General features: G+C 67.2%; 61 protein-coding genes and 1 pseudogene (1 of these 62 only partly in view). 27 read left to right on the top strand and 35 right to left on the bottom strand.

Translation table 11 applies throughout. The annotated features are described in order from the left end of the window. The 3 genes from ASF65_RS06245 to rfbA all read right to left on the bottom strand — a co-directional run. Positions 1–274, bottom strand: partial view of an ABC transporter ATP-binding protein gene (locus ASF65_RS06245; protein WP_055886726.1) — the start only. It extends 479 nt beyond the left edge of the window; the window shows 274 of its 753 coding nt (coding positions 1–274); its start codon is at positions 272–274; its stop codon lies beyond the left edge, outside the window. Between the two features lie 5 nt (positions 275–279). Then, positions 280–1,122: an ABC transporter permease gene (locus ASF65_RS06240; RefSeq protein ID WP_244486574.1), complete on the bottom strand. Its 843-nt coding sequence runs from the start codon at positions 1,120–1,122 to the stop codon at positions 280–282. 134 nt (positions 1,123–1,256) lie between these two features. Further along, positions 1,257–2,132, bottom strand: a complete 876-nt coding sequence (gene rfbA, locus ASF65_RS06235) for a glucose-1-phosphate thymidylyltransferase RfbA (protein ID WP_055886720.1) — start codon at positions 2,130–2,132, stop codon at positions 1,257–1,259. 166 nt (positions 2,133–2,298) lie between these two features. Between rfbA and rfbC the strand changes: the two genes are divergently transcribed. The 3 genes from rfbC to ASF65_RS06220 are packed head-to-tail and all read left to right on the top strand — an operon-like array spanning position 2,299 to position 4,905. Further along, complete coding sequence (rfbC, locus tag ASF65_RS06230) at positions 2,299–2,874, top strand: dTDP-4-dehydrorhamnose 3,5-epimerase (RefSeq protein WP_055886719.1); 576 nt, start codon at positions 2,299–2,301, stop codon at positions 2,872–2,874. Beyond that, entirely contained in the window at positions 2,871–3,932 is a 1,062-nt protein-coding gene (rfbB, locus tag ASF65_RS06225; protein WP_055886716.1) for a dTDP-glucose 4,6-dehydratase, read from the top strand. The genes rfbC and rfbB overlap by 4 nt, the downstream gene beginning before the upstream one ends. A 40-nt stretch (positions 3,933–3,972) precedes the next feature. Continuing rightward, positions 3,973–4,905 carry a rhamnan synthesis F family protein gene (locus ASF65_RS06220; protein WP_055886714.1) on the top strand — a complete coding sequence of 311 codons (933 nt, stop codon included), beginning with the start codon at positions 3,973–3,975 and terminating at the stop codon, positions 4,903–4,905. Here the strand turns inward: ASF65_RS06220 and ASF65_RS06215 are convergent. From ASF65_RS06215 to metC, 7 genes are all read right to left on the bottom strand, one after another. Then, a complete protein-coding gene (locus tag ASF65_RS06215; RefSeq protein WP_055886711.1) occupies positions 4,889–5,953 on the bottom strand; it encodes a Gfo/Idh/MocA family oxidoreductase in 1,065 nt (354 codons plus the stop codon). The two genes, ASF65_RS06220 and ASF65_RS06215, sit on opposite strands and share 17 nt — an antisense overlap. A gap of 19 nt (positions 5,954–5,972) precedes the next feature. Next, positions 5,973–6,638: a DedA family protein gene (locus ASF65_RS06210; protein WP_055886708.1), complete on the bottom strand. Its 666-nt coding sequence runs from the start codon at positions 6,636–6,638 to the stop codon at positions 5,973–5,975. A 139-nt stretch (positions 6,639–6,777) separates the two neighbouring features. Further along, positions 6,778–7,428, bottom strand: a complete 651-nt coding sequence (locus tag ASF65_RS06205) for a DUF2076 domain-containing protein (RefSeq protein WP_055886706.1) — start codon at positions 7,426–7,428, stop codon at positions 6,778–6,780. 48 nt (positions 7,429–7,476) lie between these two features. After that, positions 7,477–8,199 (bottom strand): Bax inhibitor-1/YccA family protein, encoded by a 723-nt coding sequence (locus ASF65_RS06200; RefSeq protein WP_055886702.1) that lies wholly within the window; start codon positions 8,197–8,199, stop codon positions 7,477–7,479. A 28-nt stretch (positions 8,200–8,227) separates the two neighbouring features. Beyond that, positions 8,228–9,001, bottom strand: coding sequence for an anti-sigma factor (locus ASF65_RS06195; RefSeq protein WP_055886699.1), 774 nt, complete (start codon positions 8,999–9,001; stop codon positions 8,228–8,230). Further along, positions 8,988–9,530: a sigma-70 family RNA polymerase sigma factor gene (locus tag ASF65_RS06190; RefSeq protein ID WP_055886698.1), complete on the bottom strand. Its 543-nt coding sequence runs from the start codon at positions 9,528–9,530 to the stop codon at positions 8,988–8,990. The genes ASF65_RS06195 and ASF65_RS06190 overlap by 14 nt, the downstream gene beginning before the upstream one ends. 92 nt (positions 9,531–9,622) lie before the next feature. After that, entirely contained in the window at positions 9,623–10,756 is a 1,134-nt protein-coding gene (metC, locus tag ASF65_RS06185; RefSeq protein WP_055886695.1) for a cystathionine beta-lyase, read from the bottom strand. A 264-nt stretch (positions 10,757–11,020) separates the two neighbouring features. Here metC and ASF65_RS06180 point away from each other — a divergent pair, with 264 nt between their 5' ends. The 5 genes from ASF65_RS06180 (at position 11,021) to ASF65_RS06160 (ending at position 16,948) form a co-directional block, all read left to right on the top strand. Next, positions 11,021–12,040: an amino acid ABC transporter substrate-binding protein gene (locus ASF65_RS06180; protein WP_055886693.1), complete on the top strand. Its 1,020-nt coding sequence runs from the start codon at positions 11,021–11,023 to the stop codon at positions 12,038–12,040. Positions 12,041–12,117: 77 nt separating this feature from the next. Continuing rightward, a complete protein-coding gene (locus ASF65_RS06175) occupies positions 12,118–13,308 on the top strand; it encodes an amino acid ABC transporter permease (protein WP_055886690.1) in 1,191 nt (396 codons plus the stop codon). Positions 13,309–13,318: 10 nt separating this feature from the next. Further along, positions 13,319–14,818, top strand: a complete 1,500-nt coding sequence (locus tag ASF65_RS06170; protein ID WP_055886687.1) for an amino acid ABC transporter permease — start codon at positions 13,319–13,321, stop codon at positions 14,816–14,818. 69 nt (positions 14,819–14,887) lie between these two features. Next, positions 14,888–15,658 (top strand): amino acid ABC transporter ATP-binding protein, encoded by a 771-nt coding sequence (locus tag ASF65_RS06165; RefSeq protein WP_055886685.1) that lies wholly within the window; start codon positions 14,888–14,890, stop codon positions 15,656–15,658. 129 nt (positions 15,659–15,787) lie between these two features. Further along, positions 15,788–16,948 carry an AI-2E family transporter gene (locus ASF65_RS06160; protein ID WP_055886680.1) on the top strand — a complete coding sequence of 387 codons (1,161 nt, stop codon included), beginning with the start codon at positions 15,788–15,790 and terminating at the stop codon, positions 16,946–16,948. 60 nt (positions 16,949–17,008) lie between these two features. Here the strand turns inward: ASF65_RS06160 and ASF65_RS22250 are convergent, their stop codons facing one another. From ASF65_RS22250 to ASF65_RS06145, 3 genes are all read right to left on the bottom strand, one after another. Beyond that, positions 17,009–19,315, bottom strand: coding sequence for an OmpA family protein (locus ASF65_RS22250; protein ID WP_280137614.1), 2,307 nt, complete (start codon positions 19,313–19,315; stop codon positions 17,009–17,011). A 136-nt stretch (positions 19,316–19,451) separates the two neighbouring features. Continuing rightward, positions 19,452–20,588, bottom strand: coding sequence for an FAD-dependent monooxygenase (locus ASF65_RS06150; RefSeq protein ID WP_055886677.1), 1,137 nt, complete (start codon positions 20,586–20,588; stop codon positions 19,452–19,454). A 12-nt stretch (positions 20,589–20,600) separates the two neighbouring features. Continuing rightward, complete coding sequence (locus ASF65_RS06145; protein WP_055886674.1) at positions 20,601–20,846, bottom strand: zinc-finger domain-containing protein; 246 nt, start codon at positions 20,844–20,846, stop codon at positions 20,601–20,603. Positions 20,847–20,981: 135 nt separating this feature from the next. On the opposite strand from ASF65_RS06145, the gene ASF65_RS06140 reads away from it, so the two are divergent. From ASF65_RS06140 to ASF65_RS06130, 3 genes are all read left to right on the top strand, one after another. After that, positions 20,982–21,755 (top strand): alpha/beta hydrolase, encoded by a 774-nt coding sequence (locus ASF65_RS06140; protein WP_055886671.1) that lies wholly within the window; start codon positions 20,982–20,984, stop codon positions 21,753–21,755. 153 nt (positions 21,756–21,908) lie between these two features. Continuing rightward, positions 21,909–22,730: a serine O-acetyltransferase gene (gene cysE / locus ASF65_RS06135; RefSeq protein ID WP_055886959.1), complete on the top strand. Its 822-nt coding sequence runs from the start codon at positions 21,909–21,911 to the stop codon at positions 22,728–22,730. 72 nt (positions 22,731–22,802) lie between these two features. Beyond that, positions 22,803–23,012 (top strand): DUF3126 family protein, encoded by a 210-nt coding sequence (locus tag ASF65_RS06130; protein ID WP_055886669.1) that lies wholly within the window; start codon positions 22,803–22,805, stop codon positions 23,010–23,012. Between the two features lie 93 nt (positions 23,013–23,105). Here the strand turns inward: ASF65_RS06130 and ASF65_RS06125 are convergent, their stop codons facing one another. Next, positions 23,106–23,699 carry a transglutaminase-like cysteine peptidase gene (locus tag ASF65_RS06125; protein WP_244486573.1) on the bottom strand — a complete coding sequence of 198 codons (594 nt, stop codon included), beginning with the start codon at positions 23,697–23,699 and terminating at the stop codon, positions 23,106–23,108. Between the two features lie 439 nt (positions 23,700–24,138). After that, entirely contained in the window at positions 24,139–24,744 is a 606-nt protein-coding gene (locus ASF65_RS06120; protein WP_055886955.1) for a PilZ domain-containing protein, read from the bottom strand. 210 nt (positions 24,745–24,954) lie between these two features. Here ASF65_RS06120 and ASF65_RS06115 point away from each other — a divergent pair, with 210 nt between their 5' ends. Both ASF65_RS06115 and ASF65_RS06110 read left to right on the top strand, forming a co-directional pair. Further along, positions 24,955–25,704 carry a rhomboid family intramembrane serine protease gene (locus ASF65_RS06115; RefSeq protein ID WP_055886666.1) on the top strand — a complete coding sequence of 250 codons (750 nt, stop codon included), beginning with the start codon at positions 24,955–24,957 and terminating at the stop codon, positions 25,702–25,704. Positions 25,705–25,773: 69 nt separating this feature from the next. After that, positions 25,774–26,211 (top strand): CBS domain-containing protein, encoded by a 438-nt coding sequence (locus ASF65_RS06110; protein ID WP_055886663.1) that lies wholly within the window; start codon positions 25,774–25,776, stop codon positions 26,209–26,211. Between the two features lie 6 nt (positions 26,212–26,217). Here the strand turns inward: ASF65_RS06110 and ASF65_RS06105 are convergent, their stop codons facing one another. The 3 genes from ASF65_RS06105 to folE all read right to left on the bottom strand — a co-directional run bounded on the left by ASF65_RS06105 (position 26,218) and on the right by folE (position 28,346). After that, a complete protein-coding gene (locus tag ASF65_RS06105; protein ID WP_055886954.1) occupies positions 26,218–27,201 on the bottom strand; it encodes a patatin-like phospholipase family protein in 984 nt (327 codons plus the stop codon). Between the two features lie 117 nt (positions 27,202–27,318). Further along, entirely contained in the window at positions 27,319–27,729 is a 411-nt protein-coding gene (gene hisI, locus ASF65_RS06100; RefSeq protein ID WP_055886659.1) for a phosphoribosyl-AMP cyclohydrolase, read from the bottom strand. Then, a complete protein-coding gene (folE, locus tag ASF65_RS06095; RefSeq protein WP_055886657.1) occupies positions 27,726–28,346 on the bottom strand; it encodes a GTP cyclohydrolase I FolE in 621 nt (206 codons plus the stop codon). Before folE ends, hisI begins: the two co-directional genes overlap by 4 nt. A 223-nt stretch (positions 28,347–28,569) precedes the next feature. Here folE and ASF65_RS06090 point away from each other — a divergent pair, with 223 nt between their 5' ends. The 5 genes from ASF65_RS06090 to thrS all read left to right on the top strand — a co-directional run bounded on the left by ASF65_RS06090 (position 28,570) and on the right by thrS (position 32,034). Beyond that, the gene (locus ASF65_RS06090) at positions 28,570–29,013 is read left to right on the top strand and encodes an iron-sulfur cluster assembly scaffold protein (RefSeq protein WP_055886655.1); all 444 of its coding nucleotides are present in this window, start codon (positions 28,570–28,572) and stop codon (positions 29,011–29,013) included. Between the two features lie 2 nt (positions 29,014–29,015). Further along, positions 29,016–29,306, top strand: a complete 291-nt coding sequence (locus ASF65_RS06085) for a nucleotidyltransferase domain-containing protein (RefSeq protein ID WP_055886653.1) — start codon at positions 29,016–29,018, stop codon at positions 29,304–29,306. Continuing rightward, positions 29,306–29,674, top strand: a complete 369-nt coding sequence (locus tag ASF65_RS06080; RefSeq protein WP_055886650.1) for a HepT-like ribonuclease domain-containing protein — start codon at positions 29,306–29,308, stop codon at positions 29,672–29,674. The genes ASF65_RS06085 and ASF65_RS06080 overlap by 1 nt, the downstream gene beginning before the upstream one ends. Then, the gene (gene yidD / locus ASF65_RS06075; RefSeq protein WP_055886646.1) at positions 29,661–29,936 is read left to right on the top strand and encodes a membrane protein insertion efficiency factor YidD; all 276 of its coding nucleotides are present in this window, start codon (positions 29,661–29,663) and stop codon (positions 29,934–29,936) included. Before ASF65_RS06080 ends, yidD begins: the two co-directional genes overlap by 14 nt. Before the next feature lie 133 nt (positions 29,937–30,069). After that, positions 30,070–32,034, top strand: a complete 1,965-nt coding sequence (gene thrS / locus ASF65_RS06070; RefSeq protein ID WP_055886643.1) for a threonine--tRNA ligase — start codon at positions 30,070–30,072, stop codon at positions 32,032–32,034. Positions 32,035–32,068: 34 nt separating this feature from the next. Here thrS and ASF65_RS06065 read toward each other — a convergent pair whose 3' ends face one another. Beyond that, positions 32,069–33,187 carry a hypothetical protein gene (locus ASF65_RS06065; RefSeq protein WP_082505216.1) on the bottom strand — a complete coding sequence of 373 codons (1,119 nt, stop codon included), beginning with the start codon at positions 33,185–33,187 and terminating at the stop codon, positions 32,069–32,071. A gap of 155 nt (positions 33,188–33,342) precedes the next feature. Between ASF65_RS06065 and ASF65_RS06060 the strand changes: the two genes are divergently transcribed. The 3 genes from ASF65_RS06060 to ASF65_RS06050 all read left to right on the top strand — a co-directional run bounded on the left by ASF65_RS06060 (position 33,343) and on the right by ASF65_RS06050 (position 35,774). Then, positions 33,343–33,924 (top strand): nitroreductase, encoded by a 582-nt coding sequence (locus ASF65_RS06060; RefSeq protein WP_055886640.1) that lies wholly within the window; start codon positions 33,343–33,345, stop codon positions 33,922–33,924. Beyond that, on the top strand, positions 33,924–34,547 hold the full coding sequence (locus tag ASF65_RS06055; protein WP_055886638.1) for a flavin reductase family protein: 624 nt from the start codon (positions 33,924–33,926) through the stop codon (positions 34,545–34,547). Before ASF65_RS06060 ends, ASF65_RS06055 begins: the two co-directional genes overlap by 1 nt. A gap of 87 nt (positions 34,548–34,634) precedes the next feature. Next, complete coding sequence (locus tag ASF65_RS06050; protein WP_162239458.1) at positions 34,635–35,774, top strand: DUF2336 domain-containing protein; 1,140 nt, start codon at positions 34,635–34,637, stop codon at positions 35,772–35,774. A gap of 2 nt (positions 35,775–35,776) precedes the next feature. Here the strand turns inward: ASF65_RS06050 and ASF65_RS06045 are convergent, their stop codons facing one another. From ASF65_RS06045 to ASF65_RS06035, 3 genes are all read right to left on the bottom strand, one after another. Then, complete coding sequence (locus ASF65_RS06045; protein WP_055886632.1) at positions 35,777–36,550, bottom strand: NAD kinase; 774 nt, start codon at positions 36,548–36,550, stop codon at positions 35,777–35,779. Between the two features lie 96 nt (positions 36,551–36,646). After that, positions 36,647–37,786 (bottom strand): Gfo/Idh/MocA family oxidoreductase, encoded by a 1,140-nt coding sequence (locus ASF65_RS06040; protein WP_055886629.1) that lies wholly within the window; start codon positions 37,784–37,786, stop codon positions 36,647–36,649. 70 nt (positions 37,787–37,856) lie between these two features. After that, complete coding sequence (locus ASF65_RS06035; RefSeq protein WP_348271167.1) at positions 37,857–39,245, bottom strand: MFS transporter; 1,389 nt, start codon at positions 39,243–39,245, stop codon at positions 37,857–37,859. A 149-nt stretch (positions 39,246–39,394) separates the two neighbouring features. Between ASF65_RS06035 and ASF65_RS06030 the strand changes: the two genes are divergently transcribed. Continuing rightward, on the top strand, positions 39,395–40,045 hold the full coding sequence (locus tag ASF65_RS06030) for an SOS response-associated peptidase (protein ID WP_055886622.1): 651 nt from the start codon (positions 39,395–39,397) through the stop codon (positions 40,043–40,045). A 3-nt stretch (positions 40,046–40,048) separates the two neighbouring features. Here the strand turns inward: ASF65_RS06030 and ASF65_RS06025 are convergent, their stop codons facing one another. Next, positions 40,049–40,387 carry a hypothetical protein gene (locus ASF65_RS06025; RefSeq protein ID WP_055886620.1) on the bottom strand — a complete coding sequence of 113 codons (339 nt, stop codon included), beginning with the start codon at positions 40,385–40,387 and terminating at the stop codon, positions 40,049–40,051. 23 nt (positions 40,388–40,410) lie between these two features. Beyond that, entirely contained in the window at positions 40,411–40,755 is a 345-nt protein-coding gene (locus ASF65_RS06020) for a DUF2934 domain-containing protein (RefSeq protein ID WP_055886619.1), read from the bottom strand. A 139-nt stretch (positions 40,756–40,894) separates the two neighbouring features. On the opposite strand from ASF65_RS06020, the gene ASF65_RS06015 reads away from it, so the two are divergent. After that, positions 40,895–41,977 carry an enoyl-CoA hydratase/isomerase family protein gene (locus ASF65_RS06015; RefSeq protein ID WP_055886616.1) on the top strand — a complete coding sequence of 361 codons (1,083 nt, stop codon included), beginning with the start codon at positions 40,895–40,897 and terminating at the stop codon, positions 41,975–41,977. Here ASF65_RS06015 and ASF65_RS06010 read toward each other — a convergent pair whose 3' ends face one another. The 3 genes from ASF65_RS06010 to ASF65_RS06005 all read right to left on the bottom strand — a co-directional run bounded on the left by ASF65_RS06010 (position 41,978) and on the right by ASF65_RS06005 (position 42,659). Further along, positions 41,978–42,160, bottom strand: a complete 183-nt coding sequence (locus ASF65_RS06010; protein WP_055886613.1) for a hypothetical protein — start codon at positions 42,158–42,160, stop codon at positions 41,978–41,980. Between the two features lie 128 nt (positions 42,161–42,288). After that, on the bottom strand, positions 42,289–42,465 hold the full coding sequence (locus tag ASF65_RS21765) for a hypothetical protein (RefSeq protein WP_200940004.1): 177 nt from the start codon (positions 42,463–42,465) through the stop codon (positions 42,289–42,291). After that, positions 42,462–42,659, bottom strand: a complete 198-nt coding sequence (locus ASF65_RS06005) for a hypothetical protein (RefSeq protein WP_055886611.1) — start codon at positions 42,657–42,659, stop codon at positions 42,462–42,464. Before ASF65_RS06005 ends, ASF65_RS21765 begins: the two co-directional genes overlap by 4 nt. 134 nt (positions 42,660–42,793) lie before the next feature. On the opposite strand from ASF65_RS06005, the gene ASF65_RS06000 reads away from it, so the two are divergent. From ASF65_RS06000 to ASF65_RS21255, 4 genes are all read left to right on the top strand, one after another. After that, positions 42,794–42,976 carry a hypothetical protein gene (locus ASF65_RS06000; RefSeq protein WP_055886608.1) on the top strand — a complete coding sequence of 61 codons (183 nt, stop codon included), beginning with the start codon at positions 42,794–42,796 and terminating at the stop codon, positions 42,974–42,976. 116 nt (positions 42,977–43,092) lie between these two features. Further along, positions 43,093–44,292 carry an MFS transporter gene (locus ASF65_RS05995; protein ID WP_055886605.1) on the top strand — a complete coding sequence of 400 codons (1,200 nt, stop codon included), beginning with the start codon at positions 43,093–43,095 and terminating at the stop codon, positions 44,290–44,292. A 30-nt stretch (positions 44,293–44,322) separates the two neighbouring features. Then, positions 44,323–45,303, top strand: a complete 981-nt coding sequence (locus ASF65_RS05990) for an asparaginase (protein ID WP_055886603.1) — start codon at positions 44,323–44,325, stop codon at positions 45,301–45,303. A 577-nt stretch (positions 45,304–45,880) separates the two neighbouring features. Beyond that, positions 45,881–46,042 carry a hypothetical protein gene (locus ASF65_RS21255; protein ID WP_156369187.1) on the top strand — a complete coding sequence of 54 codons (162 nt, stop codon included), beginning with the start codon at positions 45,881–45,883 and terminating at the stop codon, positions 46,040–46,042. Positions 46,043–46,050: 8 nt separating this feature from the next. Here ASF65_RS21255 and ASF65_RS05985 read toward each other — a convergent pair whose 3' ends face one another. The 8 genes and pseudogenes from ASF65_RS05985 to ASF65_RS05950 all read right to left on the bottom strand — a co-directional run bounded on the left by ASF65_RS05985 (position 46,051) and on the right by ASF65_RS05950 (position 53,637). Continuing rightward, entirely contained in the window at positions 46,051–46,419 is a 369-nt protein-coding gene (locus tag ASF65_RS05985) for an antibiotic resistance protein VanZ (protein ID WP_055886600.1), read from the bottom strand. 73 nt (positions 46,420–46,492) lie between these two features. Next, positions 46,493–47,461, bottom strand: coding sequence for a magnesium and cobalt transport protein CorA (locus ASF65_RS05980; protein WP_055886599.1), 969 nt, complete (start codon positions 47,459–47,461; stop codon positions 46,493–46,495). Between the two features lie 104 nt (positions 47,462–47,565). After that, positions 47,566–48,642, bottom strand: coding sequence for a sn-glycerol-3-phosphate ABC transporter ATP-binding protein UgpC (ugpC, locus tag ASF65_RS05975; RefSeq protein WP_055886597.1), 1,077 nt, complete (start codon positions 48,640–48,642; stop codon positions 47,566–47,568). 14 nt (positions 48,643–48,656) lie between these two features. Then, positions 48,657–49,499: a carbohydrate ABC transporter permease gene (locus tag ASF65_RS05970; protein WP_055886594.1), complete on the bottom strand. Its 843-nt coding sequence runs from the start codon at positions 49,497–49,499 to the stop codon at positions 48,657–48,659. Between the two features lie 3 nt (positions 49,500–49,502). Next, positions 49,503–50,363: pseudogene (locus ASF65_RS05965) on the bottom strand (sugar ABC transporter permease); the annotation flags it as partial. A 142-nt stretch (positions 50,364–50,505) separates the two neighbouring features. Then, the gene (locus ASF65_RS05960) at positions 50,506–51,756 is read right to left on the bottom strand and encodes a sugar ABC transporter substrate-binding protein (RefSeq protein WP_055886946.1); all 1,251 of its coding nucleotides are present in this window, start codon (positions 51,754–51,756) and stop codon (positions 50,506–50,508) included. 31 nt (positions 51,757–51,787) lie between these two features. Beyond that, on the bottom strand, positions 51,788–52,957 hold the full coding sequence (locus ASF65_RS05955) for a PLP-dependent transferase (protein WP_055886592.1): 1,170 nt from the start codon (positions 52,955–52,957) through the stop codon (positions 51,788–51,790). Beyond that, positions 52,954–53,637 carry a FadR/GntR family transcriptional regulator gene (locus ASF65_RS05950; protein ID WP_162239460.1) on the bottom strand — a complete coding sequence of 228 codons (684 nt, stop codon included), beginning with the start codon at positions 53,635–53,637 and terminating at the stop codon, positions 52,954–52,956. The genes ASF65_RS05955 and ASF65_RS05950 overlap by 4 nt, the downstream gene beginning before the upstream one ends. Between the last annotated feature and the right edge of the window lie 309 nt (positions 53,638–53,946).

The following is a 53,946-nucleotide window of genomic DNA, read 5'->3' as shown; positions in this document are numbered from 1 at the left end:
CGACGACGCGCCCGCCGGTCGGCGCGTAGATGCCGGCCATCACGCGCAGCATGGTCGACTTGCCCGCGCCGTTGTGGCCGACGAGACCGACCCGCGTGCCGTGGTCGAGGCGCAGGGTCAGGCCGTCGATCGCGCGCACGCTCATGCGCTTGGTGTCGCGCGGGCTGATCTGGCCGCCGGTCGCGGCCGAGATGATGTTGTTCTTCAGCGAGCGGTTGGTCGCGTTGAAGACCGGAATGTCGACGCTGACGTTCTCGAAGGTGATCGACGCCATGGCGTTCAGGCCCAGTAGGCGATGCGGGCGCGGAAGCGCGCGAAGAACAGGACGGCGATGGTGCCGGTGACGATGGTCAGGCCGATGCAGGCCAGCCAGTTCTGCAGCAGCGCCGGCTGGCCGAGCAGCGGATCGCGCAGGATCTCGATGAGGTGGTAGAATGGGTTGATCGCCAGCAGCACGGCCCGGTCCGGCAGCATGTGCGAACTCCACAAGATGGGGGTCATGAAGAACACGACCTGCACCACGCTCGCGATGATGAGGGGAATGTCGCGGAAGCGGGCGCAGAGCGGCCCGAGGATCATGCCCGCGAAGACCCCGTTGAGGATGAGGATCAGCAGCGCCGGGAAGAACAGGAGACCCGTCACGCCCGGCCAGATGCCGAAGATGATCGCGACGAGGATGTAGATGACGAAGTTGTGGCCGAAGGTCAGCAACTGGCGCCAGACGAACTGGAAGACATAGACGCTGAGCGGCATCCGAACCTGCCGCACGGAGGCGGCGGCCGAGGAATAGATGTCGCAGGCCCCCGTGATCAGCCCCGAGATGAGGCCCCACATGATGAAACCGATGGCCAGGAAGGGGAGGTAGGAGCTGATGTCCTGCCGGAAGATCTGCGAGTAGAGAACGCCGAGGCCCGCCACCATGACGCCCATCGAGAGCGTCAGCCACAGAGGGCCGAGCACCGAGCGGCTGTAGTGCTTCTGCACGTCGCGCCAGCCGAGGAAGAGCCACAGCTCGTGCATCCGCAGTCCGGCGAGGAAGTCCGCGCCGGCCGAGCGGAGCATGGCCGCGCGGTCCTGTTGGCCGTCGGTGACCCAGGTCCGGGCGCTGGTGGCTGCTTTCACGCGTTTTGTCCTTCACGACGCGCCGGAGCGGCGGCGTCGGCCATCGTCGTTCGAACGGGCGGGCCCCGACCTTGATTCAAGGCCGGTCCTGATACCGTGCCGGCGTGCCGGCGCACAAGCCGGGACGCCGCGGGTCAGTCGCGGGACTGCCGGGCGAGCTTCTGGAGATAGATCCCGTAGGTGCTCTTGCCGAGCTCCTTGCCGAGCCGCTCCAGCTGGTCGGCGTCGATGAAGCCGAGATTGAAGGCGATCTCCTCGGGGCAGGCGATCTTGAAGCCCTGGCGATGCTCCAGCGTGCGCACGAACTCCGACGCCTCCAGAAGCGAGTCCGGCGTGCCGGTGTCGAGCCAGGCGAAGCCCCGCCCCATGCACTGGACGCTGAGCGAGCCTTCCTCGAGATAGATCCGGTTGAGATCGGTGATCTCGAGCTCGCCGCGCGGCGAGGGCTTGAGGCTGCGCGCCAGCTCCGACGCTCGCCCGTCGTAGAAGTAGAGGCCGGTCACGGCCCAGTTCGAGGCGGGCTCGGCCGGCTTTTCTTCGATCGTGGTGGCGCGCCCTGCCTTGTCGAAGGCAACGACGCCGTACCGTTCGGGATCGTTGACGTGGTAGGCGAAGACGCTGGCGCCTTGGCTCTTGCCTGCCGCCGCGCGCAGAAGCTCCGGCAGGCCGTGGCCGTAGAAAAGGTTGTCGCCGAGAACCAGGGCCGAGGGCTCAGCCCCGACGAACTCCTCGCCGATCAGGTAGGCCTGCGCCAGGCCGTCCGGGCTCGGCTGCTCGGCATAGGTAAAGGACACGCCCCAGCGCTCGCCCGAACCGAGCAGCGCCTTGAAGCGCGGCAGATCATGCGGCGTCGAGATGATCAGGATGTCGCGGATGCCGGCCAGCATCAGGGTCGACAGCGGATAGTAGATCATCGGCTTGTCGTAGACGGGCAGGAGCTGCTTGGAAGCCGTCAGCGTCATCGGGTGCAGCCGGGTGCCGCTACCGCCTGCCAGGATGATTCCCTTCATCGATGATTGCCTTCTTCCGGTACGATCAACCTCAATTCGTGCCGTTCTCTATCGTCTGGGGCCGGAACTTGCCAGATCGTTCTCACACCCGCGCCCGTCTCCCTTGCGGGCAGCCCGGCGATGACGCAAAAGCGTGCCGACCTCATCGAAGCCGCAAGGGTGGCCCATGCTCGACGTCCGCAAGCTGGACATTCCGGAGGTCCTGGAGATCACGCCGCGCAAGTTCGGCGACGACCGGGGCTTCTTCTCCGAGACCTTCAACCGGGCGCGGCTCGCCGAGAAGGGCGTCGAGATCGACTGGATGCAAGACAACCAGTCCTATTCCGCCGAGGCCTTCACGCTGCGCGGCCTGCACTACCAGGAGCCGCCGTTCGCGCAGGATAAGCTCGTGCGCGTGCTGCGCGGGCGCGTTCTCGATGTGGCGGTCGACATCCGCCAGGGCTCCCCGACCTACAAACGCTGGGTCGCGCTTGAGCTATCGGCCGACGCGTTCAACCAGATCCTGGTGCCGGCCGGCTTTGCCCACGGCTTCCTGACGCTCGAGCCCGATACCGAGGTTTTCTACAAGGTGTCGGCGCCCTACAGCGGCGCGCACGACCGATCCATCCGTTTCGACGACCCGGACATCGCCATCGACTGGCCGCTCGGCGGCCGGCGTCCGGTCCTGTCCGCCAAGGACGAGGCCGCCCCGCGCCTTGCCGACATCGAGACGCCTTTCCGCATGGGGGAGAACGCCCAATGAAGATCCTCGTCACCGGCGGCGCCGGCTTCATCGGTTCGGCGATCTGCCGCCACCTGATCCGCGACACCGACCACAGCGTCGTCAACCTCGACAAGCTGACCTACGCCGCCAGCCTGTCGTCGCTCGCCGAGATCGAGAACGACCCGCGCTACCGCTTCGTGAAGGGCGATATCGGCGACCGGGCCTTCGTGGCCGATCTCCTCGCCGAGGAGCGCGTCGACGCGATCATGCATCTGGCGGCCGAAAGCCATGTCGATCGCTCGATCGACGGCCCGGGCGACTTCATCCAGACCAACATCGTCGGCACCTACGAGCTTTTGGAGGCTGCCCGCGCCTACTGGATGCAGCTGCCGGCCGACCGGCGCGACGCCTTCCGCTTCCATCACGTCTCGACCGACGAGGTCTACGGCGACCTGCCGCTCGACGACAGCCTCTTCACGGAGGACACGCCCTACGCGCCGTCCTCGCCCTATTCGGCCTCGAAGGCGGCGTCGGACCATCTGGCGATGGCCTGGTTCCACACCTACCACATGCCCGTCGTGCTCTCGAACTGCTCGAACAACTACGGGCCCTACCACTTCCCCGAGAAGCTGATCCCGCTCATCATCCTGAACGGGCTGGAGGGCAAGCGCCTGCCGGTCTACGGCCGGGGCGAGAACGTGCGCGACTGGCTCTACGTCGACGACCACGCCCGCGCGCTGGCGCTCGTCGTCACGCGGGGCGAGCCCGGCCGATCCTACAACATCGGCGGGCGCAACGAGCGCTCGAACCTCGCGGTCGTCGAGACGATCTGCGACACGCTCGACCGCCTGTCGCCCCTCCCGAGCGGCGAGCCGCGCCGTGGGCTGATCGACTTCGTCACCGACCGGCCGGGCCACGACCTGCGCTATGCGATCGATGCGAGCCGCATCGAGGGCGAACTCGGCTGGCGCGCGCAGGAAACCTTCGAGACGGGTCTCGAGAAGACCATCCGCTGGTATCTCGACCATCCGGACTGGTGGCGTCCGATCCGCGAGAAGCGCTACGCCGGCCAACGCCTCGGAGCGGCCAAGGCTTGAGCGCGTCCTGCCTCTCGTCCGGCCAGCGTGCGACGACGCGATGACCGACGTTCCGATCGTCTTCATCCACGTCCATCATCCCGACGTCTGGGCGGAAATGGCACGCGATCTCGCAGCGGCCATCCAGCGCCCGTTCGGGCTGGTGCTGACATGCCGCGACGCCGGGATGGCGCTGGCGTCGGTCGACAGCCCGCATGTCGTCTTCACGCGCCGGGTCGTCGTCGAGAACCGCGGGCGTGACGTCCTGCCGTTCATGAAGGCGCTGCGGGCCGAGGGCGACGGGTTCGAGATCGGGTTGAAGCTGCACACGAAGAAGTCCGTTCATCGCGACGACGGCGACGACTGGCGCCGCTTCCTCACCGGTTCGCTTCTCGCGGGGCGCGACGGTGTGCCCGCCGCGCTGGCGGCGATGGAAAGGGTGCCGGCGCTCGGGCTGGTGGTCCCGGAGGCGCATCTTCTCGGCCTCCGCGGACGGATCGTCCTCAATGGCCGCATCACGCGCCGGATGATTTCGGCACTGGGCCTCGACCTGACGCTCCGCGAACTGGAGGAGGGGCGGTTCGCCGCGGGCTCGATGTTCTGGTTCCGGCGGGAGGCCTTGTCGCCGCTATGTGACCCGGCGCTCGAGAGCCTGTTCGCGCCCGAGCGCGGCCAACTCGACGGCACGGCCGCCCACGCGGCTGAGCGCCTGTTTGCGGCCGTCTCGAAGCGGCAGGGGTATCTTGCCGCCGGCACGGAAGCCTTGCCGGGCCTCCTCGACGCCGCCGATCGCGGAGCTTCGAAGGCAGTCTTGGAGAGGACGGTGGAGGACGCCGCGCAGGCCGCGCGCAATCCGTTCGTGCTGCCGATGTCGGAGTTCTGGCAGCGTCATCCGTGGGCGCTGATCGCCGCCCACCATGTCTACACCCGTTCGCCGAAGCCTGTCTGGCGCATCGCACGAACCCTGTTCCGACGCTTCACGCTGGATCGCTGACGCCGAAGCGGTCGAGAATGCGCAGGATCTCGATCGATTGGCGGATCGGCATCACCGGGCTGTCGGTCGCGCCGCTCGCCAGAAGGTCGGCGAAGTGGTCCGCCTGATACTGGAGGCCCGAGCCCTCGTAGAGCGTCGGGATCGGCCGTTCTCGCAGCGGGCGCAGCATCGCCTTCACGGCCGGCAGCGCGCCTTTCCACCCGAGCCGGGCCGGTGCGAGCGGTGCGTTGTCGATCTCCGCCGCCTCTGGCCTCGCGCCCGTCGATTTCAGCGACAGGGCTGGGGGGCAGAGGAACGGCGCGGCGAGACGCAGGCGTCCCGACGGACCCGTGATCGTCGCTGCGTTCGGGCCTTCCCCGAGAAAGCCGAAGCCGAGCGTCGCGATCGCGCCGGGATAAGCCAGGACGAGGCCCCCCGCCATCGGCACACCGTTGGGCGCGCGCACGGCGTTCACGCCGACGTCGGAGGGGAGCCCCATAAGGTGGACCGCTAGCGACACGGGATAGACGCCGAGGTCGAGATGCGCGCCGCCGCCGAGTGCCGAGTCGAACAATCGGTGGGCCGGGTCGAACGCATGGGGATAGGACAGGGACGCCTCGAGCGAGACGGGCCGGCCGATCCGCCCCTCGTCGACGAGGCGTTTTGCCTTCAGCACACCCGGCGTGAAGCGCATCCACATCGCCTCCATGCACAGGACCCCGGCCAGCCGCGCGGCTTCCGCGATCTTCTCCGCTTCCGATGCCGAGGCCGCCAGCGGCTTTTCGACCAGCACGGCCTTGCCAGCCCGGATCGCGGCCAGGGCATGGGCGAGATGCTGCGAGGTCGGGCTTGCGACGTAGACGGCCTGGATCGAGGGGTCGGCAAGGACGGCGTCCAGCGTGTCGCCCATGACGCCCGGGCCGATCGCCCGAGCGAGGGCGCGGGCGCGTTCGGCATCGCGCGACGCGATGGCGGCGATGCGCCCGGCCTTGGCGTAGCGCATGTCGGCCGAGAAGCGGCGCGCGATCGCGCCCGTCCCCACCACGGCCCAGTTGACGATCCCGGTCATGGTCAAGCGGGTGGCCGTGTCAGGTCGGGTTGCGCAGGGTGCGGCGACGGGCCCCGCGCTCGGCGCGGCGGTCGCGGCTGAAGTGGCGGCCGCCGATCACGGTCGCCACTGCCGTCACGCCGAGGACGGCGGCAAGGATCAGGAGGCCGTCGGTGGCGGACATGTGGGTCACGCCCTGCGCGCCCTTCATGCCGAGCCAGCCGGGCGCGAACATCGCTGGCGCCCAGACCACGGCCGACAGGACGTTGGCGATCTGGAAGCGTTTCTGGTCCATCGCCATCATGCCGGCGACGAGCGGGACCGTTGAGCGGATCGGCCCGAGGAAGCGCCCGAGGAACACCGCCCAGAACCCGTAGCGGCGGAAGAACAGGCGCGTCTTGGCAACCGCGTGCCGGTAGCGGCGAAGGGGAGGCCGGTGCACCACGCCCGGCCCCAGCCAACGGCCGAGGAAATAGGAGATGATGTCGCCGACGATGGCGCCGATGGCTGCCGCGATCAGCGTCGCCACCGGATCGATGACGCCGGTTCCCATCAGCCCCCCGATCAGGAGCATGACGGCGGTGGCCGGAATCACGAGGCCGACCAGCACCAGCGACTCGCCGAGACAGATGGCCGCGACGATCAGGGCCGCCCAGCCGGGGTTCGCCTGGATCAGTCCGCCGAGTTCGGAGAGAAAAGCCTCCATCGCATGCCTGCCATTCGCGAGTGCCGGGTGGGTGCTGCCGGACCATGCGGGCGCGGCGTGTACGGAAGATGACGAGGCGCGACCCTACGACGGATCGCGCCTCGAATTCGTAAATGTTTTACAGGAACCGGCCGGCAGCTCAGATTTCTTCGTCGAAACCGCCGCCGTCGTCGAAGTAGCCGCCCTCGTCGGCCGTCTCTTCGACCTGCGGCTCTTCCGCGGGGGCCGGCGCCTCGGCGGCCTGGGCCTCGTTTCCGTCGAACATGCCGGCGATGGCATTGCCGAGGAGGACGCCGCCGGCGACACCCATCGCGGTCTGCGCCGCACCGGCGAGGAAGCCGCCGCCGCGGCCGCCCATCATACCCGGCTGCATCCCCGGCTGGCCCATGATGCCCGGTTGGCCTTGCGGGGCGCCGTAGCGGCTCTGGCCGCCCCAGGGGCCGGCGGCCGCACCCGGGGCGCCCATGGGGGCGGACGCCGGCTGGCGGGACTGGTCGCCGCCGCCGAACATGCGCGACAGAAAGCCGCCGCCGCCACTAGCGCTCTGCGGGCTGGCGTAGCGCGTGTCCGCCGCCTGCGAGCGCATGGCCTCGAGTTCGCGCTGCTGGTTCTCCAGCGCCATCTGCTGCATCACGATGGTCTGGGCCATGTAGTAGGGCGAGCCCGGGTTGCGCCCGACCTGATCGTTGATGAAGCGCTCGGCCTCGGGATCGCGCTGCGGCATGTCGCGCTCGAGCGTTCCGAGCTTCTGGAAGAGGCCTTCGATGGCCTGACGATCGTTGGTGTCCATGAGTTGACCTCGTGTTGGAAGGGTAGGGGAGCCGGCGATCGCGCCGGACTACTCGCGCTCGCCCGTGAAGTTCAGAAGCAGCTGGAAGATGTTGATGAAGTTCAGGAACAGCGACAGCGCACCGAACACGGCCATCTTCTGGAGCGACTCCGAACCGTGGTTCTCGGCATATTGTTCCTTGATCGTCTGCGTGTCCCAGGCGGTCAGGCCGACGAACACGATGATGCCGATCACCGAAATCGCGAACTGCAGCGCCGACGAGCCGACGAAGATGTTGACGATGCTCGCGATCACGACGCCGATGAGGCCCATGATCAGGAGCGAGCCGAACTGGGTCAGGTCACGCTTCGTCGTGTAGCCGTAGAGGCTCGTCGCGCCGAACATCGCGGCGGCGATGAAGAACGTGTTGGCGATGCTGGCGCCGGTGAAGACCAGGAAGATCGACGACAGCGACAGGCCCATCGTGGCGCAGAAGGCCCAGAACAGCGCCTGCGCCGTGGCCGCCGAGATCGCGTGGATGCGGAACGAGAAGAAGAGGACGAAGGCGAGCGGCGCCAGCATCACCACCCATTTGAGCGGCGACTGGAAGATCGGCACGTAGAGGGCCGGCGTGTTGCCGACCACGAAGGCGACGAGGCCCGTGACCACGAGGCCGAGGCCCATGTAGTTGAAGACGCGCAGCATGTGCTGGCGCAGTCCCTCGTCGAAGAGGGCCTGCGATTGGTAGGCGCCGGTGTCGCGGACGCCGAACCCCCGGAAGGGCGTGTTCATCGGATCGTTCTCCTGAGGATGGAAAGGGTCAGTAGAGGGTGCGCGACAACTCGCCGGCCCACTGGCCGAGGCGGTCGCGGTCGACACCCGACGAGACGAGCGCATAGGCGACCTCGCCGATCTGCCAGTAGGCCGTGTCGGCTTCGCCGGCCGGCGCCAGCGAGGCGTCCACGACATCGAAGCCGCCCGGCCGCACGGCGTAGAGCGAGACTGTCGCCTGTCCTCGCGTCTTAAGCGCCATCTCGACGCTCGGACCGTGGGTGGACGGAAAGACCTGGACATCGCTCACCGCCCAGTCGGCCGGCAGCTTCGGCAGGCGGATCGCGGTGGCGGAAAGGATTTCCGCCGGGTCGTAGCGCTGGGTCTCCGGCTGCGAGGCCATGCCGGCACGCAACTGGCTGGTCCGATGCGCGCGGATCGCGTCCTCGACGAAAGCCGGCGGCTGCACCGACGCGACGCTCTCGCGAACGCCGAGGGCGCCGAACTGCGAATGCGCCGCCCAGCCGATGGCCACGAACAACCCGAGCGCAGCGATACGGCCGAGCCGAGGGGCGAGGCGCCGCCGAAGCCGGCTCGCCTGGAGCAGACGGGCCGCATGCGAGACGCGAAGTCCCGCGCCGCCTTCCGGCAGCGGAAAGGCGAGGCGAAGTTCGCTGGTCAGACGCAACTCCGCCATCACCCGCGCCGCGTCGGCCGGGTGCTCCGACAGGAACGCCTCGACGGCGATCCGGCGCTCGGGCCGCAGCTGGCCGTCGACATAGGCGGCAAGGTCGGCGTCGGTGATCGGATCAGACGGATGCATCGGGGCTTCCTCCCTTCGCCCGGAACCGCACGACATTGTCGCTCTCGTCCGCGTCGATCGCCCGAAGCTGCGCCCGCGCCCGCGAGACGCGCGACACAAGCGTGCCGACGGGGATGCCGAGCGCCGTCGCCGCGTCCTCGTAGGACAGGCCCTCGATCGCCACGAGGTGGAGCGCGGCGCGCTGATCCTCCGGCAAGGCCAGGAAGGACCGGCGCACGTCCTGCAGCCGGAGCGTGTCGTGTTGCGAGGCCGGCTGTGCGACGTCCACCGACGCGTCGCTCGGCATCTCGACGCCGGCTCGCACGGCGCAAGCCCGGCGACGGTCGACGAAGGTGTTATGGAGGATCGAGAAAAGCCATGAGCGGGCGTTGCGTCCCGGCCGGAACTGGCGCTCGCGCTCGATCGCCTTGACCAGCGCATCGTGCACGAGATCCTCCGCTTCGCCCCGGTCGCGCGTGAGCGAGTAGGCGTAGCGTTTCAGAGGCCCCAGCTGGGCGAAGAGATCGTCGGTCGTCCGCGTGTCGCGCATACCCGGATATACGGATGGCACGACCGATCCATCCGGCGGCGTCGCTCACTTCGCCATCACGAAAGAGCGAGCCGCCGGACGGTCGCGAGACGCTATCGGCGCATCGCGCGGACGGCGGCGAAGCCCGCTTCGAGATCGGCCTTGAGGTCGGCCGCGTCCTCCAGCCCGATCTGCAGCCGGATCACAGGTCCTTCGGGCGGGGCGGTCGCATGGATCCGGTCGGTGAGGTCCACTTCCAGCGCGAGGCTCTCGAACCCGCCCCAGGAATAGCCGAGGCCGAAGAGCGAGAGCGCGTCGAGAAACGCCGCCGCCTCGTCGCGGCCGCCGCCCTGGAGGACGAAGCTGAAGAGGCCCGTCGAGCCGGCGAACTGGCGTTTCCAGAGATCATGGCCGGGGAACGAGGGCAGGGCGGGGTGGAGGACGCGGGCGACATCCTCGTGGTCCTCCAGCCAGTGCGCCAGCGCCAGCGTGGACTCTTCATGCGCCCGGATGCGCAGGTCCATCGTCTTCATCCCACGGAACACGAGATAGGCGTCCTCGGCCGAGACGTTGATGCCGAGCTGCATCTGGGCGTCCCGCAACCGGCCGAAGGTCTCGCGCGTCGCCGAGACGCTACCCATCAGGAGGTCGGAATGGCCGCCGGGATACTTGGTCAGCGCATGGATCGACAGGTCGACGCCGTGCTCCAGCGGACGGAAGAGGAGCGGCGTCGCCCAGGTGTTGTCGAGCATGCTGACGGCCCCGCGCGCGCGCGCGATCCCGGCGGCTTGCGCAACGTCCATCATCTCGAACGTGTTGGACCCCGGCGCTTCGAGGAAGACGACCTTCGTGTTCGACCGCATGAGCCCGGACAGTCCGGCGCCGATGTCGGGCGAAAAATACTCGGTCTCGATGCCGAGGCGCTTCAGCATCGTGTCGCAGAAGAGGCGGGTCGGGCCATAGACGCTGTCGACGACGAGGCAGTGATCGCCCGCCCCGAGGAAGGCGAGAAGGGGAAGCGAGACGGCCGCGAGCCCGGAGGGGACCAGGATCGTGCCGTGCGAGCCCTCCAGTTCGTCGATCGCCTCTTCCAGAGCGCTGAGCGTCGGCGTCCCGCGCAGGCCGTAGGTATATTTTTGCGCCCGACGCCGCATGGTCGAGGTGTCCGGGAAGAGGACGGTCGAACCGCGGACGATCGGCGGATTGACGAATCCCTGCGACGTTTCGGGATCGTGCCCGACACGCATGCGACGGGTGGCCGGCCGCAGCGTTGATGAATTTTTGGGGTCTTGAGACGTCAAAAGCCGATCATCCTGTGGAATATGTGCCCACTTCACGAGCATTTGCCACGTGGGCCATGGAAAAAAACGCCAGTCGCTTGACCTGCCCATTCCGATGGCATGTGATCCGCGCCGAGCCTCCTCGCGTGGGTTCCGGCATCGGACGTTTCGAGAGAAGCGCCGGGTCTCTCTCATTCATATCAGCAACCGGGCGAACTTGAAGGTAATCGGATGAAACTGAAGCTACTGACCGCCGCTCTCTGCCTGTCCGCGTTCGGCGCCGTGACGACCCACGCCTCCGCCGCAACGCTCGACGACACCAAGGCGCGCGGCACGGTGCGGTGCGGCGTCAACACCGGCCTGCCGGGCTTCGGCTTCCAGAACGACCAGGGCCAGTGGGCCGGCCTCGACGTCGACTACTGCAAGGCGATCGCCGCGGCGATCTTCAATGATCCGTCCAAGGTGGTCTATTCGCCGCTCTCGGCCGTCCAGCGCTTCCCGGCGCTGCAGAACAGCGAGGTCGACGTCCTCGCCCGCAACACGACCTGGACCATGAGCCGTGACACCTCGCTCGGCCTGAAGTTCGTCGGCGTGAACTACTACGACGGCCAGGGCTTCATGGTCCGCAAGGAGCTCAACGTGAACTCCGCGCTGCAACTGTCGGGCGCCACCGTCTGCGTGCAGAGCGGCACCACCACCGAGCTGAACCTCGCCGACTACTTCGCCGCCAACAACATGCAGTACAACCCGGTCGTCATCGAGGCGCAGTCGGACGTCAACAGCGCCTACGACAGCGGCCGCTGCGACGTTCTCACCACCGACCAGTCCGGTCTCTACGCCTCGCGCCTCGAGCTCGGCACGCCGGACGACCACGTCGTCCTGCCCGAGATCATCTCGAAGGAGCCGCTCGGCCCCGCCGTCCGCCAGGGCGACGACCAGTGGTTCAACGTCGTGAAGTGGACTCACTTCGCGCTCCTCAACGCCGAGGAGCTCGGCGTGACGCAGGCGAACGTCGAGGAGATGAAGAACTCGGCCAACCCCGAGATCCGTCGCCTGCTCGGCGTCGAGGGCACGTTCGGCGCCGACGCCGGCCTGTCGAACGACTTCGTCGTGAACATCGTCAAGGCGGTGGGCAACTACGGCGAGCTCTTCGAGCGCAACGTCGGCACCGGTTCGCCGCTCGGCATCGCACGCGGCCAGAACGCGCTCTGGACCAAGGGTGGCCTCCAGTACGCTCCGCCGATCCGCTGATCCCGGCCGACCGCTAGCGTTGAGACCCGCCGCCGCCTCGGCGGCGGGTCCGTCTCCCGATCCGAAGAAGGACCTTCATGACGGTAAGCTCGGGCATGGCGCCAAAGGAACACACGCGTGATTCCGTCTTCACCAATCCCAAGGTGCGCAGCATCGTCATCCAGGTGACCCTCTTGGCCGCCATTGCGGCCTTCACCTGGTGGATCGTCGGGAACACCGCGCAGAACCTCCAGCGCGCCAACATCGCCTCGGGCTTCGGCTTCCTCGACACGCGCGCCGGCTTCGACATCTCGCAGGTGCCGATCGCCTACACGAACAACGCGCCCTACGGCCGCGCGATCGTGGTGGGCATCGTCAACACGCTGATCGTCGCAGGCACGGGCATCGTCGCGGCCACGATCATCGGGTTCCTCGTCGGCATCGGCCGCCTGTCGCACAACTTCCTCGTGCGCGGGCTCTGCACCGTCTACGTCGAGACGTTCCGCAACATCCCGACGCTCCTCGTCATCCTCTTCTGGTATTTCGGCGTGCTCTCGGTGTTGCCGCTGCCGCGCAACGCGATCGAGCTGCCGTTCGATTCCTTCATCTCGAATCGCGGCCTGCAGACACCCAAGGCGATCTTCGAGCCGGCCGCCGCCGCGACCTTCTGGGCGTTCGTGGCCGGCCTCATCGCCACGATCGTGCTGTCCCGCGTCTTTGCCGCGCGCCAGCGCGCCACGGGGCACCGCCCGGGACTGATCCTGCCGGCCCTCGGCCTGATCGTCGTCCTGCCGCTCGTCGTGTTCGCGGCGACCGGCTTTCCGGCGACGCTCGATATCCCGAAGCTCGGCACGTTCAATCTTTCCGGCGGCTTCCAGATCCGCCCCGAGTTCCTCGCGATCTTCCTGGCGCTTTCGGTCTATACGGCGGCCTTCATCGCCGAGATCGTGCGCGCCGGCATCCTGTCGGTCTCCAAGGGACAGAACGAGGCGGCCGCCGCGCTCGGGCTGCGGCGCGGCGCGGCGCTGCGCCTCGTGATCGTGCCCCAGGCCTTCCGCGTGATCATCCCGCCCCTGACCTCGCAATATCTGAACCTCATCAAGAACTCGTCGCTCGGCCTGGCGATCGGCTATCCCGATCTCGTGGCCGTCGGGTCGACGGTGCTCAACCAGTCGGGCCAGTCGATCGAGGTGGTCGTGATCTGGATGGCCGTCTACCTCGGCATCAGCGTCACGATCTCGATCCTGATGAACTGGTTCAACCGCCGCATGAAACTTGTCGAGCGCTGAGGGCCGGACGATGGAAGAACAAGTCGCCCGTTTCGTCGCCCGCGGCCAGATCGAGCCTCTCCCGCCACCCGCGAGCGAGACCGGAGCCTTCGGCACGGTCCGCAAGCACCTCTTCGCGACCCCGTTCGACGCGGTCCTGACGATCGTCTGCGGTCTCCTCGTCGCCTACGTCATCAACGGGCTCGTCCAGTGGGGGATCGTGAACGCGGTCTTCACCGGTTCCGACCGGACCGCCTGCCTGTCGACGGAGACGCGCGAGGTCGGCGCCTGCTGGGCCTTCATCGGCGCGAAGTTCGACCAGTTCCTCTATGGCACCTATCCGCTCGACGAACGGTGGAGGGTGCAGCTCGTATTTTTCGCGCTGGTCGCCCTCATCGTGCCGATCGCGATCCCTAAGGTGCCGTTCAAGCGTCTGAACGCGGCGCTCCTCTTCCTCCTGTTCCCGCTTGCGGCGCTCGTTCTCCTGACCGGCGGGCGCTTTGCGATGTCGGGCTCGGCGATCGGCCTCGTCTTCGCGCTGGCGGCGGCGGCGACGATCTTTCTGGCGACCGGACGCAGCACCACGGTCATGCGCACCGGCGCGATGAAGGTGGCGTTGTGGCTCGCCGTCCTGGCCTTCGTGGTCTCGTTCGCCTCGTTCTACGTCAACAGCGGCCGGATCCTGTTCCTGTCCTTCCGCTTCGAGATGCTGAGCCTCGTCGGCTTCGCCGCGGCCGTCGCCTCGATCGTTCTGGCGATCATGGCGACGGTTCGCACCGCGGAGACCGGTTCGAGCCTCGTCGGCCTGTATCTGCCGACGGTGGCGGCGCTCGCCTTCGTGCTGATCCTGACGTCGAACTTCGGTCTGGAATTCGTGCCGACTAACCTCTGGGGCGGCCTCCTGATCACGCTGACGGTGGCGCTGACCGGCATCACCGCATCGCTGCCGCTCGGCATCCTGCTTGCGCTCGGGCGCATGTCGAAGATGCCGGCGGTGCGACTGCTATGCGTGATCTTCATCGAGTTCTGGCGCGGCGTCCCGCTGATCACCGTCCTGTTCATGGCGAACTTCATGCTGCCGCTGCTGCTTCCGGCAGGCGTCAGCTTCAACCAGCTCCTGCGCGTCCTCGTCGGCGTCTCGCTGTTTGCCGCGGCCTACATGGCCGAGGTGATCCGCGGCGGCCTGCAGGCGATCCCCAAGGGACAGTACGAGGGCGCCGACGCGATGGCGCTCACCTACTGGCAGAAGATGCGGATGATCATCCTGCCGCAGGCGCTGACGCTGGTGATCCCCGGCATCGTCAACACGTTCATCGGTCTCTTCAAGGACACCAGCCTCGTCTACATCATCGGTCTCGCCGATCTCCTCGGCACCATCCGCCGCGGCTTCGGCGATCCGATCTGGATCACGCCGTCGACGCCGGCGACGGGGCTCGTGTTCGGCGCCTTCGCCTTCTGGCTGTTCTGTTTCAGCATGTCGCGCTACTCGATCTTCATCGAGCGACGGTTGGCGCGTGGCCGAAAGCATTGACCGGTTCCCGTACCGTCCGGCCTGTCGAACGACCGGCGACTCTTTCCTTCCAGCGCGTAGGATCCTGACATGAGCAACACGTCCGCAAGCCCGACCCCGCAGTCGTCCGGTCCTGCCATCGAACTGTCCGGCGTCAACAAATGGTACGGCGAGTTCCACGTCCTGCGCGACATCAATCTGCGCGTCCGGCGCGGCGAGAAGATCGTCGTCTGCGGTCCCTCGGGTTCCGGCAAGTCCACGATGATCCGCTGCATCAACCGGCTGGAAGAGCACCAGAAGGGCCGGATCGTGGTCGACGGCGTCGAGCTGACCAACGACCTGAAGAAGATCGACATCGTGCGCCAGGAGGTCGGCATGGTGTTCCAGCACTTCAACCTCTTTCCGCACCTCACCATCCTCGAAAACTGCACGCTGGCCCCGATCTGGGTGCGCAAGATGCCGAAGAAGAAGGCGGAGGAGGTGGCCATGCACTTCCTCACCCGCGTTCGCATCCCCGAGCAGGCGAACAAGTATCCGGGCCAGCTCTCGGGCGGCCAGCAGCAGCGTGTCGCGATCGCGCGGGCGCTTTGCATGCGCCCGAAGGTGATGCTCTTCGACGAGCCGACCTCGGCGCTCGACCCGGAGATGGTCAAGGAGGTGCTCGACACGATGGTGTCGCTTGCCAACGACGGCATGACCATGATCTGCGTCACCCACGAGATGGGCTTTGCCCGTCAGGTGGCCGATCGCGTCATCTTCATGGATGCCGGACAGATCGTCGAGGAGAACGAGCCGAACGCGTTTTTCTCCAACCCGCAGCACGAGCGCACGAAGCTCTTCCTCAGCCAGATCCTGCACTGAACGAACGGGCCGCCACCCTTCGGCTCGAAAGCCGGTCCCGCTTGGCGGGGCCGGCTTTTGCGTTTCGTCCACGGCGGAACGTCGCGGTACATCCGGCGTTACAACCCAAAGGCATGTCGGAAGACAGTGATGAGCGAGACGAGCGGAGAAGCCCGGGAGCCGGCGATCGTGGCCCCCGCCATCGGCCTCGTGAACCGGCAGACGTTTCAGGCGGGGCCCCGCTGGGCGATCGTCGGCATCTTCCTGATCATGCTGTTCGGGGCGCTGTATCTCTCGTCGAGCTTCGTGCTCCCGGTCGTTTTCGCGCTCCTCTTCATGCTCGTGCTGGCGCCGGTCGTTCGCTTCGGCCAGCGCAGGCTCGGCATCTGGCCGCCGCTGACCGCGGCGGCTCTGGTGTTCGGGACCTTCCTGCTGCTGATCGGCGCCTTCTCGTTCCTGACGGGACCGCTGACCGACCTTGCCGGCAACATCCCCCGATACGTCTCGGCGCTGAACGAGGAGATCGATACCGTCCGCGATCGCCTCGGCGCCCTGCGCGGCGCACGGATGGAGGCGTCGGAGGCCGTCGGCGCGCAGGACGGAGCGCAGCAGCCGCAAAGCGTGATCATCGACGGACCGCAGCTCCTCAACAGCGCGGCGCTTATGGTGCCACAGATCGGCGCGAGCATCGCGTTCGCGCTGATCTTCCTGTTCTTTCTCCTGTCGTCCGGCAGCCTGTTCTACCAGAAGCTCATCGAATCCCTGCCGAGGCTCTCCGACAAGAAGCTCGCGTTGACGATCGCCCATGAGATCGAGACCGAGCTTTCGCGGTATCTCTTCACGATCACCCTGATCAACGCCGGGCTCGGCCTCGTCATCGGGACGCTGATGTGGCTCATCGGCCTGCCGATGGCGCCGGTCTTCGGCGTCCTCGCCTTCGCGCTCAACTTCATTCCTTATCTCGGCGCGATCGGCGGGATGATGCTGGTCGGACTGGTGGGCCTTGCGGAGCACCGCGACGTCGCGGGCGCCCTCCTACCGGTCCTCCTCTATTTCGCGGCGACCACGGTCGAAGGCCAGTTCCTGACGCCCATCCTCGTCGGCCGCCGGTTGGCTATGAACGCCGCCGCCATCTTTCTCGCGGTGGCGTTCTGGGGCTGGATCTGGGGCGTCGTCGGCATGTTCCTTGCCGTGCCGATCATGGTCGGGGTTCGCATCGTCGCGGGTTACGTCGACAGTCTCCAGCCGCTCGCGAACTTCTTGTCGGCTGAGCGCCAGCCCGCCGCTGGCAGCGAGGATGGCGCGGACTGATCCGCGGGCAATGAAAAAGGCCGGAGCGTTTCCGCTCCGACCTTCCTTTTCTGCGGCCGATCAGTTGGCCTGCGACGTTTCCACCGGCTTCACCAGCGGGGTGATCCGGCGGAGCGTCACCCGGCGGTTCTCGCGATTGGCCTCCTGCGTGTCGACCTTCAGGTCTTCCTCGCCGTAGCCCTGCGTCACGATGTTTTCCGCCGGGATCTCGAAGTACTCGGTCAGCGCCTTCGCGACCGCCTCCGCGCGCCGGTCCGACAGGGCGAGGTTGGCGACGTTGCTGCCGACCGCGTCCGTGTGGCCCTCGAGGAGGAAGACCTCGCCGGGGTTCTGATCCACCACGCGCTTGACCGCGTCGGCCAGCGCCTGGAGGTTGTCGACCTCGCTCTGCTCGATCTCGGCCGATCCGAACGCGAAATTGATCGTGTTCAGATCGATCCGGCGCACCTTGTCACGAATACGTTCGCTGCGGCGGACCTCGTTGATCGAGTAGATCCGCTCGACGGTTTCCACCGGCGGAGCGACGAGCGTGTCGTAGTAGAGTTCCTCGTTGGGCTGCGCGACATCGACGATGTAGCGGTCCTCGGGGATCTCGAGTCGCAGCGGCGGAAGGTCCGCCCCGGCGTCGTAGTAGTAGTCCGGCCGGCTGTCGTCCTCTGCGTACGGATCGTAGAACAGAACCGTCTCGCGCCCGTCGGCCGCGATGCGCGAGCGCTGGATCACGTCACCGTACTCGTTCTCGATCGTGACGACCTGAACGCCGTTCGGACGCGTGATGATCTGGCGCGTCAGTCCACGCGGCAGCCGCTCGTAGTACACATCGCGCGAATCGACCGTGAGGCGGTCGGTGTCGTCCGAGCGGATGAAGTAGGCCGCGGCCGCACCGGCGGCAGCACCCGCGATCCCCGCACCGACGAGCGAGAGGACATCACGATCGCCGACACGTTCCACCACCTGGACATCGTTCGGCAGAACGACCTGCGGAGGCGCTTCGAGGCGTTGCCCTTGCTCCGCCGTGATCGGACGCACCTGGACCGGTGCGGCCAACTGCTGGACGCGCGCGTCGTTGGTGGCGACACCACCGGCGGGCACGGGGGCCGTCTGGACGTCGGCGGCGACGGGACGCGGGTTCTCCACCGGAGGCGGCGCGACCGCCTGCTGGCCGGGCGCCGGAGTGCCGGGAGCCGGCAGCGCACCGTTCGGAAGCGGCGGCGTCGGCGGCGTGCCGGGAGCAGCCGGGGCCGGCTGGCCTGGCACCGTTCCGGGAGCCGGAAGAGCCCCGTTCGGAACCGGGGGCGTCGGCGGTGTTCCGGGGGCGACCGGCGCGCCGTTCGGGCCGCGCAGGGCGGGATCGGTCGGAGCGGTCTGCGGGGCGAGAGGTTCGGTCGGGTTGGCGCCGGCTGCCGGCGGCTGGGCGCCGGGAACCGGCGGCGTTGCAGGCTGGGCTCCCGGCGTTGCGCTCGGCGGAGCGGCCGGCGTCTCGCCTGTGCCGGCGGGCCGGGTTCCCGGCGCAGCCGCGGCCGGCGGCGTTGCGGGCGGGCGGGCGGCGGGCTCGGCACCGTTGCGCGTTCCGGCCGCACCGTTCGACAGGTCGTTCTGCGTTCCCGCATCCGCCGGAAGTTCGGCCGGGTTGCCCTGAGGCGCGTTGCGCGGGGGCCCGCTATCGGGCGCGGCATCCGCCGGACGGGCGGGGCGCTCGCCGGCCGGAGCCTCCGGTTCGCCGGGCGCGCGGGGGCGGTTCGGCTCGCGCGGCTCGCCGCGGCGGGGCTGCCCGTTGGGCTCGGGCGGACGTTCGGCGTCGGCCGGTGCGCGCGGACGCTCGGGCTCGGCCTGTCCTTCGGGCGCCGGAGCGCGGTCGCGGCGTGGCGCAGGGCGCTCGGCCGGGGTCTCGGGCTCGCGGGCCTGTTCCGGTTCGGCCGCGTTGCCGCGCGCGGGCGCAGCGTCCGGCTCCGGCGCACGCTCGCGGCCGCGACGCGGAGCCGGCTCCTCGGCCGGCGCATCGGGTTCGGCCTGCCGCGCACGCTGCGGCGCGTCTTCCGGGGCGGCCTCGCGCTGACGGCGAGGCGCGGGGCGCTCGGCCGGAGCTTCCGCTTCGGGAGCCGCCTCGCGCTGGCGGCGCGGCGCAGGGCGCTCGGCCGGAGCTTCGGCTTCCGGGGCGGCCTCACGCTGACGGCGGGGCGCCGGGCGCTCCGCCGGTGCCTCGGGCTCGGCGGCGCGGCCCCGGGGTGCGTCCGGTGCTGCTTCCTCGATCGCCGGCGGACGCCCTTCCGCGCCTTGGGCAAGAGCGGCGAGCGGACCCGTCATGGCGGTGGAGGCGGCGAGAGCCGTCACCGTCAGCAAACGTCCGGTGTTCTTCAGTCTGATCATCGATCGGCCTTCTGGTTACGTCCCTTGCAACTGTCGGCTGGTCCGTCGACAGCGCATGCGCACGCCGGCCGGAAACCGTTGCCTGGCAAAGTAGGCCGGTCGGTGTGTTAGGGAATGCAGACCGCAAGGCGGCTCATCAGTTCGTGGAATCGGTCCCGTCGGCGTTCGCACGCCAGTCGTAGAGCCAGGCGAGATCCCGCCGCAGCGATTTCGGCGACCGGATGGCAAGGGCAAGATCGCGCGCGAAGGAGATCGGACGAGGCAGATGATAGACGCGCTTGTGGAACGCGACACGGTCGAGAACCCGCCGAACACGCGGCGCGCGCAGCGTCTCGAAACGGCGGAGGCCTTCCGCCGGGGAGCCGCCGTCGGAAACGCAGGCCGCAAGGACGAAGGCGTCCTCGATCGCCATCGCCGCGCCCTGGGCGGCGTAGGGCAGCATCGCGTGGGCGGCGTCGCCGATCAGCGCGACCGGCCAGCCAGGTTCCGCCCGCCAGCGCGGCTCGACCGTCAGAAGCGGCCACGAACCGACCGGTTCTGCCGCCGAGAGCATGGCGGCCAGCGCCGGGTCCCAATCCGCTACCGGTCCGAGACCTGGGTCACCGTCCGGGACGATCACGACGATGTTCTGCGTGCCGGCGGCGTCGATGCGGTAGCGCACCACATGGCGGCGGTGACCGAGCCAGGCCTCGATCGCCGCCGGCCCGGCCGGTGCGGCCGAACTTACGATGAAGCGCAACGCCGTCGCACCGGACGCAACGGGGGCGGGGAAACCGAGAAGCCGCGCGGCCGCCGAATGCACGCCGTCGGCGGCCACGAAAAGGTCGCTCCGGTCCTGCGTCGTGCCACGGGGGCTTTCGAAGGTGGGGCGGACGTTGTGGCCGTCACCGTCGAGCGCGACGAGTGTCTCGCTTAAGGAAAGATCGATCCCGACGGCACCCGAAGCAGTCTCGAGAAGCACCCGCTGCAAGTCCGCGCGGTGGAGGACGCGGTAGCCGCGGCCGTCCGAACTCGACACGGGAACCGTTGCGATCCGCCGGCCGCTCGGACCGTCGCGCAGGACGACGCTGTCGGCTGCAACGCCGATATCATCGATCGGAACGCCCAGCTGGTGGAGCACGTCAAGCGCGTTGGGCGAGAGCTGGATCCCGGCACCGACCGGATCCAGCCGAGGGGCCCGCTCGCGGACGCGGACGCGCCAGCCCTTTCGTGCGAGCGCGATCGCCGCGGTCAGCCCCGCGATGCCCGCGCCGGCGACGGTGGCCTCGGGCATGTGCGCTGGGCTCTAGGCGGCGCGGTGGCGATAGAAGCAGCCCGGCGGCACGCTCTCGTCGCGCTTCAGCACCGTGTTAAGCTTGTAGAGGGTCGAGCAGTACGGGCAGACCTTCTCGCCCTCGTCGCCCATGTCGAGGTAGACATGCGGGTGGTCGTAAGGCGGGGTCGCGCCAACGCACATGAATTCGGCGACGCCGATCTCGATCACCCCATGGCCCCCGTCGTTCTGGAAGTGGGGGGTTCCGTAGTCGGCCATGCTGCCGTCTCCATTCGCTCGTCTCGAAGCGGGCGGAACTTATCCATCCCTCAATGAAAAGAACAGGTGGTTCTCGCGGGTCCCTTCGCGCTATCGGAAGCGCCTTGGTTCGGCGAGAGCGGAGTGACGTGCCCAATGCCCGAGTTTCACAACGACGGTCTGCGTCTCGACTACATCGACGAGGGCGATCGTACGGCGCCCGCCATCGTCCTCGTCCACGGCTTCGCCTCGAACATGCGCGTCAACTGGATCGACCCGGGTTGGGTGGACACGCTGACGAAGGCCGGGTGGCGCGTCGTCGCCTTCGACCATCGCGGGCACGGCCGCAGCGACAAGCCGCACGATCCGGCGGCCTATACGCCGGAGGCGATGGTGGGCGACGTCGTCGCGCTCGTCGATCACCTCTCGGTCCGGCGCGCGGCCCTCTTCGGCTATTCCATGGGCGCGCGCGTCTCGGCCTTTGCGGGGCGGCTGCATCGGGACCGCTTCCCGCTTCTCGTCTTCGGCGGGCTCGGCATCGGGCTGGTCGAGGGCGTCGGAGACTGGGACCCGATCGCCGACGCGCTGATGGCGCCCTCGCTCGAGGTCGTCACACACGAGCGCGGCCGCATGTTCCGCGCCTTCGCCGATCGGACCGGCAGCGACCGCCATGCGCTGGCCGCCTGCATCGCGACGTCCCGCCGGGAACTCACGCAAACCGAGGTCGGCGAACTCGACCAGCCGACGCTGATTGGCGTCGGAACCCGTGACGATATCGCCGGATCGCCCGAGCGTCTGGGCGTTCTGATGCCGAATGCCGAGGTCTTCGCCATCGCCAATCGCGACCACATGCTCGCCGTCGGCGACCGGACGTTCAAGGCGGCGGCCGTCGATTTCCTCGACCGGAACCGCGGGGTTCTGGACGCCTGAAGCCGGACGGCATTTTCAAAATCGGTGGGTTCGGCTAGAGCCAGCGAAACGGAATGCCGCGTCGACCCGTTCATGCCTGGACTGGTGGATCGTGGCAGCGCGCTTATCTTGTCTTCGACATGCGGGACGCGAGCGAGCGAAAGCAGGATGACGATGACCGTCTTGATGAAGTCTGCCGTCGACCGCGTTCAGGCGATCGATCCGATCTGGAACCGGGTGCGGGACGAAGCCTTGGCCGCTGCCGAGCGCGAGCCGGCGCTGAGCGGGTTCCTCTACGCGTCGATCCTCAATCATCGCTCGCTGGAATCGGCGATCGCCTTCCGCATCGGCCGGCGGCTGGATCATGCGGACCTTCCCGCCTGCCATATCGAACAGGCTTTCGAGGAGATGGCCGCCGCCCGTCCCGAATGGGGCGGCGTGCTGCGCATCGACCTTCAGGCCGTCTTCGATCGCGATCCCGCCTGCGAGCGGATGATCGAGCCCTTGCTCTACTTCAAGGGCTTCCACGCCATTCAGACGCACCGCCTGGCGCACTGGCTCTGGAACGAGGGCCGCAAGGACTTCGCGCTGTATCTCCAGTCCCGGTCGTCCTCGGTGTTCCAGACCGACATCCACCCGGCTTCGCGCATGGGGCGCGGCATCTTCCTCGATCATGCCACGGGCCTCGTCGTCGGCTTCACGGCGGTGATCGGCGACAATGTCTCGATCCTGCAGGATGTGACGCTCGGCGGTACGGGCAAGGAGTTCGGCGACCGACATCCGAAGATCGGCAACGGCGTCCTGATCGGGGCGGGCGCCAAGATCCTCGGCAACATCAAGGTCGGCGACTGCTCGAAGATCGCCTCCGGCTCGGTGGTCCTGGCAGAAGTGCCGCCGAACTCCACCGTGGCGGGCGTGCCCGCGCGGATCGTCGGAACGTCCGGCTGCGCCGAGCCGGCGCGCGCGATGGACCAGAATTTCACCCGCGCCGACTGAGTTTGCATCTTTCCGGCCGTTCCGGCCATTGCAACGCTCGACGCGCAGAATGCGCCCAAGGAGACTGACCTCGTGAAGCCCGACGAAATTCGCAAGCTCGAAGCCTATCTGAACCGCACCTTCAAGACGTCGGGCATTCAGGTGAAGGCCATGCCGCGCAAGAAGGACACGGCCGAAATCTATGTCGGCGAGGACTTCATCGGCACCGTGGGCAAGGACACCGACGAGGGAGAGACCTCCTACCACGTCACCATCACGGTGCTCGACATCGATCTCGACTGAGACGACGTTCCGCCCCAACGCGAGGCAGAACCCCAGACAGCAGAAGGGCCGGCTTCGAGCCGGCCTTTTTCGTGGAGGGAGGGGAAGGGAGCGTCAGCGCACCGAGCCGACCAGCATGTCCCGGCCGTCCTCGATCGCCACCCACTTGGCGGAATTCTGCTCGGACTGGCGCTTCAGGAACTTGTAGGGCGTCAGCGTCCAGTCGAGGGCACGCTTGTCGAGATTGTCGAGGATGATGTCGCCGCGATTGGTGCGGATGGTCAGGACCGCGTGGCCCTCGCCGTTCGGCTGGCGGACCACCGTGATCAGCAGAGCCGAGCGCGGGAACCCCTCGCGCTCCAGCATGTACTGCTTGAGAAGAACGAAGTCCTCGCAGTCCCCCTCGATCGACGGATAGGACCAGAGCTCGGCGACGCCGTGCATCTCCATGTCGGTGCGCGGGATGATGCCCTTGTTGACCGTGTTGTTGACCTCGATGATCGACTGCCAAGAGCGGTCGCTGATCTGGATGATGCCGATCTCGGCGTTCGGTCCGCAGGTCTCCGGGTAGGACTTGCAGAACTCGAAATGCCCGATCGGCTGGGAGGTCGGTCCGCGCAGCGTCATCGCGGCGTCGGCCTTGCCCGTGAACAGGAGGCCGGCGACCAGAAGCATGACGAGCGAGAAGAGGCGGTTCGAGATCTGCACTTTCGGTCTCCAGCGGTGACGCACGCACAGTCGCAGACCGGATTTACTTGAAGTCCAAACGCCCGATGAGAATTTTCGTAAACTGATCCTCAAATTGTTCAGATCTCTTGCTTGCCGCGATCTGAAGAATGACGCTTAAGAAGCGGTTCGCATGCAGAATACTTCGGTAAGCATGCCGCCTCCGCCTCCATGAAGATGAAGGCGTGGCCGATGTCGGCGCCGAGGATCGGGGGAGGGCGGGGCGAAGCGTTAACGCGCCGGCGGCTGCCGGGTTAACGGGGCCGGGTCGGTTGCAGACGGGGACGCGGAACACGCTTGCCACACTCCTTAAGAAAGGATGAGCAAGACCTTAACGGGCAAGCGCGCGGGCTGCCGGGGAGAGCCGAAAATGCTCCCCGTTATCCACAGGTTCGTGGCGAGAAAGGCTCGGCGGCGGCGATCAGCCGAGGTGGTCGAGCAGGGATTCGCGCGTCTGAAGCGACGAGAACTCGACGGCGACGCCGTCTTCGAGCTGGCGGACGACGCGTCCGGTCATCGTTCCCAGCGTCAGGCGCGAGCCGATCGCCGGGCGGACGGCGCAGACGATCGCCGCGCCGGACAGCGACAGGTCGTTGATGCGAACCTCGTAGCTGCGTCCGTCGTCCAGCACCATCCGGATGACCGGATTGCGCGGCTGGAGGCGCTCGTGACGGCGATCTTCCGGCAGCGACAGCTCGGAACGGTTGGCAAGCCACATCAACTGGGCCGCCAGTTTTTCGCGCTTGCGCTCGGTGGCGTTCAGGACCAGTGCGAAGCCGCCCTTGAAGCTGCGTGCGACAGTGCCTTCCAGACGGCCGATCTGATCGGCGTAGAGAATGACCCGTTCGCCCTTGGCGGGCTCCACCGGCGTCACGATCGCGACGTCTCCCGGAGACATGTTGTCGATCCGGCAGGGATACTCCCGCTGATCCTCCAGCATGAAACGGCCGAGGAGATCGATCGACACCCGCTTGAAGTGACGGCGGTCTTCCGAGACGGCGAGGGTCTTCGGCAAGGTGTTCAACATGGTCTCGGCCCGCTTCACTGGTTTCCAAGTGATAAGCGATGAGGCTTAACAAGGGCTTGTCGCGGCATCGTCGAGATAAGCGATCGGGAACCATGCCGGGGTGCCGTTCGGCCAGAACCGCCGGTCCTGAAGCGGCTCCGCTCGCAGCGCCCGCATTGCCCTCGGGCTGCCGGGCGATACAACGAGACAGCCATCTGGAGTCCTCAAGTCTTGTCGCTCGATTCCCGCCCGTCGCCGTCCGATCCCTTCGACAGTCCGCCGCCCCCTCGGCAGCCTGCGTTCATCGTCCCGGGCATCGTGCTCGGCCTTCTGGCGTTCCTGGCCCTGGTCCATTGGGTCCGCGTCGACGTCCTCGACGATGTGCAGGGCGGGTGGGCGCTCCTGAACCTGTCGTTCCTGGCCGGCTGCTACGGGTCGAGCGACGAGATCTGCCTTCTGCGCGAGCCGTTGGCGGCGTGGACCTCGCCGATCACCCATGCCTTCCTGCACGGCGACTGGGTGCATTACGGGACCAACGCGGTGTGGATGCTCGCCTTCGGTACGCCGGTCGCCCGCCGGCTCGGCGCCGGGCGGTTCCTCGTCTTCTGCGCCTTCGGGGCGGTCGCGGGCGCCGCCCTGTTCTACGTGATGAACCCGGACCTCATCCAGCCGATGATCGGTGCCTCGGGTGTCGTGTCCGCCCTGATGGGCGGGGCGGCGCGTTTCGCGCTCGGTGCCATGGGGCGCGGCGACGTCGCCTACGCGCCGCTCCTGTCGATCCCGCGCAGCCTGTCGGATCGGACGGTCCTCTTCTTCATCATCGTCTTCTTCGTCACCAACATCGCGCTCGGCTCCGGGGCGGGGCTGCTCCTCGGCGAGGGCGCGGCCGTCGCCTGGGAGGCCCATGTCGGCGGTTTCCTCTTCGGCTTCCTCTGCTTCTCCGCCTTCGACCCGCGCCGCCAGCATCCGGTGGGGCTCTGACGGGGCAGTTGCGCAAGGCGGCGGGTTCGTCGCACGATGCGGGCGGACAACGATGGATGGAGGCCGTCAATGACCGTACGTCGCATTCTCGAGATCAAGGGGCGGGAGGTCGTGACGATCGACCCGGCCACGACGCTCGCCGAAGCCGTGAAGACGCTGGCCGAGCGCCGCATCGGTGTGCTGGTGGTCACCGGCTCCGGTGGAGACCTTCAAGGCATCCTGTCGGAGCGGGACGTCGTGCGTCTCGTCGCCGGAGGCGGCATGGACGCGCTGTCGGGCACCGTCGGCGAGGTGATGACCCGCGAAGTGACGACCGCCGGCGAGGACACGACGGTGGACGAGGCGATGGAGATCATGACCCGCCGTCGCTTCCGGCACCTGCCGGTGTGTGAAGGGGGGCGTCTCGTCGGCATCGTGTCGATCGGCGACGTGGTGAAGCGTCGGATCGAGGCCGCCGAACAGGAGGCCGAGGAGATGCGCAGCTACATCCACGCCGCGGCGGGCTGACCGACCTCACGGCGCCGGCATGCACTCCTGCAGTCGGCGGATCTCGTTCATCGAGCGCATCGTCTCCTCGTATCCGAAGGCGATGCACTCCTTGGCTCGGAAGAACTCCGACAGACCGATCTCCCGCACGCGCGGGTGCACCGACAGGTCCGGCGGATCACCGGCCAGGCGCGAGCGGGAGATGCGGTCCTGAATGATGTTGAAGGCGTCGACCACCGAACGGGCAAACCCGATCCGGTCCCGTCTGTTGTCGGCGTTCGGGCGCTGCGGTGACAGCGGATCGACGGGGTTTTCGGCGATCGATCCGTCCGGGTCGCTGCTCTCGGCGCGCATGCGAAGGACCGCCGCACGACCGAAGAGGTCGTAGTGCAGGTTGACCGCGATCACGAGCGGCTGCTCGTAGGCGCGGCAGACCGAGACGGGGACCGGGTTGACGAGGGCCCCGTCCGACAGGCGACGGCCACCGCATTCGACCGGCTGGAAAATCCCGGGAACGGCGTAGGACGCGCGCATGGCGAGGACCAGCGAGCCCTGGTCCATCCAGACCTCATGGCCGTTGCGCCCCTCGGTCGCGACCGCCACGAACGGGCGGTCGAGATCCTCGATGCGGACGTCCTTCAGCGTGTTCACGAGCCGCGCGTTGAGCCGCATGCCGCCGAGCAGCCCGTCTCCGCCGAACCGGAAATCGAGGAGTCCCATCAATCCACGGCGCGTCAGAGAACGGGCGAAGGCTTCGAGTTCGTCGAGCCGTCCCGCGAGATAACAGCCGCCGACGAGGGCGCCGATCGAGGTGCCGGCGATCATCGAGACCGGAATGTCGGCCTCGTCGAGCGCGCGCAGGACCCCGATATGGGCCCATCCGCGCGCGGCACCGCCGCCAAGCGCCAAGGCTACACCACGACGCTTCGCGACGCGGCTCGGCCCGCCTGCGCTGCCGGCCCGCTCGATGGGGGCGGTTCGTTCGGCCTGTCTGAATATGCGATCCAGCATCATGTCGCGTGCCTTGGGGCCGGTCCCTTGTTGGAAGGATGGGCCACGATGCTTTCCGCACCATGCACGATCAGCGTAAACGCGGACACAAGATGTTGTGCGTTGCGATAAAACGTGTCACCGCGCCGACAATTTTCCGCCATGGGCGCCTAGCGAAACGCTGCGGTAGAAGCAGGTCTCGCGCCCGGTGTGGCAGGTGTCCTCGGGCTTCGCGACCGTGACCTTCAGCCACACGGCGTCCTGGTCGCAGTCGACGCGCATCTCGTGCACCGACTGGAGCGCGCCGGACGTCTCGCCCTTCTTCCACAGCGCCTGCCGGGATCGGCTCCAGTAATGCGCGACCCCGGTGCGGATCGTCAGGTCCAGCGCCTCGGCGTTCATGTGGGCGACCATCAGCAGACCGCCGTCCATGTCGCTGACGACCGCCGTCACGAGACCCGCCGCGTCGAAGCGCGGCGTCAGGACGCTGCCCTCCTCGAGATCGGACTTGGCGCCCGGCGGCGGGAACACGGCAGCCGAAACGCTCATCGGCCGCCGACCATGGCGAGAAACCGCGTCTGTTCCTCGCGGTCGTCGCGGAACGAGCCGTAGAACGAGGAGGTCACCGTGGTCGAGCCGTGGGTGCGGATGCCGCGCATCGACATGCACATGTGCTCGGCCTCCAGCAGCACCGCGACGCCCTTCGGCGTCAGCGCGCCGTCGATGACGGCCGCGATCTGCTCGGTCAGCTTCTCCTGCGTCTGCAGGCGACGCGCGAAGATTTCGACCACGCGAGGAATTTTCGACAGGCCCAGCACGCGCCCATCGGGCACGTAGGCGACGTGCGCTTTGCCGATGATCGGCACCATGTGGTGCTCGCAATGCGAGGTGAAGGGGATGTCGCGCAGGAGCACCATCTCCTGGTATCCGGCGACCTCCTCGAACGTGCGGCTCAGCACGTCGGCCGGCTGCTGGCCGTAGCCGCCGTAAAGCTCCTCGTAGGCCTTCACCACGCGACGCGGCGTGTCGATCAGGCCTTCGCGCGAGGGATCCTCGCCGATCCAGCGCAAGAGCGTCCCGACCGCGGCTTCAGCCTCCTCGCGGGTCGGTCGGACGAGCGGTTCGGCCGCTGCGGCCGGAGCGAGCTTTCTGATGGTGGCGTCCATGGTGAACCCTGAGCCGAGGCGACTGCGCCGGGGAAAGGTCCGGCGATACCCGCCGTTCGATCCGTTGGCCCGTTGATGTTATAGTGTACCGGGTCCGTCAAGCCGGCGGATCGGGTGCAACACCTGAGCGTCTTTCGACGCTCCGCTGCCCCTCCTATATAGACGGTTCGAGCGATGCTTCACAGCATCATCGTTTCGCGACGCAGCGTCCACGGGACACGCCATGATCGACGATCTCTACAACGACAGAATTCTCGATCTCGCCGGCAACATTCCGCGGATCGGTCGCCTCGATGCGCCGCACGGCACGGCGCGGGCGCATTCTAAGCTCTGCGGCTCGACCGTGACGGTCGACCTCAAGCTCGACGGCGGCGTCGTGTCGGACTTCGCACACGAGGTTCGCGCCTGCGCGCTCGGCCAGGCATCCTCTTCGGTCATGGCCCGCCACATCGTCGGCGCGACGCCGGATGAACTGCGTGCCGTTCGCGAGGCGATGGCGCGGATGCTGAAGGCGGACGGGCCGCCGCCCGAGGGACGGTTCGAGGAACTGCGTTATCTGGAACCCGTGCGCGAGCACAAGGCGCGTCACGCCTCCACGATGCTCACCTTCGACGCGGTCGTCGAAGCGCTGGAGAAGGCCGAGGCCAGACAGGCCGAGGCGGCCTGACCATGCGGCCGTCCGAAGCGCTCGAGCGACATCGGGACGAGGTCCGCGCCATCGTGAAGCGCTTCGGCGCCGACAACCCGCGCCTCTTCGGCTCGGTAGCGCGCGGCGAGGATGTCGAAGGCAGCGACATCGACATCCTGGTCGATCTGCCTGCAGACGGATCCTATCGGCAGGTCTTCCGCATCGAGGATGCGATCTCCGAACTGCTTCGGTGTAAGGTCGAAGTCTACCCGGCCGATAATCCACACTCGCGCTTCTACGAACGGATCGCGGACGACCTGAGGCCCATCTGATGCGTGTCGCGAAGAGTCTCCGGCTGCTTCTCACCGATCTGGTGGAGTGGGGTGAAAAGGCTGAGCGATTGGTCGCTCGCACCAACAGTGTTGCCGTTGTAGACGACGAGCAGGCTGAATTGGCTCTCGGACGGGTCGTCGAAATAGTCGGCGAAATCTCCGGTCGGATCCTCGTATGGCATCCGGCTTGGGCGAGGGAGCGGAACGACGAAGACCTTGAGCACGCCTACCGCATGCGCAACAAGTTGGCGCACGGCTACGAGAGCATTTCTTCCGCGCGTCTCTACGAGATCGCCCGCAGTGACGTCGCGGTCCTGACCGACAAGGCAAGGCGCTGGCTCGCCGAACTCCCCGATGAACAGCCGTAACTACACCGGTCCCTGGCGGCGGACGCCCGGCCGCGTTCTCGGCGTCGGCTTCGTTCGTCTCTACCAGCTGACGTTCTCGCCGCTCGTCGGCGGGCACTGCCGGCATATCCCGACCTGTTCCGAATACGCCTACGAGGCGGTCGCGCGCCATGGTCTGTGGCGGGGCTGCTGGCTGGCGGCACGGCGGGTCGGCCGCTGCGGACCGTTCGGCACGGGCGGGCTCGACCCGGTGCCGGGCGACGACAAGCCTGCGGGACGCTGACCTCTTCGGGTTCGGCGCGCTTGCGCCAATGCCGGGCGATGATAGAAGTCGCGAATTCGCGAGGGGCCGGGCGCCCCCATCGATCCAGCTTTCCCGCAATCGTTGGCGGGGGTGAGCACCCGAGGATATTGCCATGATCGACCTGACCTTCCCCGACCAGTCCGTCCGCTCCTACGAGCCTTCCGCCACCGGCGCCGAGATCGCCGCCGGCATTTCCAAGTCCCTCGCCAAGAAGGCGATCGCCTACGCGCTGGACGGCGAGGTCCGCGATCTGTCCGACCCGGTCGGGCGCGCCGGCAGGCTCGAGATCCTGACGCGCGACGATCCGCGGGCGCTCGAGCTCATCCGCCACGATACGGCTCACGTGCTGGCCGAGGCGGTCCAGGAAATCTGGCCGGGCACGCAGGTGACGATCGGCCCGGTGATCGAGAACGGGTTCTACTACGACTTCGCTAAGGACACGCCGTTCACGCCGGACGACCTGCCGGTGATTGAGAAGAAGATGGCGGAGATCATCCGCCGCAACGCGCCCTTCACCAAGGAAGTCTGGTCGCGCGAGGACGCGCGCCGCGTGTTCGGCGAGAAGGGTGAGACCTACAAGGTCCAGCTGGTCGACGCGATCCCGGAAGGCCAGGACCTCAAGATCTATCGCCAGGGCGAGTGGTTCGACCTCTGCCGCGGCCCGCACATGGCCTCCACCGGCCAGATCGGCGAGGCGTTCAAGCTGATGAAGGTCGCGGGCGCCTACTGGCGCGGCGACTCGAACAATCCGATGCTGACCCGCATCTACGGCACGGCCTGGGCGACACCGGAGCAACTGAAGTCCTACCTCCACATGCTGGAGGAGGCGGAGAAGCGCGACCATCGCCGGCTCGGTCGCGAGATGGATCTCTTCCACTTCCAGGAGGAAGGCCCGGGCGTCGTGTTCTGGCACCCCAAGGGCTGGTCGCTGTTCCAGGACCTCGTCGCCTACATGCGCCGCCGCCTGAAGGGCGACTACGCCGAGGTGAACGCGCCGCAGGTGCTCGACAAGTCGCTGTGGGAGACGTCCGGCCACTGGGGCTGGTATCGCGAGAACATGTTCCAGGTGCAGTCGGCCGGCGACGAGGCCGAGGACAAGCGCGTCTTCGCCTTGAAGCCGATGAACTGCCCCGGCCATGTGATGATCTTCAAGCACGGCCTGAAGTCCTACCGCGAACTGCCGATCCGCTATGCCGAGTTCGGCACGGTGCATCGCTACGAGCCGTCGGGCGCCATGCACGGGCTGATGCGCGTGCGCGGCTTCACCCAGGACGACGCGCACATCTTCTGCACCGACGAGCAGATGGAAGCCGAGTGTCTGAAGATCAACGACCTGATCCTCTCGGTCTATCACGACTTCGGCTTCGAGGAGATCGTGGTCAAGCTCTCGACGCGGCCCGAGAAGCGCGTCGGCACCGACGCGATGTGGGACCGCGCGGAAAGCGTCATGCGCGACGTTTTGAAGACGATCGAGGCGCAGTCCGGCGGGCGGATCAAGACCGGCATCAACGAGGGCGAGGGCGCCTTCTACGGTCCGAAGTTCGAATACACGCTGAAGGACGCGATCGGCCGCGAATGGCAGTGCGGCACCACGCAGGTGGACTTCAACCTGCCCGAGCGGTTCGGCGCGTTCTACATCGATAGCAACTCCGACAAGGTGCCGCCGGTGATGATCCATCGCGCCATCTGCGGCTCGCTGGAACGCTTTCTCGGCATTCTGATCGAGAACTTCGCGGGCCACTTCCCGCTCTGGCTGGCGCCGACGCAGGTGGTCGTCGCGACCATCACGTCGGAAGCGGACGACTACGCCCGCTCGGTCGCTGAGGAACTGAAGGCCGCCGGGATGCGCGTCGAGATCGACGTGCGCAACGAGAAGATCAACTACAAGGTCCGCGAGCATTCGCTCGCCAAGGTCCCGGTGATCCTCGTCTGCGGCAAGCGCGAGGCCGAGGAGCGCTCGGTGAATCTTCGCCGCCTCGGCTCGCGCGACCAGGAGGCGATGAGCCTCGCCGACGCGCTGACGCTCCTTCGCGACGAAGCCGTCGCGCCGGACCTTCGCGCGCGCGCGGCCGCCTGACGTCGGCCAACCCTGCCGGCGGCTGAGGGCTCTCTCAGTCGCCGGTGCCGACTTCCGGGTTGTTGGGATCGACGAGGTCGCTGGTCAGGACCTCGACCTCTTCGTTCTCGCCGGGATGCACGGCGATCTGGCGCTGGAAGATGCGGTCCTTGTTGCGAGCGACAAGCACGTAGTCGCCTTCCGTCAGCACCATCGACGCGAAGGCGCCGACGCTCTCGCGGATGATGTCGCCCTGGTCCGATGTGACCGACCATGCCGTGTCGGCTAGAGCCTCGCCGCCCTTCTCGCGCACCAGCTTCATCGTCACCTCCGCCGCGCGGTGATGCAGCGTCGCGTCTGTGATCTTGCCCGCCTCGACCCGGATGTCGGCGCGTGCCACGGCGTTCACCGAGCCGTAGCGCGAGATGACGTGATAGTCTCCGGCGTTCAGCCGCAGGACGCTGCCGGGGCTGACGCCCGGCGCAAGGAGCCGGCGCTCGCGACCGTCGCCGCCGCCGGAATAGACATCGAAGGTCAGCTTGTCGTCCGGCAGCTTGCCGCCGTCGAGGATCTCGGCGTGAAGCCGCAGCCCGCCGGCGTCGAGCGCCACCGTTTCGTGCGTTTCCTCGCCCGAAAAATCGACGCGCTTCGTCATGCCCGCGCGACCGAACCCGACATGCAGGAGATAGTTGCCGGCGGGCACGTCGAACACGGCCTGGGCCCCCTTCGCCATGGCGACGACCGGCAGCTTGCCGTCGGGACCCGGCACCGGGGCGAACAGTCGCCAGACGAGGTCGGACGGGATCTCGGGTCCGTTCTTGCCGAGCGTCGCCTTCAGGCGAAGGCTCTTCTTCGGCCGCACGATGTCGAGCTGCGGCGGGGGCTGAGGCGCGAAGGCCGGAAGGTTGGGGAGCTCGAGACCGGAGCCCAGACCCAGATCCGGACGCTCGGGGAGGGCGATCGGCTCGAGCTTGCGCAAACCGACGGATGGCGGGACGCCGATGTCACGGCTTCGAACGTCCTGCGGAATAGCGGAAGGCGAGGCATAGGCGCCCGGCTGGTCGGGGCCGCCGCCACCACCCGGCCCCGGAGGAGCGTCCTGCGCGCCGGCCTGTCCGTGGCCGGTGAGGAGAGCGGCGAGGGACAAGGCGATGCCGGATGCGCGCTTGATCAACCTTCAACCTCCATAGGCCTGCCACTTGGATGCCTGTTCAAGGCCATCTCTCCGGTCATTTCAAGGCAGGTTCGCGGAACGGCGGCAAGAGGTCCGGTTGGCCGGCGTCCCGATCTCGGATAGCACCACCTCCAGGCTTTACGAGGATTCGTTCGATGATCGACGCCAAGACACTGCTGGCCACACGCCGCTCGGTCTCCATTCCAGCGCTTCGCGAGCCCGGTCCCTCCGAGACCGTACTCGGCGAGATCCTGACCGCCGCGTCGCGCGTGCCCGACCATGGAAAGCTGGCGCCCTGGCGCTTCATTCTCTTCAGGGGGGGCGTGGCACCGGCCCTCGGAAAGGCGCTGGCCGACCTCGCGGAGACGCGCGAGGGTCCTTTGAGCGAAGCGCGGCGCGCCTACGAGGAAGCACGGTTCACTCGGGCGCCGCTCGTGATCGGCGTCGTTTCCACCGCCAAGCCCCATTTCAAGATCCCGGAATGGGAGCAGGTCCTGTCGGCCGGCGCCGCGACCATGAACCTCATCCATGCCGCGCACGCCCACGGCTTCGCCGCGAACTGGATCACCGAATGGGTGGCCTACGACGAGGACGCCAAGCGGCTGATGGGCATCGCGGCCGAGGAGAAGGTCGTCGGCTTCGTCTATGTCGGCACGCCGTCCGAGGTGCCGAGCGACCGTCCGCGGCCGGATCTGTCGGCCGTGGTGTCCGACGCTCCGATGCCGGCGGTGGCCTGATGTTCTACGAAACCGCCACCAACGACCACAGTCTTCCGCACGACCCATTCAAGGCGATCGTCGCGCCGCGCCCGATCGGCTGGATCTCGACGCGCGCCCCGGACGGCACGACCAATCTTGCGCCCTACAGCTTCTTCAATGCCCTCTCCGACAAGCCGAAGCTTGTCATGTTCTCATCGACCGGCATGAAGCATTCGGCGAGCCACGCGATCGCGACCGGGGAGTTCGTCGTCAACCTCGCCACGCGTGATCTCGCCGAACAGGTCAACCGCTCGTCCGCGCCGGCTGAAGCGGGCGTCAGCGAGTTCGCCCTCACGGGTCTCACCGAAGCGCCCTGTCGGCTCGTCGCCGCCCCGCGCGTCGCCGAAGCGCCGGCCGCGCTGGAATGCCAACTGACCCAATGGTTCCGGCCGCTCGGGCTCGACGGCACCGAGAGCGACGCGGTCATGGTGATCGGTCAGGTCGTCGGTATTCACATCGACGAGCGGATCCTGCGGGATGGGCGGATCGCCCTCGATCTCGCCCGGCCTTTGTCGCGCCTCGGCTATCTCGATTTCGCCTCGACCGACGACGCCTTCGAGCTTCGGCGGCCGACGCGGGCCGACGCGGTCCCGCAGGGTTAAGCAAGTGCGAGCGAGCGTGGTGAACGCTTTCTTAAAGCTTTGAAGGTCACCATGGCCCGCATCGAATATGATGCGGGTCGTGGGTCCATGCTGGCACAGCAATTCGTCTTCTGGTGCGAAACCGCGACGGCCGCCGAACGCTGTGCCGCGGTGGAAATGCTTGCGGATGCGGTGGTGAACCGGAAGTTCCTGCCGTCCGACCTTCGCGAGGCGGAAGCGGCGCTGGTGATCGCGGCCGAAGACGCCTCGCCGCGCGTGCGTCGTGCCATTGCCGACGGCGTCGCGGATGCCTCGACGGTCTCGCGCCAGCTCGTGCGCATGCTCTCAAGCGATATCGACGACGTGGCGCTGCCGGTCGTCCTCCTGTCGCCGATGCTGACCGACGACGATCTCTGCGAACTCGTGCGGGCGGGCCGGCTCGGCCTCGGCGTCGCCATCGCGCGCCGGGCGGACGTGTCGGTCGGCGTCGCGAGCGTGATCGTCTCGGTCGGGGAGCCGGTCGCCTGTCTCGAACTGGCGAGGAACCAGGGCGCGGCCCTCGACGACGCCGCGATGACACGGCTCGTCGACATGGCGGCCGACATCGGTGAACTCCGCTATGCGCTTCTCGAGCGGAGCGACCTGCCGGCGGGGCCGCGCCACGCGCTCCTGTCCCAGCTGGGCGACGCGCTCTGCTCGTCGCCGCTCGTCGCCAACGTCGTCGGGCTTTCGCGCGCCTCGCGGCTGCGCGAAGAGGTGCAGGAGCAGGCGACGGCTTCGCTGATCGATACCATCAAGGCCGACGAGATCACGGCCTTCGTCGAGCAGTTGCGCGGGACGAGCCAGCTCAACGCCGCCGTTCTCGTGCGCGCGGTCTGCATGGGGCGGATAGACCTCTTCGCGGCGTCCCTCGCGCGGCTGACCAACTTGTCGGAGGCGCGCGTCCGTTCGATCATCGCTGATGCGAGGGAGCCCGCTTTCGTGGCGCTGGCCTCAGCCGCCGGACTGCCGAAGACCGTGGTGCCGCTTCTCCTCTCGGCTGTGCGCGTCTGGAAGGACATGGCGGCCGACGACCGGTTCGATCCCGTCGATGTCGCGTCCACCGTGATGGACCGCGTGACGATCGCCTTCCGCAAGAGCGAGCGCGCGGGCGAAGGCGAGGAGCTTGGTCGCCTTCTGCATCGCATGTCCTGCGAGGTGCAGCAGGGGGCCGCCCGCCGCCGGGCCGAGCGCTACCTCGCGGCCTGAGATCAGTAGCGGAACTGTTCGGCGAGGATCCGCTCGTCCCACGAATGCTCGGCGTCGAACAGGATGAGGCTGCGAAGGTCGGCCGATTCGCGGATGCGGATCGACTGGACCGACTTGACCTCGCGATGATCGGCGACCGCGTTGACGGGCCGCTTCTGCGCTTCCAGCACCTCGACGTCGACGACCTGATGGCGCGACAGGAGCGCCCCGCGCCAACGCCGCGGCCGAAACGCGCTGACCGGCGTCAGGGCCAGGAGCGGTGCGCTGATCGGCAGGATCGGTCCCTGCGCCGACAGATTGTAGGCCGTCGAGCCCGTCGGTGTGGCGACCAGCACGCCGTCGCAGACGAGCTCCTCCAGCCGCGTCTTGCCGTCGATGCTGATCTTCAGCCGCGCCGCCTGATAGGACTGGCGGAAGAGGGCCACCTCGTTGATCGCCAGCGCCGAGTGGGGAAGGCCGTCGCCGTCGACGGCGGTCATCTCCAGGGGGTGGATCACCGTCTCGCTGGCACGATCGAGGCGCTCGGAGAGGCCGTCCTCTCGGAACTCGTTCATCAGGAAGCCGACGGTACCCTTGTTCATGCCGTAGATCGGCTTGCCGGTGTCCATGAAGCGGTGGAGCACCTGCAGCATGAAGCCGTCGCCGCCCAGCGCGACGATGACCTCCGCGTCCTCCGGCTCGACGGTCCGGTAGAGCGCGGCGAGCCGCTCGGCGGCCTCCGTGGCCTCGGGCGAGTCGCTGGCGAGGATCGCGATAGGGCGTGACGTGCTTTGCATGATGGTCCGTTCTGGACGGGCTCGCCGTCGACGCGTGGGAGCGAACCTAGCCGCAATGTCGACCCGCGCAAGCCCCTCGAGCGGGACGGCGGTACGTCAGAAGGTGGAGCGGGGCCGATAGGGCATCGGATAGCCCTTCGTGTTCTGCGCCACGATCGACAGCTCCGTGACGTGAAGGGCGAAGGCGTCGGCGAGCGGCGGGCGCGTGCCGCTTCGAATTGCCTGCGCCATCATCGCTGGCCCGCGCATGAAGTCCATGCGCGACGAGGTTTCCGGTACCACGGCGCCGCTGCGCGGCACGCCGATGCGGCGTCCGAACCAATGCTTGATCGGTCGCCCACGCTCCAGCCGCCGCAGCACCTTGCCGAAGATGCCGGCACGCGGCCGCCAGTGGCCGGCGGGATCGCGCAGGTAGAGGGACGAGCGGGCGTTCCAGCCGTCCGTCACCGAAAGGACGCCGCTGGTGCCGATGATATGCATCGACCGATCGCTCGGCGCGGCGAGGCCGCAGGTAAGCCGCGCGACGACGCCGGTGCGGAACCTGAGGCAGGCGACCGAAAAGTCGTTGGCGATCTCGTCCGGCGACTGCTGCGTGCCCTTGTCGGGGAACAGCTTGGCGGAAAACGCCGTCATCTCCTCCACGGGCCCGAAGAACTCGCAAAGCCAGGTGAGATAGTAGCCCGCGTGCTCCAGCGTGCAGCCGACGGCGAACTCGTCCTCGGCCGGCCATGGCGCACCGGACAGGCTTCGCCAGGTCCGGTAGTTCTCGCGAAAGACCATCGAGTCTTCCATCTCGGCGTAGACCAGCCTGACGTCGCCGACACTGCCGCTCTCGATGGTCCGGCGGGCCGTCTGCGCGGCTTCGCCCAGCACGGAACAGGGCGCCGAGGCGATCTGCAGCCCCTTTTCGCGGGCGAGCCGCACCAGCTCTTCCGCCTGACCGATCTCCATCGCCAGCGGCTTCTCGGAATAGACGTGCCGACCGGCGTCGAGGCATGCCTTGGACACCTCGAAATGGCTCGACGGATTGGTGAGGTTCACCACGAGTTCGACCGCGGGATCGGCCAGAAGCTCGTCCAGCGTCTCGAAGATCCGCGTCTTGTGGAAATCGGCGAAGCGGCGGGCGGCCGCGGGGTCGCGGTCGTGGGCGCCGACGAGACGAAGCTCCGGGTGGTTCGGAAGCGTCGTCATGTAGTAGTCGGCCACGAACCCGCAGCCGACGATCGCGATGTTCATGGCGGCCTCCGCGCATTCCCCTGGCCGAAAGCTCTGCCATCCGAGGCCATAAGGAATTGCCAACGGCCGGTCAGCCGCCGGCCGCCATCTCCTCGGTATGGAGCGTGCTGGCCGGCTTGCCGACCGGAGGCGCCTCGTAGCGGCGCAGCAGCGACGGCACGATGCCGCCCGCGGCCAGAGCGGCAGCAAGCAGCAGCGCGGCGGTCAGCGGGTGATCGCTCACCAGTCCGAACATCACCGCGACGAGCGCGACGCCGAGCGACTGTCCGACGAGACGCGCGGTGGACTGGATGCCGCTCGCGCCGCCGCTGCGCTCGCGCGGCGCGCTGGTGATCAGGATCTTGTTGTTCGGCGTCTGGAACAGGCCAAAGCCGAAACCGGCCAGCGCCAGGCGCCAGATCAGGTTGGCGTCGCTGGGGTTGGCGGGCATCAGCACAAGCGCCAGAAGCCCCGCGGCGAACAGGAAGAGGCCGATGGCGCTGAGGCGCCCGGGATTGAAGCGGTCGGCCAACCGGCCGGAGATCGCGGCGGCGACCGCTGTCGCGATCGGCCAGGGCGTCAGCAGCAGGCCGGTTTCCGCCGCCGAACGTCCCAGTTCGTCGTGCAGCAGGAACGGCAGGGAGACGAAGGCGATGCCCTGCGCCCCGAAGGAGCAGACCGAGGTCGCGGCCGATAAAGCGAAGATCGGTCGGCGCAGGAGGTCGACCGGCAGGATCGGCTCCGCCAGCCGCAACTGCGAGCGCACGAACACGGTCCCGACGATCAGTCCGCCCACGATCAGCGCAAGCGAAAAGGCGAGGCCTTCGGAATGGCCGATCCCGTTGACGCCGGAGATCAGCATGCCGAAGGTCAGGGCGCTCATGATGGCGCTCTTCAGGTCGAACGGCTGGCCGGACTTCGGCGTGTCGGGAAGGGTGCGCGAACCGGCGAGCAGCGCGAGAAGGCCGACCGGTACGTTGATCAGGAACAGCGCCGGCCAGGAGGCGACCGACAGGATCGCACCGGCCAGCGACGGACCGGCCGCCGAGGACACGCCCACCACGATCGCGACGCGCCCGACCGCGCGCCCCAATCGCGAGGCGGGAAAGATGAAGCGGACGAGCGCGATGTTGACGCTCATGATGCCGGCCGCGCCGATGCCCTGAAGAACGCGCGCCGCGATCAGCATGTCGAGCGAGCGGGAGAGGGCGCAGACGAGCGAGGCCAGCGTGAAGATGCCGAGGCCCGTGAGATAGACACGCCGGTAGCCCAGAATCTCTCCGAGGCGTGCCAGCGGCAGGAGGAGCACGGTGACCGCCAGCTGATATCCGTTGACGACCCAGATCGCTTCCACCGGCGAGACGCCGAGGTCCTGCGTGATGGGCGGCAGCGCGACATTGGCGACCGTACCGTCGAGCACGGCGACGAACAGCGCCATGGCGATCGTGCCGAAGGCCAACCGGCGGCGAAGGGGAGGCAAGCCGTCCTGATGCATGAGAACCGATCAAGCTGGAATGCGAAGTGACGTCCGACGCGGAAACTAGCCCCGGAGATGTCGCAGGCTAGTTGTGATGTCCGCGCCGGCGACTGCCCCTGCATGGCAGTCGCCCGCGACTATGGGAACGGCTGATGTGCAACCTCTATTCGTTGACGACTACCCAGTCGGCCATGCGGGACTTCGCCAGGGCGACGCGTGACAGGCTCGGAAATCTCGCCGCGATGCCGGCGATCTTTCCGGATCAAAGCGCGCCGATCATCCGCCTGTCCGAGGGCGAACGGGAACTGGCGCCAGCCCGCTGGGGAATGCCGTCGCCCCAGTTCGCGCTGAAGGGTCGATCCACCGATCCCGGCGTGACGAACATCCGCAACACGGCGAGCCCGCATTGGCGGCGCTGGCTGACGCCCGCGCATCGATGCCTCGTACCCTTCAATGCCTTCTGCGAGTACGAGACGCTGCCGGACAAGACCAAGGTCCCGGTCTGGTTCGCGGCATCGGACGAGCGCCCGACGATGGCCTTCGCCGGGGTGTGGACCCGGTGGACCAGCACGCGCCGCAAGGCGGAGGGAGAGGTGACGGTCGACGCCTACGGCTTCCTCACCACCACGGCCAACAGCGTTGTCGGACAGGTTCATCCGAAAGCGATGCCGGTCATCCTGACCGAGCAGGCGGATATGGATGCGTGGCTGGAAGCGCCCTGGAACGAGGCGCACTCCTTGCAGCGTCCGCTGCCCGACGAAGCGCTGCGGATCGTGGCGCGAGGCCAGCGCAGCGACGGCTGAGCCTCACGCCTTGAAGTTCAGCTCCTCCGGGCTGCCGGTCACGCGGTCTTCGGCCTGCTGACGCACGGCTTCGTCCTGATCGGCGAGGCCATCCTCGGTCTCGTCGTAGCCCGTGCCGGGCATCGGCGCGGTGATTTCGCTCCGGGGCTCGGCGTAGACGCCGGGCTCAGTCGCGTCGTCGTCGGCCAACGAATCCGCCTGACGATCCTCGGCGTCCGGCAGGGCTTCGGCGGTTGCCGTTTCGAGGAGCGCGCGGTCGGCTTCGCTAAGGTTGGAGCTTTCGGCAAATTCGCTGCGCTGCCGGTCGTTCGGCATGCGCTGCTCGGGGAAGTCCTTGGCCATCGGTCGGTCTCCTGTTCGCGCCGTTAGGGGCGGGTGCCTTGCGACGGCACGGTGTTGTCCGGGTCGGCGTCGGCGTCGTTGGCGCCGGTCGTCTCGCGCGCGGCCTGCCAGCTCGGGCCGCGGGCACCCTCGCCGATATCCGTCAGTTCCGGGAACTCGCCCTGGTTCTCGAAGGCGACGGCCGGCTCCGGCTTGTCCTCGAGCGTGTCTTCCACGGGCGTCAGGGTCGAGCCGAAGCTGTCCTTCAGCGCGACGATCTCCTTCGCCTGCATCCAGTGGGAAGCCGCACGTCCACCGGGGCGGCCCTCCGATTCCCAGATTTCGTGCGCCTTCTGGCGGACCCGATCCTCGTCCAGCGTCGTGCTCATGTGTCGAAGTCCCGTTCACGTCATTCGTGATGTGATTACGCGCGACCGGCGAGGCGGTTGCATCGGCGAGGCACCTTCCGCCGTGACAGCGGCGGTTTTCCCCGTCAACCTGCGCGTGGGTGCCGATGGGGGAGGGCGCATGTCGCACGACGAGAAAACCGTGGTGGCCGGCCGGGAAGGGGGGGCGGGTGTGATCCGGCTGAACCGGCCGAAGGCGCTGAATGCTCTCGACCTCGGCATGATCAGGGCGATGCGAGAGGCATTGGACGGTTTCCTCGATGATCCGTCCGTCGCGGTCGTGCTTCTGGAAGGCACGGGGGAGCGGGCGTTCTGCGCGGGCGGGGACATTCGCGCTGTGATCGCCAGCGGCCGGGCCGGGGACGGCATCGCCGAGGCCTTCTGGCGCGAGGAGTACGAACTCCTGTCGCGGCTGGCGCATGCGCCGAAGCCGGTCGTCGCGCTGGCGGATGGCATCGTGATGGGCGGGGGCGCGGGCCTCGTGATGCACCTCCGGCACCGCGTCGCGACCGAACGCGTGCGCTTCGCGATGCCGGAAGTCGGGATCGGTTTCCTGCCCGATGTCGGAGCGACCTACGTGCTGCCCCGCCTCGCGGGGGCGTTCGGTCGCTATCTCGCCCTCACCGGCGAGGCGGTCGATGCTGGGGACGCCTTGGCGGCGGGGCTGTTCGACTGGCGCGTTCCCTCCAATCGGCTTTCGGAGTTGCGCCGGCAGTTGACCGAACTCATGCCGGGCGCGACCCATGAAGCCGTCGATGCACTGATCCGGTGCGAGGCCGACGAGATCGGCGCGCCGCTTCTGGCGCATCATGGGGCGGCGATCGCCGAGGCCTTCCGCCAAACCGACGTCGCGGAGATCGAGCGGGTGCTCGGTGAAATGGACGGTGATCCCGTGCATGGCAGCTTCGCGCGGCGGACGCTGGAGACGTTGCGAGGGCGCTCGCCTTGGTCGATGGCCGTGACCAATGCGCTTCTGGCCGAAGGGGAGGCGAGCGAGACGCTGGAGGCGTGCCTCGTCCGGGAGTTTCGGGCTGCCTGCTTCTGCCTGGAGATGGACGACTTCTACGAAGGCGTGCGAGCCGCGGTGATCGACAAGGATCGCAATCCGAAATGGCCGTCCGCCCGGCCGGACTGGCGTCAGCCGGCGCTGGACGCGACTCTCGCGGATCGGCCGGGCCGGGCGGACCCGGTGTTCGGCTACTGATCAGCTTTGAGCCGCGGCCTTGTCGTCCAGGATGCGGGCCAGCTCGACCGCCGTGCCGGAAAAGGTCTTGCCGCGGTCAGGCTCGCGGAAGCATTTCCAGAGGTTCGTTTTCTTGTCTCGTTTCCAGCCGGCCTTGGCGATCTTCGCCTCGGCAGCGGTCTCGTGCGGTGTCTTGAAGGCCATGGGCTCGTGTCTCCTTCGCGTTTCCGCCTTCATAGGCAAAGCACCGCCTCTCGCGAAGTCCGATCGATTATGCGGAGAGGGAGCCTGTCGTCGTTCGGCGCCGGACTCGCCAAAGGCATCGACGGCGTTCAGGGGCCGCCGGCGATCGAACCCATCACGACCATGATCAACTCGTCGAGGTCGACCGGACCGTTCAGGAGAACGCCGGTCTCCGTCTCCTCCACGTGGAGGCGCCCATCGCTGATCTCGGCCTGCTGCTGGAGTTCGCCGACGATCGCCTGCCGGATGCTCTCCTCGACGTTCATCGCTGTTGCCCCTGATCGTCGGTCTCGACGCCACCGTCTTCGTCGCTGAGGATCTCGTCCCGCGGCTCCGCCCTTCCATCGGGGGCCTCCACCTGAACGAGATCGTTGTCGAGACCGGCGAACTGCGCCGCGATCTGCCGTTCCTCTTCGGTCTGCGTCTCGCCCGGCTGCGTTTTCGGATCGGGTTGCGTCATCGGAGGTCTCCCTTGTCACTGAGACCTCCAACGCACGATGCGCCAAGCCGCTCCCGAATTTGCCGGAAACCGACGACATCGGCGTGCGCCGCCCCATATGTCGGCCCATGCCCGAAACCTAACGGAGTACGTCCTTGGCCAAGTTCGACAAGCCTTCCAACCGCAAGCGCGGCTCGCTGTGGGCGGTCGTCACGGCGGTCGTCGTCCTGGGCGTTCTCTACTTCATGTTCTTTTCGAGCCGGGAGGGCGGGCCACCGTCGTCCACGACGGGCGGGACGGTGACCACGGGCGCGTCGGTCCCCGGCGAAACGCCGTAAAAACTCCCGCGACAGACGCCGGGAAGACATGATACAGCCCGCGTCGAACCGTTCGCACGCCTTACAGTCGTGAGGGCGCGGCGGGAGCGCGTGGCCACGGACGGGGGTTCGTTCGCATGTCGACCATCACTGCCGCCTCGACGTCGTTGCGCGAGAAGACGACGCTGTCCGTTCTGTTCGCCATGAGCGGCTGCCACATGTTGAACGACGTGATGCAGTCGCTGCTCGCGTCGCTCTATCCGCTTCTGAAAGAGAATTACGCGCTCGATTTCGTGCAGATCGGGCTCCTGACGATGACGTTCCAGATCACGGCATCGCTGCTGCAGCCGGGGGTCGGCGTCGTCACCGACCGCTGGCCGCTGCCCTACGCGCTGCCCGTCGGAATGGGGTCGACGCTCTGCGGCCTCCTTCTTCTGTCGTCGGCCGGCAGCTTTCCCATGCTGCTTCTCGCCGCCAGCCTGATCGGCTTCGGATCGGCGGTGTTCCATCCGGAGGCGTCGCGCGTGGCGCGCGCAGCGTCGGGCGGCCGCCACGGCTTCGCGCAGTCGCTCTTCCAGCTCGGCGGCAATGCCGGGACTGCGCTCGGTCCGCTGCTCGCCGCCTTCATCGTCCTGCCCTACGGCCAGCACAGCATCGCCTGGTTCGCCGGGATCGCGTTTCTCGGCATCGCGATCCTGACCTGGGCGGGCAACTGGTATGCCGGCCATCGCCGCGCGCAGATCGGCCGCGCGCCGGTGAGCCGCGCCCTGCCGCTGCCGCGCAACACCGTGCTCTGGGCGATCGCGATCCTCGTTCTCCTGACGGCGACGAAGAACGTCTACATGGCGAGCTTTTCCAGCTACTACACGTTCTACGTCATCGACCGCTTCGCGCTGTCGGTGCGCGAGGCGCAGCTGATGCTGTTCCTTTTCCTTGGGGCAGCCGCCGCGGGAACGTTCCTCGGCGGCCCGATCGGCGACCGCTACGGTGCGCGCTTCGTGATCTGGTTCTCGATCCTCGGCGTCATTCCCTTCGCGCTTCTCCTTCCCTACGCCAACCTGCCGCTGACGGGCGTCCTGACGGTCATCATCGGCTTCGTCCTGGCGTCAGCCTTCCCCGCGATCGTCGTGTTCGCGCAGGAGCTGTTGCCGGGACGGGTCGGGCTGGTGGCGGGCATGTTCTTCGGATTCGCTTTCGGTGCTGGCGGGCTCGGGGCCGCGTTCCTCGGCGATTTCGCCGATACGGCGGGTATCGAGTTCGTGTATCGCACGGTCTCGTATCTGCCGCTTCTCGGCCTCGCCACGATCCTCCTGCCCAGGCTGCCGTCCCTGCGCTGATCGAGGCGGGCCTTCTCGAGGGAACCCGTCATGCCGCGCATCCAACTCGTCACCACCGGTGGGACCATCGCGTCCCGCGCCGAAACGTCGAGCGCCGATGCGGACGTCGTGGCCTCCGTACGCGGCGAGGCGCTGCGAGCCGGCCTGCACGACCGGCTCGAGGGGATCGAAATCGCGGTGGACGACTTCTGCAGCGTCAACTCGTTCTCGATCGACCTGCCGCTCGCCTTCGCGCTCGCCCGGCGCATCGACCAGCATCTGGCCGACCCCGCCTGCGACGGCGTGGTCGTAACCCACGGCACCGACACGATGGAGGAGAGTGCGTTTCTCGCCGACCTCGTCGTGAACTCGGCGAAGCCCGTCGTCTTCACGGGGGCGCAGCGCAGCGCCGACGCGCCGGATACCGATGGTCCGCGGAACATCGCCGAAGCCGTGCGCCTGGCAGCGGCGCCGGAGGCGGTCGGGCTCGGGTCGATGATCCTGTTCGAGGGCGACTTCCACGCCGCTCGCGACGTGACGAAGACCCATACGGCCCGCACCGACACGTTCCGGTCGGGCGAGCACGGGAAGCTCGGCGAGGTGGACGGCACGCTGGTGCGCATCCACCGCCGCCCGACGCTCCGACGCTCGTTCGCCCCGACACGCATCGAGACCGGCGTCGAACTCGTCCGCATGGCGATGGGCTGTTCGGACCGCGTGCTGCGGTTCGTGGCCGGCGATGGGGCGAAGGCGATCGTCATTGAAGGGTTCGGCCGCGGCAACACGCCGCCGATCGTGACGGGCGCGGCGGCGGAGATCATCGCGTCCGGAATCCCGGTGATCGTCACCTCCCGATGCCCGGAAGGGCGGGTGAAACCCGTCTACGGCAATGGCGGCGGACGCGATCTCGAACGGGCGGGGGCGATCTTCGCGGGCGATCTCAGCGGCGCCAAGGCTCGCATCCTGGCGGCCGTCGCCCTGGCGAGCGAGGGGATCGACCTTCGCGCGGTGTTCACCGAACTCGGAGGCTGAAGCCGGCCCTTCTCGACGCCGCCGGGCCTCGACCCTTCCGAATGCTCGCGGCGCCGATCGGGCGCGCGTATTCCTTCTCGGGGATGCCGCAGCAACCCGCCGCAACGGACCCGTGCCCCTCGAAGCTTAGGTTAGATGCGGCCGCACGTCGCCCTGCTGCGGCCCGTGCCTTTCAGAACGCGGATCTCGTTCGTCAGCCCGGAAGGGTGCGCGCCCGGCATCGGCGACGGCAAGTCGTCGATCAAGGGCAAGTCACCGGACTCCAGACGATCATGCGACATCAGGGGCGGGCCTCCGAGCTTCCTCCTCGTCGACGCTGTAACGCCGGTCGGCGATCATCGAGGAGGAGCCGCATTTCGGAGCGGTGGATGTCGTGCGGGAGGGTCGGTCGCAACGCACCGCCATGCCGATGCCGCGCTACGGCATGCCCAGGCTCGTGACGGCGGGATATCGACCGTCGCCTCCTTCATCATCGTCTGCCAGGCAGACCGGCCGATGCCGCGGTCACCAACGCGACGATACAACCCACTCGACGAAAATTCTGCAACCGCTAGTTATTCAGGTCGGGAGCGGGGCGATGAAGAGCGAAGCGAAGATTGCGTCGAGGTCGGCCGAACGGGCTTGGATCGAGCACGTGCCAGTGCGCGACGAAATGAGAGCCGCACGTGGGCTCTTCGTCGGATTGGCGCTATCGGCCATCATCTGGCTGGCGCTTCTGGTGACGTGGCTGGCCTGGTGACCGTTCCCTCACGGCGCGAGAGAAACGCCTTGTGTTCCAGAGCGGTCCCGGACGCCTTGAACGAGCCGGGCAAGGCAGAGACCGACGAACGCGCCGGCCGCCTTCACGAGCGCATCGTCCAGGCGGGCATGCCGCGTGGGCGAGAGTTCCTGAAGCCATTCGATGGCGAAGGCGCCGACGATGATCGCGAGGCCGATGGCCAACCAGTGCCGGGGATATGACAGCGCGAAAAGCGCCGTCACGACGCAGAAGGCCAGTGCGCGATCGACATCGACCGGCATGACATCGTGCGGCCGCAGGCCGATCGGCGAGACGGTCACGAACAGGATGGCTGCCAGGGCGAGCCAGGCGGCAAGGCGAAGAATGCGCTGTGTCATCCCTCCGTCATGTCGGAGGATTGTGGCGGCCGCATGCGGCAAGCGATACGATCGAGCGATATGGTTGATGCCGCTAGAGCCAGCGGGCGCGCCTGAAGCGGACGTAGAGGACGCTGCAGATCACGGCGATGGCCCCCAGAACCACGAAGTACCCGTAGCGGGACTTCAATTCCGGCATGTACTCGAAATTCATGCCGTAGATGCCGGCGATGGCGGTGGGAACAGCCAGGATGGCAGCCCACGCCGCCAATTGGCGCGTGATCGCGCCGGTCCGCTGCTGCTCCAGAAGGTTGCTGAACTCGAAGACCGAAATGACGATCTGGATCAGCCCGTCGACCAGCGTCTGGACTCGCCTGACATGGTCGAGCACGTCGCTGAAATAGGGCTTGCTCTCGGGATCGATGCAGGGGAGGTCGAGCCGGACGAGCTTGCCGGCGACCTCGGCCATCGGAGCGAGAACCCGCTGGAACTTGGCGAGCTGCCGGCGAAGGGTGAAGATGCGGGTAATCTCGTCACGTCCGAGAAACGAATCCAGCGAGCGCTGCTCCATCGTCAGGACGTTGTCTTCGATCGCTTCCACGATCGGCAGGTATCCATCGACGATATAGTCGAGGATGGCGTGCAGGACGTAGTCGACGCCGTGGATCAGAAGAGTGGGCGCGGCTTCGAGATGCTGGCGCAGGGCCGTGTGCGAGCGAGCCGACCCGTGTCGCACGCTGATGATGTGGCTGTGTCCGAGAAAGATGGCCGTTTCGCCGTATTCGATGCGATCGCCGTCTAGCGCTGCCGTCTTGGCGACGACGAAGAGCTGTTCGCCGTAGACATCCACCTTGGGCAGCTGGCGCGCATCGACGGCGTCCTCCACCGCGAGGGGATGGAGATTGTATTGTTCCTTGAGGATCTGCATTTCCTCTTGCGTCGGATCGCAGATCCCGATCCAGACGAACTCGGAGCGATCGGCCGGACAGTCCACTTTCTCGTTGATCGAGATTTCTCGAACCCGCTTTCCGTCGCGGTAGAGATAGGCAGCGACCACGGTCATGCAGGGCCTCGCTTCCCGGAAAGGGGAGGGCAGGGGCCGAGGGTGCGACCCGTCTTCGCCGCTACATGTCGCACGCTTTCGTGATGAAAAGATTGTCGGTGCGCTCAGGCGTGTTCGATGCGCATGCCCGTCTCGTCGTCGAACACGTGGAGGTGCTCGGCCGGCAAGAGCACCCTCAACCGTTCGCCGGCCTTCCAGTCTCCGTAGCCGGGACGATAGGCCTTAATGGCCACCTCGCCGTAGCGCAGGTGGACGATCGTACCGACGCCGGTCGGCTCGACGAGTTCCACCGCGCAGTCCACGGCATCCAAGGCATCGGATGGCGCGAAGGCAACATGCTCCGGCCGGATGCCGATTGTCACCGGTCGTCCTTCGGCAAGCCCGAGAGGCGCCAGCGGAACCTCGGCATGGCCGACGTCGAGATGCGGCCGGGGGCCGCTGCGATAGAGGCCGGACACGAAGTTCATCGCGGGCGAGCCGATGAAGCCGGCGACGAAGCGGTTGGCGGGACGCTGGTAGAGATCGAGCGGTGTGCCGATCTGCTGGATGCGGCCGGCGTCGAGCGCGACGATGCGGTCGGCCAGGGTCATCGCCTCGATCTGGTCGTGGGTGACGTAGATCGAGGTCGCACCGAGGCGCTGGTGCAGCTTCTTGATCTCGGCCCGCATCTGCTCTCGCAGGCGTGCGTCGAGGTTGGACAGCGGTTCGTCGAACAGGAACGCCTGCGGCTGGCGGACGATGGCCCGACCCATCGCGACGCGCTGGCGCTGTCCGCCGGACAGGGCCCGCGGCTTGCGATCGACGAGCTTCGACAGGCCGAGCGTCTCCGCCGCCCCGCGCACCGCCTCGGAGATCCGCTCCTTGGCGGTTTTGCGAAGCCGCAGCGAATAGCTCATGTTTCCCGCGACGCTCATGTGCGGGTAGAGCGCGTAGGACTGGAACACCATCGCGATGTTGCGATCCTTCGGCTCCATGTCGTTGACGCGGCGTCCCCCGATCAGGATGTCGCCGGCCGTCGCCTCTTCCAGCCCCGCGATCATGCGAAGGAGCGTCGACTTTCCGCAGCCGGACGGTCCGACGAGGACGACGAATTCGCCGCTGCGGATCGACAGGTCGACGGGCTGGAGGACGTGGATCGGGCCGAAGGACTTTTCGACGGCGTTCAGATCGATCGTGGCCATGTTTGTCTGATCCTTCAGCCTTTGACCGCGCCGGCGGTGAGCCCCTGCACCAGGAAGCGCTGAATGAGGAGGAAGAAGAGAAGCGCCGGAACGAGCGCCAGGACGCCCGCGGCCATCATCTGCCCGAAGTTGACGCCGAACTTCGAGACGAAGGAGAGGAGGCCGACCGGAAAGGTGCTGGCATCCGTCTTCGAGATCAGCATCAGCGCGAAGAGAAGCTCGCTCCAGGCAGCGGTGAAGACGAAGCCGAGCGTCGCCGCCACGCCGGGCAGGGTGAGCGGTACGATGATCTCGCGGAATGCCTGGAACCGGCTGGCCCCGTCGATCATCGCGGCCTCGTCAAGATCCTTCGGGATCGCGTCGAAGAACGACTGCATCAGGAACACCGCAAAGGGCACGTTGAACGCGGAATAGACGATGATGAGGCCGGTGAGGCTGTTGGTCAGGCCGATCGGCGCCAGCATCCGGAAGATCGGCGCGATCAGCATGACGAGCGGGAACATCTGCGTCACCAGCATCAACCCGATCAGCCAGAGCTTGCCGCGAAACGAAAAGCGCGACATCGCGTAACCCGCGCCGGCCGCGATCAGCGTCACCACGACGGCGGTCGTCAGCGAGACGATCAGCGAGTTGCGGAAGAACAGCGGAAAGTCGCTGTTGCGAAGCACGAACTCGAAATGCTCGAAGCTCGTGCGCGACGGCCAGAGGCGTACGCCCTCGCTATAGAGCAGCGCATTCGGCGTGACCGAGACCTTGAGAAGCCAGAAGAGCGGAAACAGCGCGACGACGATGTAGAGAAGGATCGCGGTGCGATGGGCGAGCGTGCCGGCAAGGCGCCGACCGGAGACGGCGGCCATGGGTCAGGACCTGTTCAGGAGCATCTGGCGCAGGCTCACGAGGAGCAGCGAGTAGATCATCAGGAGCACCAGGAGCACGAGGGCGATCGCCGATGCGTATCCGAAGTCGAGACGCCGGAAGGCGGTCGTGAAGATATAGCTCGCGACGATCTGCGTGCGGTCCGCCGGTCCGCCGTTCGTCATCACCACGATGAGGTCGGCGAAGTTCGCGATCCAGACGGTGCGCAGGAGGATGGTGATGGCGATCGTCGGCGCGAGGAAGGGAAGGGTGATCGAGCGGAAGCGCTCGATAGCGCCGGCACCGTCGATCGCGGCGGCTTCGTAGATATCCTTCGGGATGGACTGCAGCGCGGCGAGGAGCGTGATGGCGAAAAAGGGAATGCCCCACCAGACGTTGGCGATGATCGGTCCCCACATCGCATGGTCGGGATCGGCGAGAATATTGGTGGGCGTTTCCATGAGCCCCAGCGCGGTCAGCCAATGCGGGATCGGGCCGACGACGGGGTTGAACAGCCAGGCCCAGTCGAGCCCGGACAGGAAGCTCGGCACCGCCCATGGAAGGAACACCAGCGCCTGGGCGAGGCCCCGGCCGGCGAACGGGCGGTTGAGGAGAAGCGCCAGGATCAGACCGAAGACGAACTGCAGCGCGACCGAGGTCCCCGTCCAGAACACGGTGTTGCTGAGCGCCAGCCGGAAGTTCTGGTCGGAGGCGAGCTTCACGAAATGACCGAAGCCGACGAAGCCGCCGCTGAAGGGATTGAGCAGGCGGATGTCGCGGAACGCATAGGAAACGCCGACGACAAGCGGCACCAGCATGATCGTGACGATCAGGATCACGGCCGGCGCGGCATAGAGGTAGGGCTGCAGGCTGGAGGTCCAGCTTCGGCGCAGGACCTGGGGGGCAGGCGGCGTGCCTGTCTGGCCGATGGCAGTCATGAGATCCGAGCCGGCTTCAGGGGAAGGAATGGGGAGCGGCATGGCCGCACCCCTTCGCGTCGTGATGGGCTCAGTTGCCCATCTGCTTCTTCTTGGCGGCGGTCAGGTACTCCGCCCACTGCTTGGCGAGATCGTCCGGCGTGATCGAGCCGAGAAGCGCTTCCTGGCTCGTCTTGATCACGAGCGAGTCCTTGAAGAAGGCGAACTCCTCGAGGTCCGTCGGCATCACGGTCGGCACCACGTTCGGGTCGGACAGTTCCTCGAACCAGCCCTTGAACTTGTCCTGCGCGTAGAAGGGATCCTGTTCGGCGGACTTGTGGACGGGCAGTGCGCCCGTCCGCTTGTTCCAGGCGAGGTTGCCCTCGGGGCCTTCCAGGGCCTCGATCAGCTTCCACGCAAGATCCTTGTTCTCGCTGGCCGCGAACATCGACCAGCCGGCATAGCCGATGGTCGGGAAGGCCTTACCGGCCGGACCCTTCGGCATCGGCGCGACGCCGTACTGCTCGGGCTTCAAATGCTCGTCGATCGCGATCAGCGCGTCGGGGTCCTGATCGAGCATGGCGCAGGTGCCGGAATAGAAGCCCGCAACGATCTCGTTGAAGCCCCAGTTGATGGAGTCCTTCGGCGCGTAGCCGTTCTTGTAGAGGTCGACGACATAGGTCAGTCCCTTGACCCAGCCGGGCTCGGAGAAGGTGGACGTCCCGTCTTCCTTGAAGAACGTGTTGTCGCCGTTGACCGTCGCGCCGAACATCACCCAGCCGTTGAGGCCGCCAGGGCCGCCGCGAAGGCAATAGGCCGACTTGCCGGCTGCCTTGATCTTCTCGGCAGCGGCGGTGAATTCGTCCAGCGTCTTCGGCGGAGCCTCGACGCCCGCTGCCTTGAAGACGTCCTTGTTGTAGAACATCGCCCGCAGATAGAAGCCGTAGGGCAGCATGTAGGCCGTGTTGTCGACCGCGCGGCCGAACTGGAGGGCTCGCTCGTTGAGGCCGGCGGTGTATTGCCAGTCCTTCAGGTACGGCTCGAGGTTCTCGAGCGCACCGTTCTTGGCATAGAGCGCGAGCCACGTATCGGGCATCTCCACGACATCGGGCGTCTCGCCGGCCGACACGGTGGTCGCGAACTTCTCGAACGCCTCTCCCCAGGGCAGCGAGGTGATCTCGACGGTGACACCGGGATGGGCGGCCTCGAAGCCCTTGACGATCTCGCGCAATGTCGCGGTGCGCTCGGGGCTCGTGATCACCTCGGTCAACTTCAGGGTCTGCGCCAGTCCGGGGCTGGCGCAGAGGCCGGCCAGCATGGTGGCGGTGAGAAGCGTCCTGATCATGCCATTCCTCCTTGGTTGTCCTTGGGGTTCAAAGCGTCGCGGCGGCGATCGCCGCCTCGATGTCGTTCCACAGAAGCTCCGTGCCTTCGAGCCCGATATGCAGGCGGACGGAGCGGGGATGGATGCCGAAGGCCACCGCCGAATTCGGCTGGGCGGCCTGCGCTCGGACGATGGCGCCGGGCACGACGAGGCTCTCGTGCCCGCCCCAGCTGACGCCGAGCGAGAAGGTCGAAAGCGTGTCGGCAAAGCGCGCGATGTCGATGCCCTCGTTGAAGACGAAGGAGAAGAGGCCCGACGTGCCGCGCAGGCCGGTCGGCAACGCATTCGCGAGACCGGGATGCGCGACGTGTTCGACCGCCTGATGCGCCTTCAGACGCCTTGCGACCTCGAGGCCCGATGCCTCGTGTGCCTTCATGCGGATCGGAAGCGTGCGAAGCCCGCGGATCAGCAGCCATCCTTCGAACGGCGAGAGCTTGCCGCCGAGATAGGGATGGGTCTCCGAGCGGATCCGGTTGATCAGGCCGGCGGGACCCGCCACGACGCCGGCGACGACGTCGCTATGACCGCCGAGATATTTCGAGGCCGAATGCAGGACGAGATCGACGCCGAGCGCGATCGGATTCTGGAAGACCGGCGACGCCCAGGAGTTGTCGATCACCGTCATGACGCCGGCGTCGCGGGCAAGCCTCGCAAGCGCACCGATATCATGCGCCTCCATCATCCAGCTGGTCGGACTCTCCATGTAGAAGAGCTTGGCGCCCGGCAGCGCCTTCTCGACAGCCACTTCGTCCAGCCCGTCGACATAGTCGACGCGAATGCCCATCCGTTTGGCGAAGGTCTCGAACAGGCGGTACGCGTCGGGATAGACATTCCGCACGGCAAGGATGCGCTCTCCGGGCGACACGAACGTCAGAACGGTTGAGGAGATCGCCGCCATACCGCTGGCGAACGACAAGGCGTCCTCCGCCCCCTCGAGCTCCGCCACCTTTTCCTCGAAGATGCGCGTCGTCGGATTGAGGCCGCGCGAATAGGCTGGGCGCTGCTTCTCGCCGCGATAGACCGCTTCCATTTCCGCGTAGGATTCGAACGTGAAGAGGGAGGTCTGCACGATCGGGGGCACCACCGCCGCGTAGGCGTTGGGCGCGTCGTAAGCCACGATGCCGGACACATGGTCCAGCCAGTCCATCCCGTCGATCATTGGGACATGTCCTTGATGTCTTCCTCGACGATCGCGAGGATTTCCAGGGTCTTCTCGCGCGCCCTGGCTGCGTCGCGCCCGGCGATCGCGTCGAAGAGTTCGCGGTGAAACGGAAAGGAGCGTCGCGCAAAGTCCGGTCGGTCGAACGGCTTGTCGAAGAACAGCTCGAACGCCTCGCGCATCTGTTCGAGAAGCTGGCCGAAGAGCGGGTTATGCGTGGCGTCATAGATGGAAAGGTGGAAGGCCAGATCTTCGCGCCCCGCCGTGCCCTTCTCGAGATGCACGCGCTCCATCTCCTCGAGCCTCTGCCGCATACGCTCGATATCGGCGCGCTCCGCCCGCGCGGCTGCCAGCATGCTGGCTTCGACCTCCAGCCCACGCCGGACGTCCAGCGTGCGCAACAGCCCATCGCGAACGGGGCCTGGATCGAAGGAGAGCGGTAGGTGAACCGTCGCAGCCGAGATGCTTCGCTTGAGGAAAGAGCCGCTCCCGCGCCGCGTCTCGACAACGCCCAAGGCCTGAAAATGCCGCATGACCTCACGCACGGTAGACCGACCAATGCCGAGGGCACCCATCAGCTCATGTTCGGTCGGGAGCCGGTCGGAAGGCTTCAGTCCGGACCTCGAGATGTGGTCGGCCACGATCTGGATCGCATCCTTCGTCCGGTTCGCGGACGGCATCCGTGCCAGCCCCTCGATCGCCATACGTCCCCCGAGCGCCAAAGTTGTCAGACAGCAGACAGCAGACAGCGGAAGGAGGAAAGCGTCAAGACGGAAAAGGCGAACGAAGATTCGTTCGGAAGGGGAGGGGGCGGGAAGCGGACACGCAATGAGGCTCATGAGTGGCGACCACCAGTCGCCACCGCCAATTTCCCAATCCCGACGGCTTCATGACGTCCGTCTAACGGTTGAGCGACGTTGCAAGCCGTTGTTCGGGCTGTCGTTTCCAATTTTTTCCCTTTGGTCGGCATTTCCCTGTTGACCTTCTGC

The organism is Aureimonas sp. Leaf324, from assembly GCF_001423245.1.
Lineage (GTDB): Bacteria > Pseudomonadota > Alphaproteobacteria > Rhizobiales > Rhizobiaceae > Aureimonas.
Note: the sequence above shows the minus strand (reverse complement) of the source record. Positions and strands in the feature narration are given on the sequence as shown.

Excerpts from the sequence above, each read along its gene's own strand:
- rfbA (WP_055886720.1), bottom strand. The coding sequence starts at position 2,132 with ATGAAGGGAATCATCCTGGCAGGCGGTAGCGGCACCCGGCTGCACCCG.
- rfbC (WP_055886719.1), top strand. The coding sequence starts at position 2,299 with ATGCTCGACGTCCGCAAGCTGGACATTCCGGAGGTCCTGGAGATCACG.
- rfbB (WP_055886716.1), top strand. The coding sequence starts at position 2,871 with ATGAAGATCCTCGTCACCGGCGGCGCCGGCTTCATCGGTTCGGCGATC.
- ASF65_RS06220 (WP_055886714.1), top strand. The coding sequence starts at position 3,973 with ATGACCGACGTTCCGATCGTCTTCATCCACGTCCATCATCCCGACGTC.
- ASF65_RS06215 (WP_055886711.1), bottom strand. The coding sequence starts at position 5,953 with ATGACCGGGATCGTCAACTGGGCCGTGGTGGGGACGGGCGCGATCGCG.
- ASF65_RS06210 (WP_055886708.1), bottom strand. The coding sequence starts at position 6,638 with ATGGAGGCTTTTCTCTCCGAACTCGGCGGACTGATCCAGGCGAACCCC.
- ASF65_RS06205 (WP_055886706.1), bottom strand. The coding sequence starts at position 7,428 with ATGGACACCAACGATCGTCAGGCCATCGAAGGCCTCTTCCAGAAGCTC.
- ASF65_RS06200 (WP_055886702.1), bottom strand. The coding sequence starts at position 8,199 with ATGAACACGCCCTTCCGGGGGTTCGGCGTCCGCGACACCGGCGCCTAC.
- ASF65_RS06195 (WP_055886699.1), bottom strand. The coding sequence starts at position 9,001 with ATGCATCCGTCTGATCCGATCACCGACGCCGACCTTGCCGCCTATGTC.
- ASF65_RS06190 (WP_055886698.1), bottom strand. The coding sequence starts at position 9,530 with ATGCGCGACACGCGGACGACCGACGATCTCTTCGCCCAGCTGGGGCCT.
- metC (WP_055886695.1), bottom strand. The coding sequence starts at position 10,756 with ATGCGTGTCGGGCACGATCCCGAAACGTCGCAGGGATTCGTCAATCCG.
- ASF65_RS06180 (WP_055886693.1), top strand. The coding sequence starts at position 11,021 with ATGAAACTGAAGCTACTGACCGCCGCTCTCTGCCTGTCCGCGTTCGGC.
- ASF65_RS06175 (WP_055886690.1), top strand. The coding sequence starts at position 12,118 with ATGACGGTAAGCTCGGGCATGGCGCCAAAGGAACACACGCGTGATTCC.
- ASF65_RS06170 (WP_055886687.1), top strand. The coding sequence starts at position 13,319 with ATGGAAGAACAAGTCGCCCGTTTCGTCGCCCGCGGCCAGATCGAGCCT.
- ASF65_RS06165 (WP_055886685.1), top strand. The coding sequence starts at position 14,888 with ATGAGCAACACGTCCGCAAGCCCGACCCCGCAGTCGTCCGGTCCTGCC.
- ASF65_RS06160 (WP_055886680.1), top strand. The coding sequence starts at position 15,788 with ATGAGCGAGACGAGCGGAGAAGCCCGGGAGCCGGCGATCGTGGCCCCC.
- ASF65_RS22250 (WP_280137614.1), bottom strand. The coding sequence starts at position 19,315 with ATGATCAGACTGAAGAACACCGGACGTTTGCTGACGGTGACGGCTCTC.
- ASF65_RS06150 (WP_055886677.1), bottom strand. The coding sequence starts at position 20,588 with ATGCCCGAGGCCACCGTCGCCGGCGCGGGCATCGCGGGGCTGACCGCG.
- ASF65_RS06145 (WP_055886674.1), bottom strand. The coding sequence starts at position 20,846 with ATGGCCGACTACGGAACCCCCCACTTCCAGAACGACGGGGGCCATGGG.
- ASF65_RS06140 (WP_055886671.1), top strand. The coding sequence starts at position 20,982 with ATGCCCGAGTTTCACAACGACGGTCTGCGTCTCGACTACATCGACGAG.
- cysE (WP_055886959.1), top strand. The coding sequence starts at position 21,909 with ATGACCGTCTTGATGAAGTCTGCCGTCGACCGCGTTCAGGCGATCGAT.
- ASF65_RS06120 (WP_055886955.1), bottom strand. The coding sequence starts at position 24,744 with ATGTTGAACACCTTGCCGAAGACCCTCGCCGTCTCGGAAGACCGCCGT.
- ASF65_RS06110 (WP_055886663.1), top strand. The coding sequence starts at position 25,774 with ATGACCGTACGTCGCATTCTCGAGATCAAGGGGCGGGAGGTCGTGACG.
- ASF65_RS06105 (WP_055886954.1), bottom strand. The coding sequence starts at position 27,201 with ATGCTGGATCGCATATTCAGACAGGCCGAACGAACCGCCCCCATCGAG.
- hisI (WP_055886659.1), bottom strand. The coding sequence starts at position 27,729 with ATGAGCGTTTCGGCTGCCGTGTTCCCGCCGCCGGGCGCCAAGTCCGAT.
- folE (WP_055886657.1), bottom strand. The coding sequence starts at position 28,346 with ATGGACGCCACCATCAGAAAGCTCGCTCCGGCCGCAGCGGCCGAACCG.
- ASF65_RS06090 (WP_055886655.1), top strand. The coding sequence starts at position 28,570 with ATGATCGACGATCTCTACAACGACAGAATTCTCGATCTCGCCGGCAAC.
- ASF65_RS06085 (WP_055886653.1), top strand. The coding sequence starts at position 29,016 with ATGCGGCCGTCCGAAGCGCTCGAGCGACATCGGGACGAGGTCCGCGCC.
- ASF65_RS06080 (WP_055886650.1), top strand. The coding sequence starts at position 29,306 with ATGCGTGTCGCGAAGAGTCTCCGGCTGCTTCTCACCGATCTGGTGGAG.
- yidD (WP_055886646.1), top strand. The coding sequence starts at position 29,661 with ATGAACAGCCGTAACTACACCGGTCCCTGGCGGCGGACGCCCGGCCGC.
- thrS (WP_055886643.1), top strand. The coding sequence starts at position 30,070 with ATGATCGACCTGACCTTCCCCGACCAGTCCGTCCGCTCCTACGAGCCT.
- ASF65_RS06060 (WP_055886640.1), top strand. The coding sequence starts at position 33,343 with ATGATCGACGCCAAGACACTGCTGGCCACACGCCGCTCGGTCTCCATT.
- ASF65_RS06055 (WP_055886638.1), top strand. The coding sequence starts at position 33,924 with ATGTTCTACGAAACCGCCACCAACGACCACAGTCTTCCGCACGACCCA.
- ASF65_RS06050 (WP_162239458.1), top strand. The coding sequence starts at position 34,635 with ATGCTGGCACAGCAATTCGTCTTCTGGTGCGAAACCGCGACGGCCGCC.
- ASF65_RS06045 (WP_055886632.1), bottom strand. The coding sequence starts at position 36,550 with ATGCAAAGCACGTCACGCCCTATCGCGATCCTCGCCAGCGACTCGCCC.
- ASF65_RS06040 (WP_055886629.1), bottom strand. The coding sequence starts at position 37,786 with ATGAACATCGCGATCGTCGGCTGCGGGTTCGTGGCCGACTACTACATG.
- ASF65_RS06030 (WP_055886622.1), top strand. The coding sequence starts at position 39,395 with ATGTGCAACCTCTATTCGTTGACGACTACCCAGTCGGCCATGCGGGAC.
- ASF65_RS06025 (WP_055886620.1), bottom strand. The coding sequence starts at position 40,387 with ATGGCCAAGGACTTCCCCGAGCAGCGCATGCCGAACGACCGGCAGCGC.
- ASF65_RS06020 (WP_055886619.1), bottom strand. The coding sequence starts at position 40,755 with ATGAGCACGACGCTGGACGAGGATCGGGTCCGCCAGAAGGCGCACGAA.
- ASF65_RS06015 (WP_055886616.1), top strand. The coding sequence starts at position 40,895 with ATGTCGCACGACGAGAAAACCGTGGTGGCCGGCCGGGAAGGGGGGGCG.
- ASF65_RS06010 (WP_055886613.1), bottom strand. The coding sequence starts at position 42,160 with ATGGCCTTCAAGACACCGCACGAGACCGCTGCCGAGGCGAAGATCGCC.
- ASF65_RS21765 (WP_200940004.1), bottom strand. The coding sequence starts at position 42,465 with ATGAACGTCGAGGAGAGCATCCGGCAGGCGATCGTCGGCGAACTCCAG.
- ASF65_RS06005 (WP_055886611.1), bottom strand. The coding sequence starts at position 42,659 with ATGACGCAACCCGATCCGAAAACGCAGCCGGGCGAGACGCAGACCGAA.
- ASF65_RS05995 (WP_055886605.1), top strand. The coding sequence starts at position 43,093 with ATGTCGACCATCACTGCCGCCTCGACGTCGTTGCGCGAGAAGACGACG.
- ASF65_RS05990 (WP_055886603.1), top strand. The coding sequence starts at position 44,323 with ATGCCGCGCATCCAACTCGTCACCACCGGTGGGACCATCGCGTCCCGC.
- ASF65_RS21255 (WP_156369187.1), top strand. The coding sequence starts at position 45,881 with ATGAAGAGCGAAGCGAAGATTGCGTCGAGGTCGGCCGAACGGGCTTGG.
- ASF65_RS05985 (WP_055886600.1), bottom strand. The coding sequence starts at position 46,419 with ATGACACAGCGCATTCTTCGCCTTGCCGCCTGGCTCGCCCTGGCAGCC.
- ASF65_RS05980 (WP_055886599.1), bottom strand. The coding sequence starts at position 47,461 with ATGACCGTGGTCGCTGCCTATCTCTACCGCGACGGAAAGCGGGTTCGA.
- ugpC (WP_055886597.1), bottom strand. The coding sequence starts at position 48,642 with ATGGCCACGATCGATCTGAACGCCGTCGAAAAGTCCTTCGGCCCGATC.
- ASF65_RS05970 (WP_055886594.1), bottom strand. The coding sequence starts at position 49,499 with ATGGCCGCCGTCTCCGGTCGGCGCCTTGCCGGCACGCTCGCCCATCGC.
- ASF65_RS05955 (WP_055886592.1), bottom strand. The coding sequence starts at position 52,957 with ATGATCGACGGGATGGACTGGCTGGACCATGTGTCCGGCATCGTGGCT.
- ASF65_RS05950 (WP_162239460.1), bottom strand. The coding sequence starts at position 53,637 with ATGCCGTCCGCGAACCGGACGAAGGATGCGATCCAGATCGTGGCCGAC.